We start from the raw sequence: 57,671 nt of genomic DNA, 5'->3' as shown, positions 1-57,671 counted from the left end.
AGGTTTAGCATGCTGGTGAAGCATCTTTGGTTTGTAGCTATTTTAGGGATCACACTGCTCTTCTTTTTGTATAAAGGCATTTCTTATGCTGTGATTGGAAGCTATGTTCCAGTCGTTTTTATTATGACAATCGTGGCACTATTCCTCACTGGGTTTTACAGATCGGAGAAAGCATTTATGCGTGTGCTAAGTTTATGGGCTGTATTAGTCGTTTTGTGGTCTTTTGTAAGGTTGTTACTGAGCATCGTGAATCAATTTGTAAAGCCCATACCTGAGGGGCATGTTCACGATCAGCTTGGAATAGCTGGCTCGCTGCTCAGTTTGGCCTTCCTGTTTGCAGGAGTTTATTTATTGAGGAACAGGAATAAAGTATTTGGCTAACCAATTGAGCTTGCCTGCTTCTGGTTTAATTGGTCACTGCAATTTTCCGTCTGCCAGATATATCAGATTTGTGTAGCTATGCAGGGTTATAAGGGCTATATTGCAGATGCCGTCCCGAATTATTTTCATTCTTACCAGCAATTTTCCTTTTATCTAGTCTCACATCGCTGCTCTTCATTGGATCACTCATTCTAGCGAAGGTCACTAAAACACCAATAAAAGCTACATGAGCCAATCCATTAAATTTGTGTCGAAGGAGTACGACTTTTTCACTACTCTGAATCACCGAGTCAACCAGTACTTCAAAACAAAAAACATTAGCCGCAATGCCAACTCTGCCATGGTCTTCAAGACTATTGCCATGTTTACGCTGTATTTCGGCCCCTACGCAGTCATTGTAGCAGGCTCTTTTTCAAGCCTCTACGTGTTTTATGCCTTGAGTGCCGTTATGGGGTTTGGCCTTGCGGGCATTGGCATGTCGGTGATGCACGACGCCAACCATAGTGCGTATTCAAAAAAGAAATGGGTAAATACACTGCTCGGCTATTCCCTGAACATGGTGGGAGGCAACGCATTCAACTGGAAGGTGCAACACAATGTGCTCCACCACACGTTCACTAACGTTGACGGAACCGATGAAGACATTGAGCCACGTGGAGTGCTTCGTTTTTGTCCCCACACCGACTGGAAGCCCTTCCACAAGTTCCAGTTTATCTATGCGTGGTTTTTCTACGGCCTTCTGTCATTTATCTGGATTGTGTTCAAAGACTTTGAGCGGTTGACCAGGTACAAAAGGGCCGGCCAGATAAAAAAGCAAAAGACGACTGAGCTGAAGGAATGGTCGGTATTGATACTCACCAAAGTCGTATACTATTCCTATATCATAGTGATACCAATTTTGGTGCTGCCGTTTGCCTGGTGGCACGTGTTGATAGGCTTCTTTGTGATGCACTACATAGCTGGCTTTATTCTGGCAGTAGTTTTCCAGCTGGCGCATGTGGTGGAGGGCACCGAATATCCTGTGCCTGACGAAACCGGCAATATCTACAATACCTGGGCAGTGCATCAGCTACACACCACGGCCAATTTTGCTCAGCACAACAAGTTGCTCTCCTGGTATGTAGGGGGGTTGAACTACCAGGTGGAGCATCATCTTTTTTCCAATATCTGCCACGTACACTATGACAAGCTATCCGAGATTGTCAAAGAAACGTCGGAGGAATTCGGGCATCCATATAAGTCAAAGCGAAGGCTTCGGGACGCAGTGGCGAGCCATTTCAAAGTGCTGAAAGCGCTTGGCAAAAAGGATGCATCGCCAGTGCTTGAGGCTGTATTTGTGCCGTAAAACCTTTTTAAATTCAGCTATAAAAAATAAAGAGGCAGTTGATCCAGTCAACTGCCCCAATTGCTTTATGAGTAAAGCTTTTCGTAGTACTCGTCGGCCATTCTGTGGCTGCTGAAATACGGCACCACATCCCTCATACTGCTTTTCATCACGTCCAGCCACTTGTCTGGCTTGTCGTAGTAAGTAGGAAGAATCTCCTTTTCAAGGATTTTGTACATCCCCTCAAAGTCCTCCTGGTCAAGCTTCGGGTGGTCGTTGAAGTCAGTGCCATCAGGAATCAGGTAGCTGTTTACGCCATGCTTGCCGAACTCCGGAATCCAGCCATCCTGAATCGATAAATTCACGCTGCCATTCATGCTGGCTGTCATGCCGCTGGTGCCCGAAGCTTCTCTGGGCTTTCTGGGCGTGTTCAGCCAAATGTCGCTGCCGTTTTTCAATGAGCGGCTCAGTGCCAATTCATACCCTGTCAGCACCGTGCAGTTGGCAAACTCTTTCGACACCCTCACGAGGTGGTTAAAGATGTCGATGGCACCGTAGTCTTTGGGGTAGGGCTTGCCAGCCCAAATTATCTGAACAGGCCTTTTTGTATTAGTTACCAGCTTGCGGAACCTGTCGAAGTCTTTGAGCAGCAGATCCGGCCTTTTGTAGGCGGCAAATCTTCTGGCCCACACGATGGTGAGTACGTCGGGGTCAAACAGCTTGCCCGATTGGTCGGCCACGATTTTGAAAAGCTCGCTTTTCATCTCCTTCTTTCTGGCTATCAAAGCCTTGTCATTATTTTTCTCCAGGGCGGCGTTCAGCTCTTTATCGGCCCAGTAGCTCACATTTTGAGAATTGGTGATCGGAATAATCTCGCAGGTATCTTTAAAAGGGCCCCACATTTCCTTCGACACCCCGGCGTGGATTTTAGATACCGCATTGGCTTTTTTGGCCAGGCGCAATGCCGCCACGGTGTAGCTCACTTTTCCTGATTTGTCCGTGATCCAATCTACTTCTTCCTGCTTCCAGCCAGTAGGGAAAAAGCCAATTTTGTTCAACAGCTCCAGGGAATGCTCTTCATTACCGGCTTTTTCCGGTGTGTGCGTGGTGAATACGCATTGGGTCTTCAGCTTCTTTTTATCGGCTGCCTGCGCATACATGTGAGTAAAGGCCGGCAATCCATGGCCTTCGTTAAGGTGGTAAATGTCGGCGCCGCCCAGGGCTTCAATCACCTTGTAGCCACCCACGCCCAGCACCATGCTTTGGGCTACTCTTGTAAGCTCATTGTCCTCATACAGCCTGTGGGTAATCGTGCGTGACAGGTAGTCATTCTCAGGGATATCCGTGCTTAGCAGATAGATAGGCGCACTGCCAAAGGTGTCGGCCTTGAGGGCATACGCCTTGGCCTTTACACTGCCATTGTCGAAAATGGGAACATCGACAATGATACCCGTATCTTCTAGAAAGCTGTAGTTTTTCTCTGTCCAAACAGCGCCGAGCGACTGATCCATGTTGCGGGTTTGGTCGTAGTAGCCGTACTGCCACAGTATGCCAACGCCGACCAGATTCTGCTTAAGCTCATAAGCACTTCGCATGTGCGAGCCCGCCAGAAACCCAAGACCTCCCGAATAGATTTTCAGCGCCTGGTCAATGGCAAATTCCATGCTAAAGTAGGCTACCTTCTTCTTGTACTTAGCATCGTATTTATAGGGGTGAAACCATTTACTGTATTGACTCATAGTTGATTGTGCTTGTTTTGATGAGCGAAAATAGGCAAAACAAATTTAGGACAGCAAGAATGAAACAGCCGATTTCCCTGAACAGGTTTGCGGTAAGCATAAAGAAGCAATTGAGGGCTGTTTGCTCCTGACTTAGTGGTGTTTCATGCTCATGTTGAGCATGCAGCCAATCGGCTCCGTTTTGTTTGGGTTGATGGCTTTGCCGGCAAGAGCGGCGGCAATGGCATCGTCGAGGTAGTGCTCGGTGACGACGTTTCGGTACTTGCCCAGCTCATAAAACCAATTGTCTATTTTGCCCCTGTAGAGCAGGTCGCCCGTTTGATTAAAAAGAAAAACTTCAGGAGTTACTTTGGCTTTCAGAATGTGGGTGACCACCTGGTGGCTGTCGAGCAGAATAGGGAAGTCGAATTTGTATTTGGCAGCAAAGGCACCGGCGGTTTCTTTGGTTTCTCCTTCGCTGGGAGCAATGCCCACCACGCTGAGCCCATCTACTTGCGCCAGCTCCCTGAACTTGCCTGTGTACTGCTGGCAGATGGGGCAATCGTGCGCCATAAGGATCAAAAGTGTGAGCTTCTGGTGCTCAAATGATGAAAGAGAATAGGGCTGGCCGTCGTAGTTTTCTAACTCAATTTTCCTAAGCGACTCACTGAAATTACCAAGGTCGGTGGGAATAGTTTGCGCCAGCACACCAATGCTCAGTAGCTGACTAGTAATCAGGCCAATGAGGGTTAAGAAGCTTACGTGCCACCGACTGTTCATACCTTAAAGTTAGGGCTTAATACCCTTGATAGAAAAAATATGACAAAGCTTTCCATTATCTTTCCAAATCATCGGCAATCCTTCTACTTTGGATTCCGTTTAGAGATTAACAAAAAGAAGAAGACAGTCATTTCATGAATTTTCTATTTCCTCAATTCCTTTGGGCTCTTCTTGCACTTTCTATTCCGATCCTCATCCACCTGTTTAATTTTCGCAGGGCGAAAAAAATATATTTCTCCAATGTGAACATGCTCAGGCATGTGAAGCAGACGAGCAGCTCCAAACTGAAATTGAAGCATTGGCTGGTGTTGTTTTCGAGACTTGCGACCGTCTTTTTTCTGGTCATGGCTTTTGCCCAGCCTTTCATGCCTTCCAACGACGGCAAGCAGCTGAGTGGCGACGTGGTGCTGTACCTCGACAACTCGCAGAGCATGAGCAACCTGACGGGCACGGAAGCCCCCGGGTTAGATGTAAGCATTGGGATGATCAGCGAAGTGCTCAAAGCATACCCAAGAGAAACACGCTTCCAGCTTATTACCAACGATTTTGCGCCGTTTTCTAATCATGCCAAAAGCAAGGTGGATGTCGAAGAATTGCTTACCGAGCTGAGCTACTCATCCATCGTAAGATCGCCCGATGAGATCGTTGGCCGGATGGAGCTGGGCGCCACGGAAAAAGACATTTACTGGATCAGCGACTTTGCCTACAGCCCTGAGCAGCCGGTATCGGATGGGGACTCCGTCAATAATTTTAAGTTGGTGGCCATTGCCTTTCCTGTTTCCGCCAATATTTTTATTGACACGGTATACCTTGAAAGCCCTTTCCTGATCGAGGGTCAAACCAATACCCTTTTTGTTTCGCTACGCAATACGGGCGAAGAAATAAAAACTGATATGCCGGTGAAGTTTTTTGTCAACGACATTCAAGCGGGGGCACTCACCACCGACCTGGTACCCAATGGGCAGACCACCCTTTCATTTGAGCTCAATATGGCACTCGAAGAGTTCAATCGGTGCCATCTCAGTATCGACGATTTCCCTATTCTTTTCGACAATGAGTTTTACCTGACGCTGAATCAGTCGCCCAGGGTGCGCATCATGGAGATTCGGGGCAGGACAGCCTCTTCTGCCATTGGCCGGGTGTTTGCCAACGAGCTTTTGTTCGATTTGCAGTCCTTCAACGCTGGCAATATTGACTACGGAAGCTTTGAAGATGCTGAGCTGCTGGTAATCAATGAGGTTGATCAATTGAATAGCGGGCTGGAAGCTTTTATCAAGAGCTCTCTCGACAACGGACGGACGGTTTTGATTATTCCATCATCCCAAAGTTTTGATGGCGGGTGGACAAATATTTACAGTGCCCTCAGGCAAAGTGTGCAGACCAATCTGCAGGAAATTGCTCAACCCGACCTCAATAACCCATTCTTTAAGAATATTTTTGAGGCCTCTGCCGACAAAATGGAAATGCCGGCGGCTGCCATGCAAATGAGTTGGGGCAACAATGGCGATCATTTGCTGAAATACAGGTCAGGTGCCCCCTATTTGACGAGAACGAATGCCTCTTCGGGGGTTTTGTACCTGCTGGCTGCTTCTCTAGCGCCCACCAGTAGCACGTTTTCCAACAACGCCCTATTTGTTCCAATCATGTATAAAATGGCTATCGGTGCCCGAAGCACAAAGGGCCGCCTTTACTATACACTTGATGAAATACTGCTCACCGTCAATGGGTCGGAAGTAACAGATACCGATCTGTACAAGCTAAGCGGTAATGGACAGGAGATTGTCCCCGGCCAGCAGTCGGTTGGGGCAAATGTAAGGCTGGAACTGCCCAGGTTTATGATGCAGGCAGGCTACTACGATGTGAAGTTCAGGGACGAGCTGGTAGATGCGCTGGCGTTCAATCTGGAGAAAGGCGAATCGCAACTCAAACCTTTGCCGGAGGAGTCGGTGCTGGAGTTGTTTAACACGGTGGAGAAAAAAGAGATTATCAATGTGCTATCTCCTGAAGATCTCGAAAAGAATTTGAACGAACGCTTCAATGGAAAGGAATTGTGGAAATATGCCTTAATTTTGGCGTTAGCATTTTTACTTATTGAGGTCTTATTACTTCGTTTCCTATGAGTAGCCTATACCTGAAAGGTGTAAAACTGATCAACCCCTCCTCGGAATTCCATCTGAAAAAAGTCCACCTTTCCGTGAAAAATGGAAAAATTGACTACCTGGGTTTGAAGGAGACTACCAATAGCACAAAAGCAATTGAAGGCAAAGACCTGATAGTAACGCCAGGCTGGTTCGACCTGCGAGCCAATTTTTGCGACCCGGGTATGGAGCACAAAGAGGATCTGACATCAGGGTTGAAAGCTGCTGCGGCCGGAGGCTTTACAGACGTGTGCCTGCTGCCAGATACCCACCCCACCATACAAACGAAGAACGATATCGAATACCTGAAGTCGAAAGGGCGGGGCAAAGTAACAACGGTGCATCCAATGGCAGCGGTTACGCTTGGGCGCAAAGGGGAGGAGCTGAGTGAAATGATAGACCTGCACCATGCAGGTGCCGCAGCTTTTACCGATGGACATGACCCAATCTGGAACACGGATATTCTGCTGAAAACACTGCAATATCTTCAGCCACTTCATGGTGTGTTGATGAACAGGGCAGAAGATAAGTGGCTGGCAAAATTTGGTGTGATGCATGAAGGTGTGCAAAGCACAAGACTGGGCATGAGAGGAGTGCCTGTAGCTGGTGAAACCATCATGGTGGAGCGTGACTTGAGAATATTGGAATACGCCGGCGGGAAGATCCATTTTTCACTGGTGTCTTCGGCTGAGGCTGTCGATATGATCAAAAAAGCCAAAAAGCATGGACTCTCAGTTACGTGCGATGTGTCGGCGCACCATCTTTGTTTCAACGACACCTACCTGAGCACCTTCGATACCAACTATAAAGTATCACCTCCCTTCCGCACCGAAAAGGACAGGAAGGCACTGATCGCCGGAGTGAAGGACGGCACCATCGACGCTATTGTGTCGGCGCATGAGCCGCAGGATGAAGAAAGCAAAAAGCTGGAATTTGACCTGGCAGAATTTGGCATCACCGGGCTTCAAACCCTCTGGCCAGTGCTCAACCAACTGGACATTAAAGGCGAGCTGTCGCTGGAGCAGTCGCTGCTCGCTGTCTTCGCCGGGCCACGAAAGGTGCTTGGTCTGGAACCGGTTGCATTGGAGGTTGGCGCTGATGCCTGCCTGACAGTCGTCGATACATCCGCCAAATGGACGTTCGATAAGAAAACCAACCTCAGCAAATCGATCAACAATCCCTTTTTTGGCAAAGAGCTGACCGGTATGGTGGCAGCAGTTTCTAATAATGGTCTTGTTCAAACCACCAACTAAGAAGGCATGAAGAATCCTTTGATCAAAGTGCCCCTTAAGTATGGGACAATCGGCGCTTTTGTCATGATTGTTCTTTTCATGGTGATCTACCTGTTGGGCGATAATCCTTTGTTTGCCGAGAATGTGATTGACAAAGTGTTGCTGGCGTTGTTTTTATTTTCGGCCATTAGGGAGTTTCGTGATGTTCACAATGGAAAAATCATGTTTTTCTGGGAAGGGATGACCGTCGGATTCTTTTGCTATATTGTGATTGCAAGTATCGTGGGGCTTTTTACCTGGATGTTTTTGGAGTACTACGATTGTAATCTTTTAGCAGACTTTGTCACTAATGCTTTAAAGAGTGCTGATAGTGAAAAGGCTGAGACTATTAAAGATGTTGGGCAGGAAAGCTATGATGAAATGATTCGGAGTATAAGTGCTACCAGCACTATCAAAATCTCCTTCGAAGCTTTTCTGCAAAAAACGGTCTTTGGTCTGCTTTTTACCATTATCCTCTCTATGATTCTCAGAACAAAACCTAAAAACTAAAAACCATGGAACAACAAGTAACAACCAGAGGTGTCGGCATGCAGTACGGTGTCATCGTTGGCATTATCATGATCATTTACGGCACTCTTTTGCAGGTGAGCGGCTTAGCACTTGAATACCAAAGCCTTTCTTATATTAACTACATTTTTCTAGCTGTCGTTATTTACCTGGCACACAAGAAATTCAAGGAGGACGGCGACGGCTTTATGTCGTACGGTCAGGGGCTAGGAATCGGCTTTTGGATATCGTTGATTGGAGGTGTGATATCTATGGTGTTCAGCTATATATACATGTCCTTCATCGACTCCACCATCATGGAGCAAGCAATGGACAAAGCCAGGTACGATATGGAGGAGAAAGGAATGTCCGATGCGCAAATTGACCAGGCAATGTCAATCACTGAAAAATTTATGACGCCTGAGATGATATTTGTAATGGGCATTATTGGCACTCTGATTTTCGGCTTTATATTGAGCCTGATTGTGTCTGCCATAACAAAGAAGACCGATCCGCAACTTGAAGTTTAATGACAGAAGATAAGCCTGATATTTCTGTAGTGATTCCTCTTAAAAACGAAGAGGAATCGCTGCAGGAATTGTGTGAATGGATACAAAAGGTGATGAAGGAAAACCAGTTTACCTACGAGGTGATACTGGTGGATGACGGGAGCACTGACGCCAGCTGGGTAACTATCCAGGAGCTTGGCATGGGCAATAGTTGTGTCAAAGGCTTACGGTTCAATAGAAATTACGGGAAGTCCGCTGCTTTGCACGAAGGCTTTGCGGTAGCAGAGGGCAAGGTGGTTATCACCATGGACGCCGATCTTCAGGACAGCCCAGATGAAATTCCTGAGCTTTATCGCATGATCACGGAAGATGGCTACGACCTGGTGTCGGGGTGGAAAAAGAAGCGGCACGACCCGATTGGCAAGACCATCCCATCCAAATTTTTTAATGGAGTTACCCGCATCATGTCGGGCATTCCGCTGCACGACTTCAACTGCGGGCTGAAGGCCTATCGGTCTGTGGTGATAAAAAACATTAGGGTGTATGGCGAAATGCATCGGTACATTCCGCTCATTGCCAAATGGAACGGGTTTTCTCGCATTGGCGAAAAAGAGGTGCTGCATCACGCCAGAAAATACGGTAGCACAAAGTTTGGACTGGAACGCTTCATTTTCGGTTTTCTTGATCTGCTCTCTATCTCCTTTGTTACCAGATTCAAGCGCCGTCCGATGCATTTTTTCGGCACGCTGGGCACACTCACTTTTGTGTTTGGAGCCGGCGTTACCGGTTTTATGGCGCTTGAAAAATGGAACAACCTCAGGCTCAAACTTCCGGTCAGGGAAATTGTCGATCAGCCATTGTTTTACATCGCTCTGCTGGCTGTAGTTGTAGGCGTTCAGCTGTTCCTGGCTGGCTTCCTGGCTGAAATGATGACAATCACGAGCAATAAGAGTGAAGATTATCTGGTCATTGAAAGGTCAGGTTTATAGCTTTGGCCTATGGCTAAGCCCAAATACTCATTCATAGTACCGGTTTATAATCGGCCGGAAGAACTCAGGGAACTTCTTGACAGCCTTTGTGACCAGAACGCCGAAAACTTTGAGGTGATTGTGGTGGAGGATGGATCGGAGAAGAGGGCCGACAAAGTAGTGGAAACCTTTGCTGGCAGACTCGACCTCACTTATCTTTTCCAACCCAACGCCGGCCCGGGAGCTGCCCGAAACAATGGGGCTTTGCAGGCAAAGGGCGAGTGGTTGGTCTTCCTGGATTCTGACGTAATTGTACCCCAGGGCTATTTAGCTTCCCTTGAGGCACTGCCAAAGCTGCCTCTGTTGTTTGGTGGGCCCGACAACGCTGCCCCCGACTTTTCCGCTACTCAAAAGGCCATCAACTATTCCATGACGTCTTTTCTTACCACCGGGGGCATTCGTGGGAGAAAGAAATCGATGGAAGCCTACAAGCCCAGAAGCTTTAATATGGGCATTGAATCAACGCTTTTTAGAAAAATTGAAGGCTTCAGAGGCATGCGATTTGGCGAGGACATTGACCTGAGCCTGAGGGCAGAAAAGGCAGGGGTGAGAGGCGTTTTGATTGAAGAGGCCTGGGTGTATCACAAACGCAGAAGCAACTTCAGGCAGTTTTATAAGCAGGTGTTCAACTCCGGCGTGGCAAGAATCCACCTGCAGTTGTTGCATCCCGGCTCTACAAAGGCCGTACACACATTTCCGGCTTTGTTTGCTGTTGCGGTGCTCTTTCTGGTCGTTTGGGCCTTGCTGTTCAATGCCAACAGGCTCTTTCCGCTTTTGATCTATGCGGCCATTATCCTGGTTGATTCAACAACTAAGAATGGTCTGCCAGCCGGGATCTTGTCAGTACCGGCCGCATTCGTGCAGCTGGTCGGCTATGGACTGGGTTTCTTAAAAGCGGGATTTGAGGTGTATGTACTCAGAAGAAAGCCTAAGTTTGGATACGCCAATACCTTTTATAAATAGCTTAACGTGAGTTCGATATAAGAAAGTAACAAAACATCACCGAGGGCGTCATTGCGGAAATTTTCTTCAGATATTTTTCTCATCTGAAGAAAATTATCCGTTCCACGTCGGCGCAATCTCCGCCTCAAGACATATGAGATTCCGGGCTGCCCGCCTGGGATAAATATTGGCCCATTTTGATTTTAGGCCAATATTTTCCGGAGTGACGACATTCTTATATCGAACTCACGTTAGCTTATGCCTTTTTGCAAAAGAAAATTGTCTCGTCTTTTGGTAGCGCATACCTGGTAACTACTTCGTCCGGTAATTCCTTCACATAGTCATTGGCATCAACTGTAAACCCGGCGCTAGCCAGCCTTTCAGCATAGTCCTTGCCATACTTTCGAACGTGGTCGTCCTGCCCAAACCTGCGGTAGCGCTCCTTTGGGTCGGTGATGGTGATGTCTTCAACCGTTTTCTCTTCCAGCGGATAAAAGAACGGCACCTGGATAATTGCCCACCCACCAGGCTTCAGCACTCTGTGCAACTCGCTCATTGCTTTCAGGTCGCTGTCTACATGTTCCATCACGTGATTGCAAAAGGCCACATCGAAGGTGTTGTTGTCAAACGGCACCTGATGGATATCCATCTTCACTTTCGCCAAAGGCGATTCTATGTCGGCCGTGATGTAGTCGTCTTTATGAAGTTTTTCAAATGCTTCTATAAAGCAGATTTCCGGGGCCACGTGAAGCACTTTCAACTTATCGGTGAAAAAGTTAGTCTTGTTCTTGAGAAACAGGTACATCAGCCTGTGCCGCTCCAGGGCCAGGCAGTTGGGGCAGAGTGCATTTTCACGGGACTGCCTGCCGTAGGGCAAGAACTTTCGGAAGTGGGCGTTACATACCGGGCATTCCACTTTGTTGCCAATGTAGAAGATGGAGACCACCTTGAGCACCCAATGGCTGAAAAGCTGTAGGTATTTTCTGGGTACTGTCCGTAGCAAAAAACTAATGATGTGCTTCAAAACTATAGCGATCTGGTTCCGAAATGCCTGCAAATATAGTAGATTCGAAGCCCAAACCAGCTTGGAATCGAAATAAGGAAATATTGATTGAGGAGAATTACCAGTATATTCGAAACCATGCGTCTTAGGCTCCCTATTCTTTTAATAATACTGACTACAGCTTTCTTTCTGGGAAGCTTACGCATGGCAACTGCGCAGTCGAAAGAAAAGCCTATAGACAAGGATTCCCCTTCATGGGTGCTGAAGCAAAAAAAGAAAAACGACGCAAAAAAGGATTTCCCAAAACAAGAATACCCTCGCTATATTATCATAACAGAGACAAAAGGAGTGCTGTATGGGAACCCCTGCGCCCTGCAGGAAACGCACAAGATGGGCTTTGAGTATGTACTGCTAAAGGAAGGCCAGCCAGGCTACGAAACTATGTGGAAGAAGATGACCAACAACTTCTTTGTGAAAACGGGACTGGTATTTCGACGGTCACCCTTTTGGAAACTCATACTAAAGAACAGGATCGAAGACTGCCGTGTTAATACCGGCGACTTTATTGGAGATAGTTCAGCTCCGGAGGCACTTAATATCGAAGCAGTCTCACTTTGATCTGGTTCGCTTCACAGCCAAAATTGACCATGTGCCATTCATTCGGTACATTTAGGTATATTCACTAGGTAAAAAAATAAAATCATTTCTACTTAGGGTTTTGAAGTTGAACAACGCCTTTTGGGCACAAAACACATCAATATGAATAAAGTAATGAAAAGCTTAAGCGTCGTGGCTATGGTGATGCTTTCTTTTTCCTTTGCTGCCAATGCGCAAAAAGGAAAGTGGGTTTCTTTGTTTGATGGAAAAACCATCGATCAGTGGCACATTTACAATAAATCAGGAGTTGATCCGAAATGGCAGGTGGAAGATGGTGCCATTGTGCTGACTGCCGGTGGCGCTGGCGACCTGGTTACTAACAAGGACTACGGCGATTTTGAATTAGAGCTTGAGTGGAAAATTTCTGAAGGAGGAAACAGCGGTATCATGTTCCACTGCATAGAAGACGCCAAGTACAACGCTCCTTACTACACAGGCCCTGAAATGCAGGTGCTTGACAACGAGCGCCACCCGGACGCCAAACAGGGTAAAAATGGTAACCGCCTTGCGACGTCTCTGTACGACATGATCCCCCCCAGCGACCCCTCAGCTTACAAGCCAGCGATGGAATGGAACAAAGTAAAACTGGTGATCAAAGACGGAAAAGCCACTCACTACATGAATGGAAAGAAAGTGGTTGAATACCCTACCAGCGGCCCCGTTTGGGATAAAATGGTCAGCGAAAGCAAGTTCGCCAAGTGGGAAGCTTTCGGAAAATCATCAACGGGCAAAATTGCCTTGCAGGATCACGGCAACAAAGTGTGGTTCCGTAACATCAGAATCAAGGAATTGTAGAAAGCTTTTGCTTATTGGCCGTTAGCTTTTAGCCAACAGCTTCTTAGATTCCTGTAAAACTGAAAGGGCTGATCAATCTCAGCTCTTTTTTTATGTCTTCGCTTACCTCAAGCTCATCGATAAAAGTACTGATGCTCTCCTTCGTTATCTTGGCGTTGGTGCGGGTGAGTGCTTTTAGCGTTTCGTATGGATTGGCAAAGCCTTCTCTTCGAAGTACCGTTTGAATAGCCTCGGCTACCACCGCCCAGTTGTCCTCCAGATCGGCATCAATAGCCGCCTGATTGAGCTCCAGCTTGCCAATGCCCTTTGCCAGCGAAAGCAGGGAGATATAGCTGTGGGCAATGGGCACGCCAATATTTCTTAGCACCGTTGAGTCAGTCAGATCTCTTTGCAGCCTTGAAATGGGCAGCTTGGCAGACAAGTGCTCGTAAATGGCATTTGCTATACCAAGATTCCCCTCCGCATTTTCAAAATCGATTGGATTTACCTTGTGTGGCATGGCCGATGAACCAATCTCACCGGCTTTGATTCGCTGTTTAAAGTAGTTCATGGAAATGTACTGCCACACGTCTCTTGAAAAGTCGATCAGGATGGTGTTGATGCGCTTGAGCCCGTCAAAAAGAGCCGCCATGTGGTCGTAGTGCTCAATTTGGGTAGTGGGAGAGCTCCTTTTCAATCCCAGGCTATTGCCTACAAAACCGTTGGCAAACTCAGCCCAGTCGTAGGTGGGAAAGGCCACGTGGTGGGCATTGAGATTGCCGGTAGCACCGCCAAATTTGGCCGCAAACGGTATGTTTTTCAATCCGTTTATCTGCTCCTCCAATCGTACCTGAAACACCCTGATTTCTTTGCCAAGACGAGTAGGAGAGGCGGGCTGCCCGTGTGTCTTAGCCAGCATCGGTATTTTCTCCCAGTCGGCGGCCATAGCTGCCAGCGAGGCAATTATTTCATTCAATTTGGGCAGGTAAACCTCCTGCAAAGCCTCCTTCAGGCTTAGAGGAATGGCGGTATTGTTAATATCCTGCGAGGTGAGACCAAAATGGATGTATTCTTTATAGGCAGACAGGCCGGCAGCATCCATCTTCTGTTTGATAAAATATTCCACCGCCTTCACGTCATGGTTGGTCGTTTTCTCTATTTCCTTGATGGCCAGCGCATCCTTCTCCGAAAAGTCTTTATAAATGGCTCTCAACTCGGAGTACTTGGCTTTTGGGAAAGAGCCAAGGGCAGGCAGTGGTATATCACAAAGCGCTATGAAATATTCGACTTCTACCTGAAGTCTGTAGCGAATAAGCCCCCATTCTGAGAAGTAGGGAGCCAGCAAAGCCGTTTGTTTTCTATAGCGGCCGTCGACAGGCGAAATGGCTGTTAAATGTGTTAAATCCATGCTTAAAAAGAGAAGGGGCAAAAGTACGGAATTATGGCTAGAATAGTGTTCTTGATTGAAACAAAGTAGGCAGGGGGCAGCCTCGACGAATTTCAAACTCCTGCTGGGGCCAGCTTAAAGCATGGTGGCTGTTTCCAAATCAATAAATATTTGTGGATTTACCGCCTTCAGTTCCGCCAGAAATTCTCCTTCCCGCCCTGGGGTAATCAAAGCGTGCCCACCCTTGAACCTTACCTTCAATTTTTTCAGCGAGGGGCCGGAGGACGAACTCTGCAATTCATAGCTTCTATGGATAGTTAAAATCTCGCCGATGGGAATTGTTCGTTCAATGAGGGGGCCGATCTTAACCATCAAGTTCCCTTCTTCAATGATATAGCGGATGCCAAACCATGTGATTCCGAATACTCCCAGAATGAGCAGCCCAATGGAAAGTAAGATAAGATTCCCACTTCTTATCGCCGGAAGGCCCATCAGGAAAAACAGCAAACAGATCAATCCCAGGTATATTAAACCCACAATAGGCCCTTTTCTCGATGGAAAGCTTGTCCTCATCAACGATACTAGTCCTCAAAATACGCCTTCAGTGGCTCCCAGTAGTAGTCGATCCATCCCTGGTCAATGCTGTCTGCCACTTCTTCGGGCACACCAAGCTGTTTGAAAGTAAGAAGCGTGCCGCCGGGAACTGCCGTAAACTCGTAGATGACCCTGGAGAAGTGATCTTCCGGCCAGCCATCCTCGTCGGCTTGCCAGGTTTGCACAATGCGCTTTCCATAAGAGAGCTCCACGTTTTCACCAAAACAGTAGCCGTCGAAAGCGCTGTGTTCTCCGCCTACTTTTCCGTCGTTTTCTGCGGGACTATCAGTAAAGTCACTATGTTTTTTGGGGTCAAGAATGGCTTCATAAGCCTGATTGGGTCCTGTTTTCAGGATCACCTTGTGGTGTAAGTCACGAGTTTCCATTTTTCATTCCAGACGGGCTGGAGTGTTTTGTGTTGGTTTGGTATAACTTTAATTTTTCAGGTGGGAAAATTAGAAAAGCTTTCAAAATATCTTCTCAACCCTGTTGTTTTTTTTCACTAGTAAAATACGAAAATATCAAGAAAAAACCATGGAAACAGGTCTTTTAGATGAGCCAAAAAGAGCACTGTGAAGATCGAAATATTTTAGCGGCAACCGTAAATAAGTCAGGATTGCTTTTCTATTGACCTAAGCAGTTTCACAACATTTCCTGTTAGTTCCGATGAAAGCCGCACATCCACCAGCACCTTCTGCAGATGCTCAATAAAAATATCTCTTTCTTCCTGAGACCTGTGAAGTGGTATTTTTTCGATCAGCTCAATGAGTGAGTCGAGTCTTTCATTGGCCAGTCGGCTGTCGAGAAGAATTTCCCTCACCTGAATAAGCAGTTTGTACTCAGGGAGCACAGGCATTTTGGCGAGCTTTTGCTTGAGCTCAAATTCCGTCCAGGGCCTGGTGAGTATTTTGTCCGACATCATAAATCATTAAAGGATTAATCTAATCTATTTTTGCCAGAAAATCGAAAATATGTTTAAAGTACTGTTAGACAATGACATACGATTAAATATCATTTGTTAACCAAAAAATTTAACCAATTGGTTAAACCTTTCGGTTAAGACTTCGTATATTTGCATCATGACGAAGGATGTAAGTACAGAAAGAAAGATACTGGAAGCCGCCAGGGAGGTATTCATTCAACAGGGAATGGCGGGAGCGAGAATGCAGGAAATTGCTGACAAGGCCGACATCAACAAAGCATTGCTGCACTACTATTTCAGGTCCAAAGACTTGCTTTTCGAAAGGGTTTTCATGGAGACACTCCAGTCAAATGGCCCGGCCCTGTTTGGTATTCTTGGGAAGGAAATGCCCCTAAAAGAAAAGTTGATGCAGTTTGTGGAGCACTATGTGGAACTGATGAAGAACAATCCCTTCATGCCTCTTTTTGTCATCAACGAAATTTCAAGAAACCCCGAAAAGCTGTTTGGTAAAATTGGTTCGCAAGTTTCGCAGGTGGCGTTGGGGCTGGGTTTGCAATTGAAGGCTGAAGCGGCTAAAGGTACCATAAGACCTATAGAACCAGTGGATCTCATCAGCTCTATCATGGGGCTGTGCGTTTTTCCTGTCATTGCAAAGCCTATTCTCAGGCCGGTCTTCGGACTTAGTGAAGAAGACTATAACAAATTTCTTGAGAGAAGAAAAAAGGAAGTTCCGGTGATCATTTGGAACTATTTAACTGACAAATCAACAAACGAATAATATGAAGAGGTTTGTATTAACAATGAGTGCAATGGCGATGGTGGCCGGGGTTTACGCCCAGGAAACTATCAGCCTGCAGGGCTGCTACGAGCTGGCACTTCAGCATACACCGCTTTCGGGGCAGGCAGCTCTTTATGGAGAGTTGGCTGCTTCCAAAGAGGAACGGCTGGGACTGGCGTATCGTCCGCAAGTGAGTCTGAATGGGCAGTGGAGCTATCAGAGCGACGTGTTTTCATTGCCATTCAGTATTCCAGGCGCTGAAACGCCGGAAATTCCAAAAAGCCAGTACCAGGCTACGGTGGGCATCGAACAGAGTATTTACGACGGCGGCATGGTCAGGCAGTCGAGAGAAGCTTCCAAAAGAGAACTGGCGGCCAATCAGCAGAAAGTGGAGGTCGATCTGTACAAGGTAAAGGAGTCTGTGAACAGCTTGTATTTTGGTATCCTCAGGATTCAGGAAGCTGAAAAAAACCTTGAAGCTGCAAGGAACACTTTGCTGGAGCGAAAGAAGGTGATTGATGCCGGGTTTTCTACCGGAGTGCTTTTGCAGAGCGACAAGTCCGCCTTCGAAAAGGAAATACTCTCCATCGAACAACAGCTTGTAGCTGCGGAGGCAGAAAAAGAAGGGCTTGTAGCCATGCTGGGCGACAAACTTGGGCAGCCTCTCTCGGTAGATGCAGTATTGACCCTTCCCGGCGGCACCATTCCACTGGAGGATGAAGCAACGATCAACCGACCGGAGCTCAGCTATTTGAGTGAGCAGAAAACTGTGCTTTCTCAGGCGGGGGAGCTCATTGCTGCGAGAACTAAGCCGAAGGTAAGTGCTTTTGCCAGAGGTGGCTTTGGTAGTCCCAATCCTTACAATTTCTTTAAAACCGACCTTAGCGGGTTCTATATGGCGGGAGTAAGGCTTTACTGGCCACTTTTCGACTGGGGAGCCAGCAAGCAGGAGCGGCAAGAGCTGCAAATTCAGGAGCAGCTGCTCGAAAACAGCCGCAGCGATGCGATGAGCCAATTCGAAAATGGCACCCTCCAATGGAGAAAGAAATGGTTGGCCTCTGACGAGGTGATGAAAAGGGACGCTGAGATCGTCAGGTTGCAGGAGTCAATTGTCAGGGAATATGCTGCCAGGCTCGAAGGCGGAACTGTCACCTCTTCCGACTACATCACTGCGCTGGATCAGCTTACAAGGGCAAAAATTACGGCCCGCATGCACGAGATCGACAAGGCATGGTATCAGGTACAATACTTTACACTTACAGGAAATCTTTAAGGAACTATAGCAATGAAAATTTTCACATACACAGCAAGTGCATTACTGCTGATCGGGTTGGCAGGATGCAACAAAAATGAAGAGAGGTCGGATGCTTATGGCAATTTTGAAGCGACCGAAGTGCTGGTTTCTTCGGAAGCCACAGGCAAGCTCCTGCAGCTAAAGGTGGAGGAGGGCAGCCAGGTGAAGGCGGGTGCTGCCATTGGACTGGTGGATACCCTTGGCCTCCATTTGAAGAAAAAGCAACTCATAGCCTCTAAGCAAGCGATCAGAAGTAAGCTTCAAAACGAAAAAGTACAGATCGACGTGCTGCTTGAGCAGAAGGAGAACCTCGAAAGGGAGATCAAACGGGTGGACAAGCTGTTCGCCGAAGGGGCAGCGACTGCAAAGCAGCGTGACGACCTGCACGGGGAGTTGAAGGTGCTGAACAATAGAATTGACGCCACCAAAAGCCAGCTAAGCACAGCCAACAGAGGCTTGTTGTCTGAGTTGGCTCCTCTGGAGGTGCAGATAGAGCAAATAGAAGATCAAATTCAGCGCAGTGTGCTGGCAAGCCCGCTGGGAGGAACGGTGCTGTCAAAATATGCTGAAGCAGGTGAGATTGTAACTTTTGGCAAGCCGCTTTTTAAGGTAGCCGACCTGAAGGAATTGACACTGAGGGCCTACGTAGATGCACCGCAGTTGGCCTCCATCAAAATTGGCCAAAAGGTGAGGGTGCTGACCGACGGCAGCGACGGCAATTTGAAAGAGAATGAAGGAACGGTGTCATGGATCTCGTCATCAGCCGAGTTCACGCCGAAAATCATCCAAACAAGGGAAGAAAGGGTCAATTTGGTGTATGCGATCAAAGTGATGGTGCCCAACGATGGGGCATTGAAAATAGGAATGCCGGGTGAGGTTAAATTCTAAGGTCATGGAAAATCAAAACGCAGTTATTGTAAAGAACCTGGTGAAAACCTATGCCCATGTGGAGGCATTAAAGGAAATTTCTCTGAATGTTAAAAAAGGAGAGCTGTTCGGGGTAATTGGCCCCGATGGTGCTGGCAAAACTTCACTTTTCAGGATTATGTCTTCGCTGTTGCTGCCCGATAGTGGCGAAGTAAATGTTTTGGGCATTGATGTCACCAGAGACTATGCTTCAATTCGCAAAAAAATGGGCTATATGCCTGGTCGGTTTTCTCTTTATCAGGACCTGAGTATTGAAGAAAACATCAATCTGTTTGCTTCCATTTATGACACCACGCTGGAAGAGAATTATGAGAATATCAGGTATATCTATTCTCAAATTGAGCCTTTTAGAAAACGCAGAGCCGGAGCGCTATCAGGTGGAATGAAACAGAAGCTCGCCCTGTGCTGTGCACTTGTGCATAGCCCCGAAATTCTTTTCCTCGATGAGCCTACAACTGGTGTAGACGCCGTTTCGAGAAGCGAGTTTTGGGAGATTCTTCAGATGCTGAAAAAACGAGGAATGACCATTTTGGTATCCACTCCCTACATGGACGAGGCCAGCCTTTGTGACCGGGTGGCCCTCATGCAAGACGGCCGCATTCTTTCTGTCGATACACCGGCAAAAATTACTACTGCCTATGCGTACTCTCTTGTGGCCATCAAAACAAACGAAAAGTACAACATGCTTTCGTCGCTTCGAATGCTGGAGCAGGCCACACTGGTGTATCCATTTGGCGAAAACATCCACGTGGTGTCCGACAAAGGCAAGCTGACGAGTGAAGAGCTAACCAAATACCTCAGCGCTCAGGGGATGGAGAACTGGGAGATAGTGGAGGTAGCACCGGATATAGAGGACTGCTTTATTGCGTTGATGAATCAACATGTAGCGGCATGAGTAGTTCTATCATAGAAGTAGAAAATCTCACCAAGAGGTTCGGCACCTTCAAGGCCGTCGACTCCATTTCGCTCGAAGTGAAGCAGGGAGAAATCTTCGGGTTTCTGGGAGCCAATGGTGCCGGTAAAACCACCGCCATGAAGATGCTTTCAGGCTTGCTCAGCCCCACTTCCGGCAAGGCAATGGTAGCTGGTTTCGACGTGTTTAAGCAACAAAACCAGATCAAAAAATCCATAGGATACATGAGCCAGCGGTTTTCGCTTTACGACGACCTGACCATCAAAGAGAATATCCGGTTTTATGGCGGCATTTATGGTTTGAAGAGAAAGCAGTGGAAGGAAAAAGGAGAAAGGCTTATAAAAAGACTAGGACTCGACGAAGTGGAGGGTAAGCTTCTGAAAGACCTGCCATTGGGCTGGAAACAAAAACTGGCTTTTTCTATCGCCATTCTTCACGACCCCAAGATCGTTTTTCTCGATGAGCCTACAGGGGGAGTAGACCCCATCACCAGGCGACAGTTTTGGGAAATGATTTACGAAGCAGCCCACGACGGCATCACCGTGTTTGTAACCACACACTACATGGACGAAGCAGAATACTGCGACAGGATTTCGATGATGGTGGATGGCAGGGTGGAGGCCTACGATACACCAGAAGGTTTGAAAAAGAAATATGGTGTGAAAACCATGAACGAAGTATTTATCAAGGTGGCCCGGCCTTAGGGCGGCCAAAGAAGATAGCATTTCACTATGAAAAGACTGACTTCACTTATACGAAAGGAGTTTTACCACATCTTCAGAGACAAGCGAACGCTGCTGATACTCTTCGGAATGCCTGTGGTGCAAATTCTGCTTTTTGGTTATGCCATCACCAATGAGATCAAAGATGCTCACATTGCCATCCTCGATCAGTCGCACGACGAGGTGTCACGCAGGTTAGCTGATAAGCTGGTTGCCTCCGGATACTTTCTCCCTGACGGACAGGCTGAAAGTATTGACGACGTTGAACAGCTATTCAGGGAGGGCAGGATAAAGATGGCTGTGGTAGTCGAGCCTGATTTTGCAGACAAGCTCCAGCATGAAGGAAAAGCATCGGTGCAACTGCTGGCAGATGCCACCGACCCGAACATGGCCAATACGTTGGTTAATTACGCCACTGCCATCATCCAGAATTTTCAACTGGAACTGAACCAACCCGGGCAGCCCCCCATTCTTGTGGGGGCTGAGGTGAGGCTGCAATACAACCCCAGCCTGAAAGGCGTGTTTCTTTTTGTTCCGGGCCTTATTACCATCTTGCTCATGCTGGTATCGGCCATGATGACATCCATTTCGATAGCCAGAGAAAAGGAAACTGGCACAATGGAGGTATTGCTTGCCTCGCCTATGAACCCCGGTCAGGTGATTATAGCTAAGGTGGTGCCTTACTTCAGTCTGGCATTTCTTGATGCCGTAGTGGTGCTGCTGCTCGGCAGGTATGTCTTTGGTGTGCCTATAATGGGAAGCGTACCACTATTGCTGGCAGAGATCATGCTTTTCATCATTATGGCGCTGTCGCTGGGCATTCTAATTTCCACCGTAGCTCAAACTCAGCAAACTGCACTGTTGCTTTCGCTGATGGGACTGATGCTGCCGACGATCCTGCTTTCAGGCTTCATTTTTCCTATTGAGAATATGCCCTTACCACTGCAAATCATCTCGCACATTATCCCGGCCAGGTGGTTCATTGTGATCGAAAAGGCCATCATGCTCAAGGGGGTCGGCATCGCCTATTTCTGGAAGGAAACCCTTATTTTGATTGGATTTACCGTGTTTTTTATTGGGATGAGTATCAAGAAGTTCAATGTCAGACTTGGTTAAACTGAAAACACCATGAGAATTATTCTTTACCTCATACAGAAAGAGTTTTTGCAGATTTTCCGCAACAAGACCAACCTGCCCATTTTGTTTGTGATGCCGGTGCTGCAGCTGATTGTGTTGAGCTACGCTGCCGACTTCGAAATCAAAAACCTGAAGGTATACTGGATGGACAATGACCAGAGCAGCGCAAGCCGACAACTCTACCGTGATTTGACTGCCTCGGGCTACTTTACCATAGCAGGAACTGGTTTCGACCATGCGGAAGCCGCAGCGGCTCTTGACAAAAACGAGGCTGATCTGGTAGTGGAAATACCGGCGGGCATGGAAAAGAAGCTGGTTCGGAAAGAACCACAGCAATTGCAGGTGATAGTGAATGCTATTGACGGCACGAAAGCTGGTCTGGCCAACTATTACTTTGGCAGAATCCTTGGCGACTATAATCAGCGGGAGGTGGCAGCGCTGCAAATGAGGGTGGTGGCGAGCGGTCAGCCCATTGCCCGGCAAGTGATTAATGTCGAGTCGTCTTTCTGGTTCAATCCAGAGCTCAATTACAAGACCTTTATGGTGCCCGGCATTTTGGTGCTTTTGGTCACGATGATTGGTGCATTTTTGAGCTCAATGAATATTGTAAGAGAAAAAGAGATCGGCACAATCGAGCAGATCAATGTAACGCCCATTCAGAAATACCAGTTTGTGATTGGCAAGCTTTTGCCTTTCTGGCTGCTTGGCCTCATGGTGTTATCAATAGGGCTTATGGTTGCGAAGGTGGTGTTTAATATCCCGTTTGTAGGTAGCGTAGGGCTTATCTATGCATTTTCCGCCGTCTACCTGCTTTTGATTCTTGGCTTTGGCCTGTTGATTTCTACGCTTACCGACACGCAGCAGCAGGCCATGTTCCTTGCCTGGTTTTTTCTGGTTGTTTTTATTCTGATGGGTGGACTCTTCACCGCCATTGAAAATATGCCTGGCTGGGCCCAAACCATCACTTTGTTCAACCCGATCCGGTACTTTATAGAGTTTGTGCGACTTGTGATGCTTAAAGGTGCTGGCTGGCAGGAGACCAGGTTCTTTTTCGCAGTGATTTTCGGTTACGCTGTGTTGTTGAACGGACTGGCGATTTTGAACTATAAAAAGACGGCCTAGGTAAGGAACAGGATGAGGCTTTTGCTGAGTCAAAGCCCAATAGCCTTCAGATCCTCCAAAGTGTCAAGGTCAACGCTCGCTTCAGGCAGTGGGTAGCTGAGGACTTCGGCGTCAGATAAATTCTTTATAATTTTTCTGGCGCCCTGGTCTCCTTTCAGTAGCAATAGTTGTTCGAAATAGCTGCGGGGGAAAATGGCCGGAACACCAATGATTCCGGAATAGGCCGCACCTAAGACTTTACTTTGGTCGTTGAGCCATTTACCGACCATTTCTGAGAGGTGTTTTTCCGAGACAAACGGCTGATCCACCAGCAGAAACATGACGGCTTCAGCATCTGGCGGAAGGAAGCTCAGTCCTGCTTTTATCGAGGTGCTCATACCTTCGGAAAACTGGTCGTTGTATACTTCGGTGTACGAAAGACCAGTCAGTTCTTTGCAAACTTCTTCCCGTTTGGCACCAGTTACAACAAAAACATTGTATTCGTTTGCAAGCGCTTGCGTAATTGTTGTGACACGATGGCGTACCAGGGTTGAGTTTTTGAACGGTAGCAGCTGCTTGGCCTGCCCTAGCCGGGAAGACGAGCCTGCCGCCAGCAGAACGATGCTAAGCTTTGCCTTTTTTGGAGCTTGAGGCATTGAGCTGCTCATAAATATTGTTTAACAGTCGGTCGTCGTAGGCGCTGCGGTCGTGTATGGGGCCGTCAAGGTGTTTCAGGTAGCCACCTTTGGAATTGTTGAAAAATGCCTGAATCTCGGCAATGACCGACAATGCAATTTCATCGGGTGTTTCTGCACCCAGGTCAAGACCTATGGGTGAGTGAACGGTAGCTGCCCAGGCATCTCCCGGGTAAATACCCTCTTCCTTCAACTGGTCAACCATTTTATCGAAACGCTTCTTAGGGCCCATAATGCCCAGGTACGCCGGTGGGTTTTTGATCAGCTCTTTGAGTACGGCGTAATCGTACTTGTAATTGTGCGACATAAGAATGGCAGCGCTGAATCTTTTGAATATGATATCAGTAGACACGTGGTCTCGTTGGCAGAGGGTCACATTCTCAGCATCGGGAAAACGCTTAGCACCGAGGTGAGCGATACAGTCGTCGGTCACTGTCACTGCCCAGCCCAGGTTTTTCGCCATCGACGTTACTGGCGCCGCATCGAAACCACCACCAAAGACCACCAACTGAATGCCAGGGTGCAGCGTTTCTACCAGCACTTCCACCATAGCCTCATCGACCGTGTATTGGCAGATGGCAGGCCGGTTTGCCACAAAGGCTTTTTGAGCATCGGCAGCTATGAGCGCTTCTAAATTTGCATGGCCGATAGTACTGTATTTTTCACCCAATCCATTGAGTAAAAACCTCTGGCCCTGATATGGATTTTCAGCGATAGAAGAGTCGAACACCGTGGCCAGCACAGCCAGCTCACCTCTCTCCACGAACTTTTCAAGCAGGTGAATAGAGTTGAAAACATCCAGCTCATTGATGGGCTCAATCAGCACGTCGATGATGCCATTGCAGCCGAGGCCGACGCCCAGGCTGGTGGCGCTATTGTCGTCCATGGTGTCGTATGTAACAAGCGAAGGACGATTGTTGAGAATTGCCTGACGGGCCTTGCGGAGTGCGTCACCTTCCAGGCAGCCACCGCTGATGGCACCTGTCCAGCGTCCGTCGTCCGTCATCAGCATTCTCGCACCCGGCCTTCTGTACGACGAACCATGCACCCGCATAACAGTGGCCAACGCAGCTTTTTGAGTTGAAAAATTAACTTTTCTGTAAGCCTCAATGATGCTTTTTGCCTCTTTCATAATATCAACTCAATTTACAACTCTTCATCAATTCTATCCACCCATTCAAAAAATAAACCCCATGAAGGGGTTAGTTAATACATATTTAAGACCAATCAAGTTTCACCAGGTGGTGCCTTTTAAATCTCTTGCTGCTTTCATGATGTCCCGTCTGCTGATCTGGCCTTTCAGCACACCTTTGCTGTCAATCACAGGAAACCTGCGAAAATGAGTAGTGAGAAACTCATTGGCCACATCAAAAATGTCTTTATCAACATCCATGGTTTTCACTTTTCTCGACATGTAATTTTTTACTTTCCCCTCGTGATTTGGGTGATTATGGTAAGCAGAATCAATAATAATTCTCAGGCAGTCTTTTTCCGAAAGCATTCCTACCAACTCGCCGACGTCATTCAACACAGGGCCGCCAGATATCCGCTTGTCCAACATAAGGTCGATGGCTTCCTGAATATTTTGATCTGGATGAAAAGTGAAGACATCCTTGACCATGTAGTCGGTAACGGGGGCGTATTTAATGGGTTCGACAGTCCTGGTAGTACCAGTATCTTTTGGGGGAGTAAAATTCATTGTCAGTTGTTTAAGTGATATGATAGGTTATATAATGAGCCTGGATAAATCAGGAAGTATAAGTTACGGAACTATCAGGAGGATTCAAACTAGACTGACTATGTTTTCTGTAAAATCAGTACATAGTTTTGAGATTTCAGAATTTGCAGAATAATATTTTTACGAAACAAAATCTTCGATATAAGATTTTATTTGAGGGATCAGGAGCACATCAGCCCTGCTCAATTCCAAAGCCTCCATGTTGTTGAAATCTACCCAGTCAAAAGCCAGGTGTTCGGTAAGGTGCACGTCTCCGCTTATCCACCGGCAATTCCAAGCTGTCAGGTCGATGCGGGGCACCTCTATGGATACGGTGCCAATTTTCTCAGTGGGACTCACCTCAATGGACAACTCTTCCCTGATTTCCCGGGTGAGCGCTTCTTGCTCCGTTTCTCCCGGTTCAACTTTGCCTCCGGGGAATTCCCATTTGAGGCCCTCTTTTTTGTGAGCAGGACGTTTCGTTACCAAAATTTTTGACCCACTTATAATAATCGCACAAACAACTGAAAGCATGGGCTAGAAAATCTCTACTCTGCTGAGTAGCATGTCCGATTTGAAAGTGTTATTTTGAAATGACAAGGTGAGGTCTTTCTTGTCGAGCGAAATCTTGCCGCCCAGCATATCGATAGCTGAGTACTCTATTTCCTGCTTGGTTAAAATGTCAAGATAGTACTCCTCGTTGGCACGTCTTATCTCGAAGCTAAACTTTTGAACCAGGCGGTCTTCACGAAAAACCTCGGCGTTTTTACCAGAGATAAGCACCTTATATAGAATACCTGTTTTTAGCGTGCTGACGGTGATAGCACCAAAAGGTGTAGGGTACTTTGTATTTACCCAAACCCAGACGCCACTGACCTCAACATTCTTTCTATTGATGGCTTCCTCCATCGGATCAACTTTGGAGCATCCGTCCAAAAGCACCAAAACTGTCAGGAAAAATAGCGCTTTTGTCATAGGATAAGCTTGGAGTAAATGCAGGCCGACGGAACGCCGGATACCCTCGCCCCATCAATTTAAGGAATAAACAGTTATAGTCCTCTGCATCCCTACTGGGCAAAACAAAAAAAAAGCGAGCCCTGCCCGCTTTTTACGTTGATTTCGGTCTGATTATTTTACGTTGAACGAAACGTCCAGGTCGCCCCATAGCAGGCTCACTTTGCCCGACTTGTCTATCGTGTAGGTCAACCTTTCGGAGGCAGTTACAGCTTTTTTCGGCTTTACACTTACTTGCAGAGCATCTTCTCCCTTATTTTTTTCGTAGTCAAAAGCGCCCCAGGTGTCCCAGGTTTTGTTGAAGATAAGTGTCCAGTCGTCACCGTTTTTCAATGTAAAAAATGCGTATTTTCCAGCTGGAAGTGCCTTGCCTTCTATTTTTACATCTTTGTCAACTTCGAATACAGTGGCGTTGTTAGCCCCAGCTCTCCATACCTTGCCTTCCATTGGCTCCACGTCTTTCCCCATTGTTCTGCCCTTCAAAGCAGGTGAGCTGTAATTGATTGATACGGTGGCTCCACTCTTTATCTTTTCTGATACTGACGCAGCAGGGCTTGGTTTGTCCTGGGCGAGGAGGTTGCCAAAAGCAATGGTGAAGAGTCCCAAACAAAGCGCAAAAATTTTGTAGCTAGTTTTCATGGTTTGTGATTTAGTTAAAGGATACCACTGTAGACGAACCAGCAACCCAAAATGTTTTGGCTTTGATGTTCGTTTCAATAAATGGTTCCGATCCAGTCAAACATATCCACCTTCACATACTGTGAGTATTTACCTCTGAAGTCTGATATGGCAATTTTCAGATTGTTTCTGCTTACTGAATCTTCGTCCAGATAAAAAACGAAAGCAGACGTGCCAGCTGGAGTGGCGCTTGCCCGCCTGAGGGATACTTTATTTTCTTCATCGATAAGAAAATAAGTGTAGTCGCCTTTCACCAGCGCAGTGTCGGCAAGCCCGTTGTCGCTAAGGAGGTCAAAAAAGTTATCTACAAGAGTGTTCGACTGCTGCGATTCGGAATATTTCTGGATGCTGCCCCAAAGTATGCCTTCGGGCATTCGGTAAACCTGGGGGTTCACAAACGCAAAGTCATCGCTTTCCGTCATGTCCAGCGTATAGCCAGTGTCTGAAATAACAAGAGTGCCTGTAGACGCTGGCTTGTCTTTCACTTTCAGGCTTAAGTTGTACGTTCCATTTACAATTTTTGAAAAAGAATAAACATTGTAGGCTGGGCCGGTTTCGGAGCGGCAAGTACTGTTTTTGTAAATCTCATTGAATACGATATCAAGTTTGTTTTCATCTGCATCTACTGTCATTAAGATATTGTAATTGGAACATTCATACAGATTGGTTGACTCAAATAAGATTTGAAAGAATGGATCTTCTCCACTTACGTCTTCCAGCATTGTTACATTAATTTTGCTTGTGATAGGGCCTTGAAATTCGTCACTATCGAGGCTGCACGAGAACAAAAACCCCAACCCCACCACTGCAATGATTGCAATCTTCTTCATACACTATTTTTTTTGGTATTAAGAGACAAATTTGGTGACAAATGGTTGGAATGTTGCACCTCAAAATCACAATTCACAAAAAAATGGCGGTTTTGCCTGTCAGAAAATTGCAGATCGCTGAAATACAGGCCAGTTGATATTCCACAATCCCAAACTTTGTTTGCACAGGCTCTTCAAATCATAAATTATTACCTAATTTTGCAGACTTTTAAAGGAACGTATGGATCACATCCGCAATTTCTGCATAATAGCACACATAGATCACGGTAAAAGCACCCTTGCTGACAGGCTCCTTGAGGCCACTCACACCATCACTGATCGGGAAAGGCAGAATCAGCTTCTTGACAACATGGACTTGGAGCGGGAGCGAGGCATCACCATTAAGAGCCACGCCATTCAAATGAACTACAAGAGTGGTGGCAAGGATTACGTGCTCAACCTGATTGACACACCAGGCCACGTTGACTTTTCTTACGAGGTATCACGCTCCATTGCCGCCTGCGAAGGGGCACTTTTGATTGTTGATGCATCTCAGGGCATTGAAGCGCAGACCATTTCCAATCTGTACCTGGCTTTAAATCACGACCTCGAGATCATACCGGTGCTCAACAAAATTGACTTGCCCGGCGCTATGGTGGAGGAGGTAAAAGACCAGGTGGTGGAATTGCTCGGTTGTACCCGGGAAGAGATTCTATTGGCCAGCGGAAAAGAAGGTATTGGCATAGACGAGATACTGGAGGCTATCGTTCAGAGGATCAAGCCACCCAAGGGAGATCCTAACGGCCCCTTGCAGGCGATGATATTTGACTCCGTTTTCAACTCTTTCAGAGGCGTTGAGGTTATTTTCAGGGTGTTCAATGGCACCATGAAAAAAGGAGAAAAGGTAAAATTCATGAATATCGGCAGCATTTACGATGTGGACGAAATTGGCGTACTCAAACTCAAACAATCACCAAAAGCAGAAATTAGCGCTGGTAATGTTGGGTACCTGATCTCTGGCATAAAAGTGGCCAAGGAAGTAAAAGTAGGAGACACGATCACCCATGTGGACAGGCCAGCGGCCGTTGCCATCAAGGGTTTTGAAGATGTGAAGCCGATGGTTTTTGCAGGCATTTATCCTGTTGAAACTTCGGAATACGAAGAGCTTAGGGCATCAATGGAAAAGCTACAGCTCAATGATGCCTCCCTCGTTTGGGAACCAGAGACTTCAGCAGCTCTTGGCTTTGGCTTTAGGTGCGGTTTTCTTGGCATGCTTCACATGGAAATTATCCAGGAGCGCCTGGAGCGGGAGTTTGACATGACTGTGATCACCACAGTGCCTTCTGTGCGGTTTCATGCCACGCTCAAGGGCGGGGAAATGCTGAAAGTAAGTGCACCGTCGGAAATGCCTGACCCCATTGCTTTAGATTTCATCGAAGAGCCTTTTATCAGGGCGCAGATAATAAGTAAATCAGAATACATCGGCCCCATCATCTCTCTATGTATCGACAAGCGTGGCGAAATAAAAAACCAGGTATACCTTACCTCCGACAGGGTAGAGCTGACGTTCGAACTGCCGCTGTCAGAAATCGTATTTGACTTCTTCGATAAGCTGAAAACAATTTCCAGGGGCTATGCTTCTCTCGACTATGAGCTGATAGGCTATCGTCAGTCGAACATGGTGAAGCTCGATATCATGCTCAATGGTGAGCGGGTCGATGCCCTTTCGGCCATTGTGCACCGGGACAAGGCTTACGATTGGGGCAAGAAGCTCTGCGAAAAATTGCGTGAGTTGTTGCCACGCCAAATGTTTGAAATAGCGATTCAGGCGGCCATTGGGGCGAAAATCATCTCCAGGGAAACTGTGAAAGCCATGCGTAAAAACGTGTTGGCTAAGTGCTACGGTGGTGATATTAGCCGTAAGCGTAAGCTACTTGAAAAGCAGAAAAAAGGTAAGAAACGGATGCGCCAGGTAGGCAATGTGGAAATTCCACAGGAAGCCTTTATGGCGGTATTGAAAATAGACTAAACCATAAAAGATGCCTCAGATACTTGATGGTAAAAAGGTAGCTGCAGAAATTAAGCAGGAGATTGCAGCCAAAGTAAACGAATTGGTGGCTCAGGGTAAGAGAGCACCTCATTTGGCCATCATTATTGTTGGTGATGACGGGGCAAGCCACACCTACGTGAATGGTAAGATCAAGGCTTGTAAGGAAGTTGGGTTCGACTTCACGCTTATGCACTTTGCCAAGACCATCTCTGAGGAAAAGCTCATCAAGCATATAGAGCAATTTAACGCCGATACAGACATCGATGGTTTTATCGTGCAGTTGCCTTTGCCGGAGCATATTTCAGTAGAAAAAGTGACTGAAAGTATCTCGGCCGAGAAAGATGTTGATGGGTTTACCAACCAGAACTTTGGAAGTATAGGTTCGCAAACCCCTTTGCTAATGCCTGCTACTCCTTTTGGGGTGATGGAGCTGTTGAATCGCTACAAGATTGAAACCAAAGGAAAGTATTGTGTGGTGGTAGGTGCAAGTAGGCTGGTGGGAGCACCGCTGGGCATACTCATGACCCAGCAGGGACAAGCCACAGTAACACTTTGCCACAAATACACCGAAAACATTTCTCAATACACCAAAAATGCCGACATCCTGCTGGTGGCCGTAGGCAAACCACACCTTGTCACTGCCGACATGGTGAAGGATGGTGCGGTGGTGGTAGACGTGGGAACTACGAGAATCGACGACCCTACCAGGAAATCCGGCTTTAGGCTGGTAGGTGATGTGGACTATGACAACGTGGCACCAAAAGCGTCTTATATTACGCCAGTGCCGGGAGGCGTGGGGCCAATGACCATTGCGTCATTGTTGATGAACACGCTTCGTGCCTACGAAATGCTTCTTGAAACAGCCTGATACCATATTGCCTTCAATAAAAACAGCCCTTCCGTTAATGGAAGCTTTCTATACCATACAGGGTGAAGGAGCTTTCCAGGGGCATGCTGCCTATTTCATTCGCCTTGGTGGTTGCGATGTGGGCTGCGTGTGGTGCGATGTAAAGGAGAGCTGGGAAGCGGCGGCTCATCCAGATACAGAAGTTGCCAGGATAGTGAAGGAAGCTTTGCAGTTTCCGGCAAGAGTGGCTGTTGTTACTGGTGGGGAGCCCCTGATGTACAACCTCGAAGAACTGACCAGTCAGCTTAAAGACAAAGGATTCAGAACCCATATCGAAACGTCTGGCGCCTATCCGCTTTCGGGAAGTTGGGACTGGGTGTGCTTTTCCCCGAAAAAATTCAAAGAGCCGCTTCCAGAAGTAGCTTTGGCGGCAGATGAGCTTAAGGTGATCGTCTACAACAAGTCAGACTTTAAATGGGCCGAGAAGTACGAAGCCCTTGTTGGCAAAAATTGCCGACTGTTTCTACAGCCCGAATGGTCACAGCAGGAAAAGGTGACACCTCTGATCATTGACTACATCAAAGCCAACCCGCAGTGGCAGGTTTCACTTCAGGTGCACAAATACCTGAATATTCCTTAATTCAGGAATGCTCTATATCTGTATAAAAATCCGCCAGTGCCCTTCCCGGTAAATTTCGAAGTTTAGCTCGCAGTCGAGCTGGTAGGAGTTGAAAGCGCTGGGCGCATAGAAATTAATAGTGGCATTGGTCAGCGGATACACCACCTTGGTAAAAGCCACGATAGTTTGGCTACTTTCAAACATAGGCGACTTGTCGGCCGAAGCTTGCAGCTGACTAACCCCAATCGGTAGCCCGTTTCGCTGAATTAGTATTTCGACCTGGTTGGGGGTGTCGGCCATATGCACAAACCTTGTTCTGAGAATATTCCGCTTTTGTCCCACAGTGTAAGAAGAAACGTACTCACCAACGTACTTGTCTTTGTCCCAGTAGCCGGTTACGATGCTATCTGGCACGCCAAGTTTTCTGATATAGAGCTCACCCTTACCATCTTTGAGACCATTTTTGAATTCACCCTTATAAAGGTTTCCATTCGACCAGGTGTAAGTGCCTACGCCGTCCGGGTAGCCTTTCTTGAAGCTCCCCTCATAGGTGTGAGAACCGAGTGCCTTACCAATACCATGAGCAAGCCCTTTTTTGCATTCACCATCGTACTCAAGGGCGAGCGTTTCCATCAGTACCTCGCAGTCTTTCTGAATGGTTGGGTCCGGCCCTAAAAAAAGAAACAACCCGGCAAAAAGTAGTGTAAAAAATGTGTTCATATTGAGTTTAGGTTTTAGGCTACAACAGGTTGCTTTTCAAAAGCACTTACTGGAAGATACAATATAACCCAAACAGGGGGAGTAAATCTATATGAAAAGTCAATCTGGAGGCAAAGAATTCAGTTTTTTTGGACAAACGCTTGTTGAAAGAGCTTGGAGAAGCTCAGTATAGTCTCAATAAACCTCGATTGTGATCAGCCACCTCGCTTTTTTGAATATGTCGAATTCAACATGGTATTCTAAAATGGCAGAACCAACCGGTGCCTGGCTGCGGAAGTCTAGTTTTGCACCAGTAAATGGAAAGTCCAGCTTGCGCAGCACGGTGTATTCAAATTCCGACAACGGCTTAACCTCCTGATCACTCACCAACCTCAGCCCGTCTGCCACTACCGATTGCTTGTTCCTGGCATAAACAATCATTATTTCCGACCCGTTCTCAGTTATTTCTTCAATCATTACACTTTTGATATTGCTGGAGTGCGATTCTCTGTAGGGCAAATTTGAAGCTCCTACGAAAATATCTTTGATCCAGTATCCTGCAAGAAGGCTGTCCTTTTGACCTTCCCTTTTCATCTTCATTTCTCCATAGCCTTCTTTCACACCTTTTACAAAGTCTCCCGAGAAATAGTCACCATTCTTCCAAATGTATCGCCCCTGTCCTTCGGGCAGCCCTTTTTTGAACTCACCGATATAGGTGTCAATGCCTTTAGCAGTACCCGTTCCCTCAGCCAGCCCTTTTTTACAGTCACCATCGTAAGTGCCCGAAATAGTTTCCAGAAGTACTTCGCAGTCTTTTACAGGTGAAATGGCCTGATCACCAAGAAACACAATTAGGAGAATGATAAAGCTTTTGATCATGATACTTTAAATAGATGTTGAAGACAAATCTATGGCTTCTGCCGTTATGTATTCAATTTTTTATAATAGGATAATAGCTAATTTAGTGTGATGATACGATTTGCTTCTCTTTTGGTGGTGATATTATTCTTCGGCATAGCTGACCTGGCCGCCCAGTCCACTTACACCACCGAAGATAAAAAGGCGATAAAATATTACGAACAATCGGCCCTGCAGATCAGAGGCCGTGACTTCAACGGCGGTATTGAATCACTGCAAAGTGCCTTGTTGCGTGATCCCTCATTTATAGAGGCTCACCTGCGACTTGCTTCAGCCTATAAGGTGCTGCTGAGATACGATCTTGCCGAGACACAGTACCGGGAAGCGCTGGCGGTGGACTCACTTAATAAACTAAATTTTGACACCTACTTTGCCCTTGGCCTGATGATTTACGACAATGGCGAATATAAGGAGGCTAGGAAATACCTATCAAGGTATATTCAAACCAACCCAAACAATGCAGGGAGAGAGGGCTTGGCGATGGATCTTATCAAGAATATTGATTTTGCGCTCGACCTGATGAGCAACCCCTTGCCGTTCAATCCGGAGCCCCTGCCTGCTCCGCTCAACAAGTATGTGATGCAGTACTTTCCGGCCGTTACAGCTGATGGGAAGCAGCTTTTCTTCACTGTTCGGAAAGGTAACACTGCCAACGACGATGAGGATATTTATGTAACGGAGCAAAATGATGAAGGCGTTTGGTCGGAACCAGAGCCCATTTCCGATCTGATTAACTCACACAGGAACGAAGGCACTAGTTCGGTTTCTGCTGATGGTCGTATGCTGATTTTCACCTCCTGCCAGGCACCTGGAGGGTTTGGGAGCTGCGATCTTTATTTTGTTCAAAAGGAAGGAGATACATGGGGCAAGCCTCAGAATATTGGCCAGCCAATCAATTCTTCCGGCTGGGAGTCGCAACCATCGCTATCGGCTGACGGTCGCACACTCTATTTTGTGAGCGACCGAAGGGGAGGGCAGGGGAAAAGAGATATTTGGGTCAGCACCCTGTCGGCTCGTGACAACTGGATGGAGCCGGTGAACCTCGGCCCCGTTATCAACACGGAAGGCGACGACCTGTCGCCTTTTATTCACGTCAACGGCCAGTCTTTGTACTTCTCCTCGTCAGGGCATAAGGGGCTTGGTAAGTATGACTTGTTTCTGAGTGAAAAAAATGGGCTTGAGTGGTCCCAGCCGAAGAACCTTGGCTACCCCATCAATACAAAAGACGATCAGGTATCGCTGGTTATCACCTCTGACGGCACCAAAGCCTATTACTCTCATGAGGTGATAGAGAATAACCGGGATTTTCAAAGCTCATTGTACACATTTGACGTGCCTGAGGAAATTCGGGTGCAAAACAAAAGTAATTTCCTCACAGGCAGGGTAATGGATATAGAGACCAAAAAGCCACTGGGAGCGTCCATTGAGATGTTCGACATCAACGATGCGTCGCTTAACTACAAAGTGACCTCCGACAAGGTGGATGGAAAGTACTTTGTAGTGCTTACCGAGGGCAAGGAGTATTCTATTTACGTTACCCGCAAAGGCTATCTGTTTGAAAACCTTACATTTAACTATCTGGAGAAAAAGTCAAGGGAGCCTGAAGTCCTTGATATCTATTTGACGCCTATTAAAGCAGGAGCTACGTCGGTACTTAAGAATATATTTTTCGATGTTGACCAGTATGTGCTGAAAGAGAAGTCTAAAACAGAATTGGACGAAGTGATAAAGTTTTTGAAAGACAACGAGCAGATAAGGATGGAAATAGAAGGGCACACTGACAATACGGGCAGTACTTCTCACAACTTGGAACTGTCGACAAATAGGGCAAAATCGGTTTATGATTTTTTAGTCAAGGCGGGAATCCCAAAGGAAAGGCTTCAATACAAAGGGTACGGATCAACCAAACCCAAAGTTGACAATAGTACGGAAGAAGGAAAGCAGCTTAACAGAAGAATTGAGTTCAGAATACTTTAGCACATTAACCAGCACATGGGGATCCAAATGAAGAGAGTTTTAACCGCAGGCCTTTGCCTTGTCGCTACGGTGGCCGTCTTTTTAAAACAGCAGGCGCCAGTTTTAAACAAAATTCAGCCCAAACTTAGTATCAAGCACCAAAGATTGTTGGAGAAAATCAGCGAGGAAGGGGAGGGTGAAGAAAAACAGGATGGCTATTCCAGATTTGCTGAATTCCACCGACTGTTGCGAACACCTGACGGCAAGCCTGGCCCCGAATATGATTTTAATTATAAGCTAAAGGAGCTGGAAAGGTCGACGGCAAGAATGGCCAATTTCAGAACTTTGGGGACAGTGCTGGACTGGAAGTCCAGGGGGCCTGGAAACATACCCGGCAGAACAAGGGCACTTGTTGTCATGCCAAACGATGCCACGGGCAACACCTGGCTGGCTGGGTCTGCCGGTGGGGGTGTCTGGAAAACTACAGACAGTGGCGCCAGCTGGACAAATATGACGCCAGACTTGCCCAACCTGGCTGCGGCTACGCTGGCGGTTTGCGCCACCAGTCCGGCAATTATTTATGCCGGTACGGGCGAAGGCTTTGGGAACCTCGATGGCATCGGCGGCGCCGGCATTTTTAAGTCGACCGACGGTGGATCCAGCTGGGTGCAGTTAACTTCAACAGTTGCTGACAATTCGTTCCGGGTGGTCAACAGGATCATTGTTGATCCAAACAACCCCAACCTGGTAATAGCCTGTGCTAATACATCAACCAACACATTCAATACAGCCACTTCCGGTATCTTCAGAAGCACTGACGGCGGAACTACATGGACGAAGGTGTACACCTCCGATGAGCCCGTTCAGCAGGTAATAGCGGCACCTGGCGATTTTTCGGTGCAGTATGCGGCCGTGCGGGCGGTAGATGTTTTAAAATCTACGGATGCAGGTGCTACCTGGTCAGCCACATCATCCAACCTTAAGTCCTCGGGAAGAATTGAATTGGCTGTGTCAGCAAAAAGTCCGCTAAAAGTAGCAGCCTCAGCCGAAGGAAGCCTGAGCGGAGAGGCAGGTGCCGATCTTTTCATCAGCGAAGATGGTGGAACTAGCTGGGCTTATGTTTCCGAGAAGGACGAAAACAACTTTGACTTTCTTGAGCAGGGCGACTACGACAACGCCATCATGTTCCATCCCTTTCTCGACAATGTCGTTTACGTGGCAGGTGTCAACATCTTCAAATTCACTATCGACTCTTCCGCTCCTTCCCTCATCAAGTCTGTTGAGACGTTCGAAAAAACTGGTGCCTCATCGTTTATCGATTTCACGCCGTTCAACGGCAACAACTTACCCGGGCTGGAAATCGGGGACGTTGCCGCTGAGGAACTGGTGGATGTGGAAATAAGATTCGGGCCAGGCATCAACCAGCTTGCAGCCAGATTCACTGTGAACAAGCAGGGTGCAGGAGTGCCAGCAGCCCAGTACCTGTACAAAGACTATGTGGAAGTCCCTTTTCAGGTTTGGGACGTTACCAATAACAGGCAGCTGATGGCTTCATTTCGGGACCAGCAGGAAGATGGGGAATTCACACTGATTGGAGCCAACACCGAAGGAGACGGTAGCACGCACAGCAGGGAGTACCTCTTTGTTCATCTTGTCGATTATTCGACGACAGTAGATGCTGAGATTGCAAAAAATGGTGGTCATGAGTACCAGATGGAACTCAACCTTTGGCCGGTGCTGGCTAGCGGAGGCGCCTGGAGTCCCAAGAGCCTTCCGGACTCAAAGTTGAATATCACATTTTCAAGCATAAGCAAGCTCAAAAAGCAGGTAACTATTGTGGCCGATGGTTATGGAGAACATACCGAATTTTCAGGGGGGAGTGTCATTAACCCTACTTCCTCCATCCATGTCGACCACCATTCATTGACAGCAGGCACAATTTCCACCTCGGACTCTACATTCAGAATAATTTCGAGTAACGATGGTGGCGTTTATCATTCGACCGTAAGCAAAGACCCGGGTACCGCCAATGGAGATTGGACATTTTCGGGAACGGGCATGGTTACAGGGCAATTTTACGGAGTGGATAAACGACCAGGCGTAGACCAATATATTGGAGGCCTTCAGGATAACTCGACCAACATCTCTCAGGAGGGTACCTCACCTGGCGGCAATGCGAGCTACACACGGGTGATTGGTGGCGACGGCTTCGATGCAGTCTGGAACTACGGAAATGCTGCGCAGGTAATAGGGTCTGCTCAGTTCAATACTTTTTTTAAGTCTTCCAACTTTGGCGCCCCTGGCAGCTGGATCCCTGCCGTCTCCGGTTTGCCTCAGGACGACACAGAGACTGACTTCCCCTTTTTCTCAAGGCTGGGAAACTCCAAATCTGTGCCTGAAGTACTTTTCTGTGTTGGCACAAACGGAGTTTACAGGTCAACCGACTTTGGCGATAAGTGGGTGTCGGGCCAAATGGACACAGATTGGTCATACAGAGGTTCGTTCACCAACGTTGAAGTCTCTCAGGCCAACTCAATGATCGTTTGGGCAGGAGGCGCTATGTCTTCCAATCAAACCTTGCAAGTATCCACAGACAGAGGAAAAACTTTCAAAAAAGTAAACAACTACACAGGCAATGCGCAGCTCAAAGGCGTGATCACGGGGATTGCTACTCACCCAGCGGACGACAGCACAGCTTATGTGCTTTTTTCATATGCTGGTTTGCCTAAAGTAGTAAGAACAACAGACTTGGGGCAAACATGGCAGGATCAATCAGGCTTCGAAAGTAGCGCCAATGGAGTTGCGGGCTTTCCGGACGTAGCGGTGTATTCCCTTTTGGTGCTGCCAAATGACCCATCGGTAATCTGGGCAGGGACAGAAATAGGCATTTTCGAAAGTGCTGACGCTGGCCAATCATGGACACGTCTGGCTGGTTTACCAGCTGTTTCAGTTTGGGAAATGAAGGTGGTGGATGATCAGGTGGTGATAGCCACTCACGGAAGAGGTATTTATACAGCACAGCTTTCCAATGTTCCACAGGTTACGATGGCTCCCTTTATCCAATCGCTTGGTGTGAAGCCGTCGGGCCTTGTTAATCTGGAGGCTCAGCTACGGTCGACTTACGACAGCACTCAGGTGCTCGTAAATAATCAGGCAATCAAAACGCTTGGCCCCAATACTGCCGGAGACACAAGTATTGATTTTTTCATTGATGGAGAAAGTGAGATAGAGGTGGTTCTTCGCTCATTTAAATCAGGCAAAGAATTTGTGTCCATTTCGAAGTCTGCGGTGTCGGATCTCAGGGCTCCCTCATTGAGCTATTCCAGCACCTTTGATGACCCTCTGGCGGCAAACGACTTTACAGGCAATGGCTTTTCAGTGGCAACGCCGGTTGGTTTTTTGTCGTCGGCTATTCACTCCAGGCATTCTTATGATGAAGACACTACATACGTCTACAAACTGCTAACTCCTATCGTAATAAGTGCCGAAAACCCAACCTTCAAGTACCGTGACATAGCCATTATTGAAACCGGCGAAACAGGAACTGTGTTCGGAGACGATGAATTCTACGATTTTGTTGTAGTGGAGGGCTCTACAGACGGAGCAAACTGGACGCCCATTGAGGATGGGTATGACGCAAGTTATAACGCAGCCTGGCTGAGCACTTACGATAACGAAGGCAAGGGTAATGAAGGGCTGTACGTGCAGCATTCTGTTAATTTGCTCGACACGTTTAACCAAGGTGACACTGTAATCTTCCGATTCAGACTCTTCTCCGATCAGCTTAGCAATGGCTGGGGCTGGTCCATCGACGACCTCAAGATTCAGACAGAAAGCGACAACACCCTGACTGCCACAGGAAATAGCCTTGACACATGGAGCTTATACCCCAATCCTGCTGGTAATTTCGTCACTCTGGGGCATCCTGACAGATACAGGGGACTACTTGGTGTAACTATCCTTAACATGGGCGGACAAAAAATGCTTCAAAAGGAAATGAATGTTATTTCAAAGAGTACAGAAGTTAACCTTACCACTTTAGAACCGGGCATTTACATCTTAATTGCCCATTTTACCGACGGCGAAAAAAAATTCCGATTACTGAAAGAATAAAAATTGATTATTCCAAGTTTACTTTTCTTAACATTCTCAAAATATTGTTCGGCGACCTCCCCCAATTTGCGTGATCTCGAAAAATTAAATTAAGCAAAACAGCATTTTATGTGGGTTTTGAAAATTTCACAACGCTTGATTTGATATAATGTGACGCCACGAAAGAATCTTAGATTTTTTTGAGATTTCAGTGAAAAACTTTAAGTTTGAGTTTACTTACAATCGAAAACTATTACCTATTTCCAACTTTAAACAAAACAGTATGAAGAGGATTCTACTACTATGTTTCATGCTGGTTTCAGTCTTCGTATCCGAAGTCTGGGCCCAAGACAGGGTGGTGTCAGGAACAATCACATCTACAGATGATGGTTCTTCTCTACCCGGTGTGAACGTTGTACTTAAAGGTACAACCGTAGGTACCATCACTGACATTGATGGTAACTACAAAATTAGTGTTCCCGCAGCAGGCGGAACGCTCGTATTTTCTTTTATTGGTCTCACCACTCAGGAATCTGAAATTGGTGCAAGATCAGTTATTGATGTTGCAATGGCATCTGACGTTAAGCAATTGACTGAAGTAGTTGTAACAGCTGTGGGTATTGAGAGAGAGAAGAAGGCACTCGGTTATTCCGTAGCCAACCTTTCATCTGATCAGGTATCTCAGCGTGCTGAGCCAGATCCTCTGCGTGCTATGCAGGGAAAAATGCCAGGTGTTAACATCACAGGTGGTAACGGTGCTCCCGGTTCATCCACTAAGATCAACATTCGTGGTATTTCTTCAATGACTGGTAACTCCCAGCCACTTTTCATTGTTGACGGTATTCCATTCGACAACAGTGTGAACGGTAATGATGATCCAGGATCAAACACAGTTACTTCTAACCGTGCATTTGATATTGATCCAAACAACATCGAAAGTATTTCTATCCTTAAGGGTGCTGCGGCGTCGGCGCTTTATGGTTCCAGAGCGACAAACGGTGTTGTGGTAATCACAACCAAAGCAAGCAAGAAAAATACTAAGAAGGGAATGGAGATCAGCTATAATGGCTCTGTCAACTGGCAGGAGATTTCCGGTATTCCTGACTATCAGGATGTGTATACTCAGGGTTCTAACCAGGTATACAACGGTGGTTTCATCGGTAACTGGGGTGCTCCTATGCCTGACTACGTTGATCAGATCAACCAGCAGTATGGCACTAACTACACCAAGACTTACTCTTTGTACCCTGATGGTGCTCCTTATCCTGACGGCACAGCTAGTAACCCGATAAGCAACAGATACCCAGGCTTGTTCCCTGATTTGATGCAGGATTACACAATGCCTGATGGCTCTGTAAGAAGCGTATCCGCACCTTACAAAATAGAGCCACATGATATCATCGGTGAATTTTTCCAAACAGGCCGTGTAGTCGAGAATGGAGTAACACTTTCATCTGGTTCGGAAAAAGCTAGTATCAATACTGGCTTCTCAAGAATGAATCAGGAAGGTATCGTTCCTAACCAAACTATCGACAGAACTACTCTTTTCTTTGGTGGTAATGGTCAGCTTGATAACGGACTATTCGTTTCAGGTACAGTAAACTATGTAAATACAAATCAGGTTTCTCCACAGTCAGGTGCCAGTGCATTCTCTGACTACTATGGTGGACAAGCGACAAACTCAATTTTTGCTCGTTTGTTTTACCTTCCAAGAAACTTCGACTTGAATGGTCTGCCATTTGAACACCCTGTTGATGGTTCTAACATATTTTATAGAGCACTTGATAATCCACGTTGGATTGCCAAAAACAACCTCTATGAAAGTAATGTAAACCGTGTGTATGGTAACATTACCGCCGGCTACGATGTCACTGAGTGGTTCAACGTAACTTTAAAAGGTGGTGTTAATACTTACCATGATTTCAGAAGAGATTTGATAAGACCAGGTGGAATTGCCGTTCCTAACGGTGGTGTTACTACAGACGATATCTCCAACACTGAGCAGGATTATAACCTGATCATGACGTTCAGCAAGGACATCAACGAAGACCTTAGCTTCCGTGCTTTGGTAGGTATGAATGCCAACGAAAGAAAGTATTCAAGAAGAACGATTGGTGGTGCTAACGTAATCACAGCTAGCCTGTTGAAGACAAATGCAACTTCTACTCAGATTGTACTTAGAGACTTTGACAGATTGAGAAGACTTATCGGTGTTTATTCTGATCTTTCTCTTTCTTACAAGGATTTTCTTTTCCTTAACGTAGTAGGCCGTAATGACTGGTCGTCTACACTTCCTCAGGGAGCGAACAACTATTTCTATCCAGGCGCAAGCCTTTCGTTTGTGTTGAGCGATGCGGTGACTATGCCGTCATTCATCAACTTTGCAAAGTTGCGTGTAGCACAAACTAAAGTGGGTAGAGATGCTGACCCTTATCAGGTTAGAACTGTCTACGCATTGGGTCTGCCGATTGCTTCTCCCAGGTATTCAGGTGTTTTCAATACAGCAACTTTGGGTAACACCCTCGGAAACGCAACTCTTAAGCCAGAGTTTACAGACGAGTTTGAGGTAGGTGCCGAAGCCAGAGTTTTGAATAACATCATTGGTTTGGATGTGACATACTTCTCCAGAAGTTCTACTGACCAGATAGCCAGTGCTGCCGTTTCACGCTCAACTGGTTTTACTCAGGAGATTGTAAACATCGGAGAGTTGACTAACAAAGGTTGGGAAATCGGCCTTGACGTGACTCCTGTTAAGCTGTCCAATAGCTTTACCTGGAATTCTTACTTCGCATTCACGAAAATCAAATCTGAAATTGTTGATGCAGGCCCAAGTGGTGAAATCTTCATCGGTGGAGCAGGTTCAACTTTTGGAACGATCCATAGAAATGGTGCTCCTTACGGACAGATCTTTGGAACGAGCAATGCAAGAGACGATGAAGGCAATATTTTGATTGACAAAAACACAGGTCTTCCTTTCCCAACTCAGACTTCAGGAATCATTGGTGATCCTAACCCTGATTTCACACTTGGTTGGACAAACACATTCTCATTCAAAGGCGTTACTTTGAAGGCGTTGATCGACTGGAAACAAGGAGGAGACTTCTATTCCTTTACTGCAGCTTCTTTGATGCTTCGTGGTCAGCTAGCTAACTCTGTTGATCGTGAAGGTCTGAGAGTGGTACCAGGTGTTTATGGAAGCAACCAAACTTATGCTGCTACTCTTGATGAGAACGGTAACAAAATTCGCAATACTACACCAATTACTGCTTTTGACTCCCACTTCTCTAACGGATGGGGTGCTTACGGACAGGATGAGGTAAACGTATATGATGGAACGGTTATTCGTTTGCGTGAGTTGAGCCTTGGCTATTCACTTCCAAAATCAATTCTCGATGGTACACCTTTTGGAAGAGCTTCCATTTCGTTGACTGGTCGTAACCTTTGGTTCCGTGCGCCTAACGTATTAGAAGGCTTGAATCTGGATCCTGAACAATTGACAGCGACGGCAGACTCTAATCAGCAAGGATTCGAGTACGGAGCGACACCTACTACTCGTCGTTATGGCTTCAATGTTTCACTTAGCTTCTAATTGAGGCTTAATAAAATGAATGAACATATGAAAAAATTACATAGAAAAGCTTTAGCTGCATTTATGTCGCTAATACTTTTGTTCTCTGTTTCTTCGTGCGACATCTTCGATTTGGATGTCAACACAGATCCTAACAACCCATCAGAGGCAGCGGTTGATCTTCTGCTGGCCAATGTGTTGTCGAACATGTCTTCCTCGTTGGCAGGTGGGTTCAACGGTTCTTCTACAGGGTTCATGGCACAGACTGATAATAGTGATAATTTTAATTTCAGCAATGCGTCATGGAATGGTACTTGGAATTTTCTCTACAGCGGCCCTCTTAAGGACCTAAACGAGTTGGTTGCGGCTGCAGAAGCACAGGGAAATAACCCCCGTTATCTTGGCATTGGCCAGGTGCTGAAGGCATACTACTTCAGCACTATGGTAGATTTCTTTGGAGACGTGCCTTACACGGAAGCGTTTCAGGGTGATGCTGATAGTCCAATCAAAGAGCCAGCTTATGATGACGATGCTGCCATCTATGCCGACTGTTTGAGTCTGTTGGATCAGGCCATTGCTAACTTTGCCATCACAAGCACGGTGGCGGTAAGAGGTGACCTTATCTACAACGGTAACATGACTCGTTGGAGAAAACTAGCCAAAACTATGAAGTTGAGGCTGTTGCTTCAAACAAGGAACGTTAGCGATGTAGCTGGCCAAATTCAGGCGCTCGTTACGGAAAACGATTTGATCACCAGTGCGGCTGATGATTTTCAATACGAATTTCCAACTGCAGTCACTCCTGATTTTAGACACCCATGGTACCAGGCTGCATATGCTGGTGGAGAAGCTGGGTTTAACTACTTTGGACACCAGTTTATGTACGAGATGTTGTTGAATGGTGACCCAAGATTCCCGTTCTACTTTCACCGCCAGACTACAACTGTGCTAAATCCTGACGATCCGACGGACAAGCAAACGATCCCTTGCTCTCAGAGAACAGATTGTACTTACGGATACTTTGTGTTGAATCCTAATATTACAAACGCCCTGTTCGGCTCAGACCCAGATGGACTTTCTTCATCTGAAGAGGCTTATCTGGCGGGTATATTCGGGAGGGACAGAGCTGATCCATCAGGTATTCCTAACGACAACCCTATCAGGACTATCCCTGGTTCTTATCCAGCCGGTGGTGTGTTTGATGCTACTGCTGGTTCGGGCGGAGGCAATAGAGGGTCAAGTGTAGGTTACTTTCCTATGCTGACAAGCTGGATGACTAAGTTCTATCTTTTGGAAGCTTCCATCACTTTGGGAACTGACATATCAAAAGTGGCAGCAAGCGAGTCTGCTCTGCTTAACTCTGCATTGACTGATCAAATGAACAAAGTTTGGGATTTTGGTTCTCGTGGTCAAACAGTAGCGGCTGATGAGTCTACCTGGGGCACTGCCTATAGCTGGCCTGTTACTTTCAAGACCCGAGCTGCTCTTAGGGCTGAAGTTTTAGCTGCCTACCCTACAGGTGGTAGCCAGACCGCCAGGCTTGGTTATGTGCTGAAGCAAGCATGGTTTGCTAACTTCGGGAATGGCATTGAGCAGTATAATGCCTTCCGCAGAACAGGGCTTCCTGCTGATATTCAGACGCCGCTTCAGTTGCCTCGTCAGTTTGCGCTACGTTTCCCGTATGCGCAGGATGAACTTAACCTGAATAGCAAGACTCCGGTTATCATTTATGACAATCCTTCTGCTGCAGTGTTCTGGGATACACTTAAGTTTCAGTTTTAATTAGTTAATTAGACAATTATGAAAAAACTAAATAAATATATCCTGGTGCTGCTGGCAATGGTGGTTGTTATCCCTGCCTGTAAGGACGAGGATTTGGTAATACTACCCGATTGGGAATCAGGTGTCAATGCATATACAGTGGTAGCTGAAGGCTCCAAAGGTGACTTTCTAAGCGGTAACGCTGCACAGGACATTACCTTTGATATGCTGTGGAACTCTATTGACGGTGACAATACAGTGACGAAAATAGAGATTTTCGCATATTTCAGCGAAGCTTACACTGACCCTGACGGTAACCCTGCTGTAGCCAACTATGGTGGTGCAGATGGTGTGTCGTTCCTAACAATAGAAGGCGCCGCAGTGCCTGCTAACAAGGTGACAACATCATTCACTATTTCTCAGGATGATATGTATGAGATGTTTAAGGACTCTTCCTTTGATTACGATAAGGACGGCACGGCTACTCCCGTTTGGAGTAACCCTGACAAGCCTAATAGAAATGCCAGCAGCACAAACTTTAAGTTTGTACCGGGTGACTCTTTCTCCATTCGTTGGGAGTTGACCACCGCTGATGGTAGGTTGTTTGATTCATGGTCTCCTTCAGTTTGTACTGAATTTCCTGGATCCAACTGCTCATATGCCTGGGCGATCGTTTGTGCAGCGGAAATTTCCAAGCCAGTAGGTGACTGGTCATTCCAGTTGACTGATACGTACGGAGATGGTTGGCAGGGAGGCTATATCAGCGTTCTTGTTGATGGTGCTGAAGCTGCGCAAGTGAAAATACCTGACGGCGGTGGTTCGTCGGGAAGTGCAACTGTAAGTGTTCCTGCAGGAACCACATCACTTTCCTTTGAGTGGAGCGACGACACCTATAACAGCGAGTGTGTGTTCAAAATTATTTCGCCAAGCGGAAATGTCGTTGCCGATATTTCGAATCCGTCTGCTGGTAAAATTAAATTGGATCTTTGTAGTGAATAATTGAATTTTAAATAAATATCTAAAAGCCACCCAAGTTTTTGGGTGGCTTTTTTTATGCACCTCCGGTGGTTGTTTTTGACAGTTTGTTAACTGAATGTGGCGACGTTAGATTTCATCCCGTAATGAGTGAAGATGATGTTCGGAAGGCCGAAGGGCATCTATACAATTGGGATGGAATTGGATCGAAATCTTGCTGGCGCTCCTACTTTTCGATGTAATATAGAACAAGGTTCATCATTTCGCTGGTTGTATTCCAGCCGTATTGTACATCCTGGGGCGGAAATGTTGGGTTTGCTGGGTTTCCAGCAGTATTGTCGTAGGAAGCTTCCACTTTGATAATGGAACCTTTTGGTATTTGCACCAATTCTTTGAATTGATAGCTGGTCTGCCAGTTAAAATCCCACTTGTTTATTCGTATTAAAGGTATTTCTGTTTTTTCTGGAGTAATTGCATAAGCCTTAAAAGAACTGCCCAGATAATGCATGTGGGGCATCACAGCAATCACTTCAATTGTGGTGTCTAGCAGATAGACGGCCTCGAAATACGGCTTGGTATTTTTAGGAATTAGAAATCGGTTATTCAGGATGTATTCTTCCGTAATAGTAATGGTTTTAACCTCCTTTTCTATTTTTCCTTGGGCCAGGTATAAATTGATAACAGAAAGATCCTCTTCTTTTACAGAGGAAGGTGCGTAATGTATGTTGAGGATCAGGTCAACATCCTTATTGATCTTCTTACCGGTTCCTTTGGGAAAGAAGATGGGGAAGTTGCCAGGTACCCAACCGTAAAGAAACCTGTCAAGAGGAGGATATTTGTTGAATTGCCAGATGGCTGAATCGTTGGCCGAGAGGCCTTCAATATGCCGAACCATATGGCTGGTGTCCGTCATAATGCGGCTATGGTGGACCAGCCTTTTGTTGCCAGGAACAAACTCAATTGCTTCAAGGTAGGTGTCCTCGGCAAGGTGGGTGGGGATATTGAAAAACCTATAGTCGTCTTTTCCGGCATCACTAATCGTAAAGGGACTGCGCATGGCAAAGCTTAGGTCAGGTTTGCGTTCTGGATATGGACCCGTAGGCACATCAATTGATTGCGCATCCTTTTTGTCTCCTTCTTTTTTTCCTTGCGTTACCCAGGCTTGTATGGAGGCTATTTCTTCGTTGGTAAGCAAACGTTCGTTTAGGTAAGTTTGGTAGGAAGGATCGGCTTGCCAGGGCGGCATATATCGTGTTTTGGTAACATACACGATAAAGTCTGCCTTGTTTGATACATCCTGGTAAGTGATAAGATTAAATGGCCCGGCTTTTTCCGGCTGATGGCATGGAGTGCAATTTTCATGAATGATCGGAGCTATGTCTTTGTGGAAAGTCAGCACCTCACTCTTCTGTGCAGATAAAGTATTGCATTGGAAGGCAATAATGAGCATTGCTTGAAGGAGCTTAATCAAAAGTACTTCTTTCCTCATGAATAGGGAGCTCGGATGATAATATGCCTGTGCACTAAAATTACCATAATTTTTTTATCACCACATGGTAAAAGCCGACGTTTAGTAGTATTTCTCTTCGGATAGATAGCCTTTTACATAATCCGCAACCCCACTTTCCAACTCTGTAAAAGGCTGATCATATCCGACAGACCTTAGCTTAGCCATATTGGCCTCGGTAAAGTACTGATACTTGTCCCTGATGTCCTCAGGCGTGGGTATGAACTCAATGTCAGGCGTTTTTCCCAATGCGTTGAACACTGCCAGCACCAGATCTTTAAATGTTCTCGCACGGCCAGATCCAAGGTTGTAAATGCCGCTGTCCTTCCTGTGGTGCATCAGAAACTGGCAAATGCTGCACACATCCATCACATACACAAAGTCACGCATTTGTTCACCGTCTTTGTAGGCTGGATTGTGCGACTGGAAAAGCTTCATTTTGCCTGTTTTCTTTATTTGATGGTAGGCATGAAGAATCACAGAGGCCATTCTTCCCTTGTGATATTCATTGGGGCCGTATACGTTGAAGAACTTCAGGCCAGCCCAAAAGAACGGTTTCTTCTCCTGTTGCAATACCCAGATATCAAATTCATTCTTCGATTCACCATAAGGGTTCAACGGCTTGAGCTCGGAGAGCCTTGATTCATCGTCGTCGTAGCCAATTTCCCCCAGGCCATAAGTAGCGGCCGACGACGCATACACCAGCGGAATTTGATAGAGCGTACACAACTCAAAAACCTTTTTCGAATAGTTGGTATTCAGCTTCCAAAGAAGCTCTCGATCAAACTCGGTAGTGTCTGTGCGTGCTCCCAGATGAAAGATGAATTCTATCTGCTTTTGATTATTCTCGATCCAGCCGAAGAAGTCATCCCTGTCCACACGTTCTATGAGTTGCTTCTCTTCGAGGTTTTTGTTCTTCTCTTCGTTGGAGAAATCATCAACAGCCACAATGGCCCGGAAGCCCTTCTTGTTCAGGCTTGAAATAAGGCAGCTTCCAATAAAGCCAGCAGCACCAGTTACTACGATCATTCAGAGTTATTTTGCCCAAATATAGGGCTAAATAGCAGCCCAATAAAGCCTAAAGGCTGAAAGCCTGCGCAACACGCACACATTCTTCTTATATTTGCGAAAATTTGTTGGGGAATGATTTACGTAAGCAGGAAGGAACATTTTAACGCAGCTCATAAGCTATACAATCCGGCGTGGTCAAAGGAGAAAAACGAGGCGGTTTTTGGCCCTTGTGCCAACGAAAACTGGCATGGGCATAATTTTGACTTGATCATAACAGTCAAAGGAATGCCCGATCCGGAAACAGGCTTTGTCATTGACCTTAAGAAGTTAAGTACGCTCATTCGCACAAGGGTTATCGACAAAGTAGACCACAAAAACCTTAACCTGGATGTCGATTTTCTCGAAGGGAAAATGGCGAGCTGCGAGAACATAGTATTTGAATTCTGGAAGATACTCTTTCCAGGAGTCAAAGAAATTGCACCAAACGCAACTTTACATGCCATCAAGCTTTACGAGACGCCCCGCAATTACGTAGAGTATTTTGGAGAATAGCATCCTTTGCCTGCCATACCCTCACTAACCACCCAAACCCGGACCGAATGAAGTATTTTTTGATTGCAGGAGAGAGGTCTGGAGACTTGCATGGGTCTTTTCTAATCAATTACTTAAAGAAAGCCGACCCGGAAGCGGAAATAGTGGGGTGGGGTGGCGACTACATGGAAAAGGCTGGAGGCATTGTTCTCAAGCACTATCGGGAGCTGGCGATCATGGGTTTTTGGGAGGTGATCAAAAACCTGAGAACCTTGGCGAGGCTTCAAAAGGAGTGCAAAAACAGCATTTTGGAGTTCAACCCGGATGCGGTGGTTTTTATCGATTACCCGGGGTTCAACCTGAGGATTGCTGCCTTCACCAGGGCAAAGGGTTTTACCAATTTCTACTACATTTCTCCTAAAGTATGGGCGTGGAACCAAAAGCGGGCGTATAAGCTGAAGCGGCTGATCGATAGGCTTTTTTGTATTCTTCCATTTGAAGTGGAGTTTTTTAAAAGGTATGAGTTTGACGTCTCCTATGTGGGAAATCCTCTGAAGGAGGCTATTAGGTCATATGATTTCGACGAGCAGTTTTTAGGTGCCTGGGCGGGGAAAAAAGTGATCGCCGTGCTGCCGGGAAGTCGGGCGCAGGAGGTAGCCAATGTGGTGGAAATGCTCAAGCAGACAGTCCCGGCAAAGCCAGAGTTTCATTTTCTGGTGGCAGCAGTTGACAACCTTCCTGATAGTGCCTACGAAGCACTAAAGCATAGCGGCGGAAACGTAGAGCTGGTTTACAACAAGACTTATGAAATCCTCAAACTGGCTGAGGCCGCTATAGTAACTTCTGGCACTGCCACCCTCGAAGCAGCCTTGTTAAAAGCACCGCAAGTTGTTATTTATCGAACCAGTGGCATTTCCTACGCCCTGGCCAAAAGGCTTATCAAGGTGCCTTTCATTTCTTTGGTCAACCTGATAGCAAACAAGGAGGTGGTAAGGGAGCTGATTCAGGACGAAATGTCACCCGATAATGTGCTAAAAGAGCTCAACTCTATCGTCTCCGATAGCAGCGGATGTAGAAAGGCCATGTTGCAAGGCTACGATTTAGTAGACTCGATTATTGGAGATCAGAACGCTCCGGAGCAGGCCGCCCGGGAAATGGTATCTTTCTTGAAAAAAAAGGCCTAAGCGGCCTTTAGTCTTTTGAACTTCGATTTGTTCATTTTCTCTTCAGCGTAATCCTTGCTGATGACCAGCTTGTCGATATCCTTCGATGAGGGAATTTCAAACATCGCATCGTTAACGATTACCTCGCAGATAGATCTTAGCCCCCTGGCGCCAAGCTTAAACGCTACGGCTTTGTCGACGATAAAGTTCAATACTTCGTCGTCAAACTCCAGCTCCACGCCTTCCATCGCAAACAGTTTCTTGTATTGTTTGGTCAGTGCGTTCTTAGGAGAGGTAAGTATTTTTTTAAGTGTCTCCTTATTTAAAGGATCCAGGTAGGTGAGTACCGGCATACGACCGATAAGCTCCGGAATCAAACCGTAAGACTTCAAATCCTGCGCCGTGATGTATTGCAGAAGGTTATCCTTGTCAATAAACACGTCGTCTTCCTTGTCAGCGCCAGCAGCAAAACCGACAGGCCTGGTTGTCATTCTCGACGAAATCATCCTGTGAATACCATCAAAAGCACCTCCACAGATAAACAGTATGTTTTCTGTGTTCACTGTGATCATTTTTTGGTCGGGATGCTTCCTGCCGCCCTGAGGCGGCACATTCACCTGAGTACCTTCAAGCAACTTTAGAAGTGCTTGCTGAACACCCTCTCCGCTCACGTCACGGGTAATAGATGGGTTGTCCGATTTTCTCGCAATCTTGTCAATCTCGTCTATGTAAACGATCCCTCTTTCGGCCGCTTCCACGTCGTAGTTGGCAGCTTGCAGCAACCTCGTCAGGATACTTTCAACGTCTTCTCCCACATAACCGGCCTCGGTCAATACCGTAGCATCAGCTATGCAAAAGGGCACCTGCAGAATTTTGGCCAGAGAACGGGCCAGATAGGTTTTACCTGTCCCTGTTTCTCCCACCATTATGATATTGGACTTTTCTATGACGATATCATCATCCGTTTTTTCCTGCGTCAACCGTTTGTAATGATTGTACACAGCCACGGAAATAACCTTTTTGGCTTCATCCTGGCCCACAACAAACTCATCAAGGTGATTTTTTATCTCAATAGGCTTGATGAGGTTGAACTTCGGCTTCGCAGTGCTCGTCCTTGTTTTTGTTTCTTCTTGCAAAATTTGCTGAGCCTGCGAAATACATTTATCGCAGATATGAGCATGTATACCTGAGATCATCAGGTCGACATCCTTTTTGTTTCTCCCACAAAATGAGCAAGTTACTTGGGCCATCTTATCTTCCAAAAGTACTTTATTTAGATGATTTTCTCTGTAAAACTTCGTCAATTAAACCATACTCCTTCGCTTCGGTTGGTCTCATCCAGTTATCCCTGTCAGAATCCTTCTCCACTTGTTCGTAAGGTTTGCCAGTATGGTTCGAAAGAATGGTGTACAAATCCTTCCGCAACTCCTGCATTTGTCTCAGGGTAATCTCCATGTCCCTGGCCTGCCCTTGCATGCCGCCGCTCGGCTGGTGTATCATGATCCTTGCATGAGGCAATGCAGAACGCTTGTTTTTGGCGCCACCTGCCAACAACACCGCACCCATTGAAGCAGCCATGCCTGTGCAAATAGTTGCTACATCAGGGGTCACATATTGCATAGTGTCATATATCCCCAGGCCCGCATAAACCGAACCACCAGGGCTGTTCACATATAGCAGAATATCTTTCTTTGCATCTACAGACTCCAGAAACAACAACTGGGCTGTGATAATATTACCTATATTTTCTTCTACCTGCATGCCGAGGAAAATGATCCTGTCCATGATCAGGCGGGAAAAAACATCTATTTCCGCAAATCTTGTTGGTCTTTCTTCGATAACCGACCGGGTCATATTCTCCACTCTGCTTGCATATTGATCGAAAACAGAGCCCGAAATCCCCTGGCCTTTCACTGCGTATTTCCTAAACTCTTCTTTTGAAAGCTCTTGATACATTTGACGTATTGTTAATGGGTTGACACAAAAATAAAAAAAAAGCCCTTCTGTGAAAGGACTTCAATTTAACCCAAAAAGTTGGTTCTTAGTTCATAGGCAGGTCACGGAAATCATCAAGACTAACTTCCTTCGACTTAATGGTCACCTGTGACTTGATGTACTCCATTACTTTCAGCGTTTGAACCTGATTGTGAACTTTCATGTAATTGTCACCATTCTCCCCCTGAAGGTAGTTGTTAACAAACATATCGATGCTCGATTCAAACTGAGATCCCATGCCACTGCCAGCCAGCTGCCTTCTGATCAACTTTCTGGCCTCTTCCATCACATCCTCGTGCTCTATTTTCAAATCCTGATCCTTGCTGATTTTGTTTCTGATAAGAGACCACTTCAATTCTTTGGTGTAAGCATCAAACTCTTTCTCGATATCTTCCGGGGTCAATTGCCCTTCATTCGTTCTCAGCAACCAGCTTTTCAAAAAGCTGTCAGGAAGCTCAAGTTTAGTGTTTTTGATCAGCTCATTTCTGATTGACCTGTCAAGGAACATGTCCGTTTCTTGTTGGTAGTTTTCAGAAATGGTTTCTTTTATTTTTTGTTCAAACTCTTCGTTTGACTTAACGGCGTCTTTGCCAAACGTCTTGTCGAACAATTCCTGATTGACCTCGGCTTTAGCCACCCGGCTAATATTTTTTACTTCAAAAGTATATTTGCCCTTCAGTTTCTTGGCCTCATCTTTGGTAATGCCCAGAGCGATGGCCAAATCTGATTCTTCTTTGAAGAGCTTTTTGATATCCACCTCAACAATAGCTCCTTTAGCTAAGCCAACTAGTTTTTTTGCCTCTTTTGGCGAAAGTTTGTCGGCATAAAGCACAATGCTTTCCTCTTTAGCGTCATCTTCTGCTTTCAGAACGCCGAAAAGGTTGTCTCCCTCGCCTGCAGTTTCCTGATCAGTGGTTTCGCCGAACTGACTTTTCAGGTTTTCAACTGTTTCCGCAATTAGCTTCTTATCGACTTTTATCGAGTATGCCGTCACGCTGACCTTTTTCGAAAGGTCAATTGAGAATTCATCAACCAGACCAACGTTGTATTCAAATTCAAAATCCTTCTGCACATCCCAATCAATGTCCTGCGCTTTTTCAACATTGGGAAGAGGCTCGCCAATGATCTCCAGTTTGTTGTCCTTGATGTAATCCGACACTTTGTGAGAAAGCATATGGTTCACTTCATCCACAAGGATCGACTTGCCATACATTTTGCGAATCATGCCCTGAGGCACCTTCCCTGGGCGGAAGCCTTTAATGGAAGCTTTACGACTATACTCCCTTATTTTTTCTTCAACTTTGGGTTGATAATCAGTTTCTGAAACCTTAATTTTAATAAGGGCTTCTGTCTTAGTAATCTTGTCGAGTTGAATATCCAATGTTGTAGAATTTTGTTGAGTCAATCCAATATAAAAAAACCCTCTCAGCAATTGCGTAGGAGGGTTTGTTTTTTAGTGCGGGTGGAGGGACTCGAACCCCCATGCCTTGCGGCGCTAGATCCTAAGTCTAGTGCGTCTACCAATTTCGCCACACCCGCTTTTGAAAACGGAATGCAAATGTAGAGAAATATTTTGTTTTGTCAACGTGTAGTAACAAAAATTTGTTTAAATAGGTATTCGTTAATAAAGTAACATGCAGGCGGTAGACATTGAGGAAGAGAAGCGGGAAATAATTCAGAGGTATAGGCGCTTGCTGCGACTGGCAAAGCCACTTCTGAAAGATGGAGATGCCAAGCTAATCAAGAAGGCATTTAATACGTCTATGGAAGCCCATAGGGAAATGAGGCGGAAGAGCGGTGAGCCGTATATTTTTCATCCACTGTCGGTGGCGCAAATTTGCGTGGAAGAAATTGGTTTGGGTACCACGTCTATTGTGGCAGCCTTGCTGCATGACGTGGTGGAGGACACTGACACTAGTATTGCTGATATTGAGCGGGAATTTGGGCCGAAGATCGCCAAGATCATTGATGGCCTCACTAAAATATCCGGTGTTTTCGAGTACGGTAGCTCCCAGCAGGCCGAAAACTTCCGAAAAATGCTACTCACCCTTTCCGAAGACGTGAGAGTAATTCTCGTGAAGCTGGCCGACAGGCTGCACAACATGCGAACGCTTGGCAGCATGCCTCGCAATAAGCAACTGAAGATTGCTTCTGAGACAATTTATCTCTATGCCCCGCTGGCTCACCGACTGGGACTGTACACAATCAAATCTGAACTCGAAGACTTAAACCTCAAATTTACCGAGCCCGATACCTATAAGTCTATTGCTAATAGTATCAGCCAAACCAGGGCTTCCAGAAACAAGTACATCAGATCTTTTGTGAGGCCAATACAGTCGGCCATAGAAAAATCTGGTTTGACGGTTGAAATCAAAGGCCGCCCCAAATCGATATACTCTATATATAATAAAATGCGCAAACAGAACATTCCTTTCGAGGAAGTGTACGACCTGTTTGCCATCCGAATAATTATCGACACTGAATACGAAAACGAAAAGGCGGCCTGCTGGCAGGTGTATTCCATTGTTACCGACTACTATCAGCCCAACCCCGACAGGCTTCGTGATTGGATTTCCACATCGAAAGCAAATGGTTATGAGTCTTTGCATACTACGGTAATGTCACACCACGGCAACTGGGTGGAGGTGCAAATCAGGTCTCGCAGGATGGACGACATTGCGGAAAAAGGATATGCAGCCCATTGGAAGTACAAAGAGAATAAATCAAATCCACAAGAATCCGGGCTGGAGCAGTGGATCACCCGGGTGAGGGATATGCTGGAGCAAAATGATTCCTCAGCGATTGAATTCGTAGACGATTTCAGATCCAACCTCTTTCAGGAGGAAGTTTTCGCCTTCACGCCGAAGGGTGATTTGAGGACCTTGCCACATGGTGCCACGGCACTTGACTTTGCCTTTGACATACACACCCAAATTGGGGCACGTTGCATCGGGGCAAAGGTGAATCAAAAGCTGGTTCCGCTCAATCATGTATTGAAGAATGGAGACCAGGTTGAGATTCTCACCTCCAGCAAGCAAAAGCCCAACGAAGGATGGCTTCGGCTTGTTGTAAGCTCAAAGGCGAAATCAAAGATCAAGGATCTTCTGAAAGAAGAAAGGAAAGCAGCAGCAGCAGAAGGCAAGGAAATAGTACTTCGAAAGCTGAAGCAAATGAAGTTGACGCTTTCCAGTGAAATCTTGGATCAGTTGGTGGCATATTTTGGTACTAAAACACCACTTGAGTTTTTCTTTGAAGTAGGTAAAGGCAAGATCGACTCAAAGGACATAAAGAAATTCAAGGACTTCAAGGAAGGGAATATTCAAAGGAATGGCCATAAAATTCAGGATGCCCGTGCTTTTGAAAAGCAGATCACTGAAGTAAAGGGCAAAGATCATGACCTGCTGCTGATCGGTGAGGACATGGATGTGATTGACTACAAATTCTCCAAATGCTGCAATCCAATTCCTGGTGATGAGGTTTTTGGCTTCGTAACAGTCAATGAAGGCATCAAAATCCACCGTACCTCATGCCCAAATGCGCCCGAGCTTTTGTCCAACCATGGTTACCGGGTGGTGAAGGCAAAATGGGCGTCTCAGCAGGCAATAGCTTTCCTTACAGGGCTGAAAATTACCGGCACCGACAGAATGGGAATGATCAACGACATCACTAAAGTGATATCGGATGAACTCAAAGTGAACATGCGGTCGATAACTATCGACACCGACAATGGGATTTTTCAGGGTGGAATTAAGTTATATATTCAGGACACGAAACATCTTGACACCCTGATTCGGAAACTCGAGGAAATTAGTGATGTTTACAGCGTCTCCAGATACGATGACTTAGAGCAGCTTGACTAAGCCAGCTTTTACTATATTTGTGACTTTGAAAGTATGGTACTCAACGAAAAAATATTCTCGGAGGTAAAAAAGATATTTACAGCTTACCTCGAAAAAAAGGAGCTGAGGAAGACTCCCGAACGTTTTGCTATCCTGGAAGAGATCTACTCCAGGGGTGGCCACTTTGATGTTGAATCTTTATACATAAGTATGAAGAACAAAAACTACAGAGTGAGCAGAGCCACGGTATACAATTCGCTTGACTTACTTGTTGAATGCGACTTGGTCTCAAAACATCAGTTTGGGCAAAACATGGCCCAATACGAAAAATCATATGGTTACAAGCAACACGATCATTTGATTTGTACCGAATGCCATAAGGTAATGGAGTTTTGTGACCCACGAATCCAGAATATTCAGAATACCGTCGGCGATTTATTGCACTTCGATGTCATGCATCATTCTCTTATCCTCTATGGCAACTGTACGAATGCCTCTTGTGGCAACAGAGAAGAGCTGGCCAAAACAGAAAAAGCATAAAATTTACTTTCTAATTTTTAAACTGAGCTTTCTCCTTATATAATTGCGCCTGAATGAAATACACACATAACATAAGCGACAAAATACTTCATCTTCATTTTGAAGGCGACTTAATCGGCGAAAACAACGGAGCCGAGTTGGTAGAGATAGTCAAAGATGCTATCGATAAACAGGTCAGCCTTTGTGCGCTTTACATAGAAGATGTCAGGTATATCAACAGTAGCGGCATAGGCGTTTTGATAACAATACTTACAAAATTCAGAAACAAGGGTGGAGAAGTAGTGCTCGTTAATCCTTCTGATCATGTCAAAAAGCTGCTGGTGATCACAAAGCTCAATGCTATCTTCTCTATAGTAGACAGCAAAGGGGAGGCAGTGGAAAAACTTAAAAAATCTTAAACAAATGGCGGTAGATGTACTTTTGGGCCTTCAGTGGGGAGACGAAGGTAAGGGAAAGATTGTGGACGTTTTGGCGCCCAAATACGATGTAATCGCCAGGTTTCAGGGCGGACCAAACGCAGGCCATACTTTGGAATTCGACGGTATAAAGCACGTACTTCATCAAATTCCATCTGGAATCTTCCATAGCTCTATAATCAATATCATAGGCAATGGCGTGGTGCTTGATCCGATAATATTCAAGAAAGAAGTAGAGGCTTTGTCGAAATATAATGTCGACATCAATGGACGGCTCTTTATTTCAAAAAAGGCTTCTCTTATTCTCCCAAGCCACAGCCAGCTTGATGCTGCCTACGAAAGTTCAAAAGGAGAGAAGAAAATTGGCTCTACGCTAAAGGGGATTGGCCCAACCTATCAGGATAAAGTGGCAAGGCTCGGACTCAGGGTGGGCGATATCCTGTCACCCGATTTTAAAGCAAAGTATAATGCACTTAAAGAGCAGCATCTCAAGATACTCGACTTTTATAACTACGTCCACGATTTCTCCGAAAAGGAGGAAGCTTTCTTCAAAGCGGTTGACTTTCTAAAGGACTGCCAGCTTATCGATAGTGAGTATGTGATTAATAAGCATATTAATTCCGGAGCTAAAATACTGGCTGAAGGCGCTCAGGGTTCATTGCTCGACATAGACTTTGGAAGCTACCCCTTTGTCACCAGCTCAAATACGACGGCTGCCGGGGCCTGCACCGGTCTCGGAATAGCACCTGGCAACATTGGTGAGGTCTACGGCATCTTTAAAGCCTACTGCACAAGAGTGGGAAGCGGGCCGTTCCCAACTGAGCTCCTTGAGGAAACTGGCGAAAGGCTTAGGCAAGTTGGTCATGAGTTTGGCGCTACCACAGGCCGGCCCAGGCGTTGTGGCTGGCTCGATCTGCCAGCACTGAAGTATGCTATCATGATCAATAAAGTCACATCCCTTTTCATGATGAAGGGAGACGTGCTTACGGATTTTAATCCGCTCAAGATATGTACTAGCTATTCAGTTGATGGCAAACCGACGGACGAATTGCCTCACGACCTGATAAATGGCAACTATAGCCCTGTCTTTTCTGACTTCTCCGGGTGGAATGTCCCTATCAACAAAATAAAAACTTACGACGCTTTTCCTAAGGAAGTACATCAGTATATCTCCTTTATTGAAAAAGAAGTCAATGTTCCAATTAATCTAATCTCCACAGGACCAGATAGAAGTGAAACAGTCCTGAAAGATTTTAAGTAATTTTTTAGAATAGGGTTGCAAAGTATAACAGAAGAGTAGTACCTTTGCATCCCTTCTAAACGAAGAAGGAATTCCAACTGACCTACTGTTCTATTCCTTCAAAAAATATTTATAAAATAATTTTTGGATTTAGGGAAAAGAAGTGATTACCTTTGCATCCGCTTTCAGAGGCACGGCCAAAGAAAGAGGTGGCAACGAGGCGG

The 57,671-nt window shown here is 46.2% G+C and carries 52 protein-coding genes and 1 tRNA gene (1 of these 53 running past the window's edge); 31 read left to right on the top strand and 22 right to left on the bottom strand.

Features of this window, described 5'->3' with window-relative positions; translation table 11 throughout:
• Nucleotides 1-381, top strand: the 3' portion of a protein-coding gene (locus tag GC130_RS22835) for a hypothetical protein (protein WP_152000680.1). 21 nt of this gene lie to the left of the window's left edge; 381 of the gene's 402 nt are visible here — the last part of the coding sequence; its start codon lies off the left edge, out of view; its stop codon occupies nucleotides 379-381.
• Nucleotides 382-607: 226 nt separating this feature from the next.
• Nucleotides 608-1,726: an acyl-CoA desaturase gene (locus tag GC130_RS22830; RefSeq protein ID WP_152000679.1), complete on the top strand. Its 1,119-nt coding sequence runs from the start codon at nucleotides 608-610 to the stop codon at nucleotides 1,724-1,726.
• A gap of 65 nt (nucleotides 1,727-1,791) precedes the next feature.
• Here the strand turns inward: GC130_RS22830 and glgP are convergent, their stop codons facing one another.
• Both glgP and GC130_RS22820 read right to left on the bottom strand, forming a co-directional pair.
• Nucleotides 1,792-3,444: an alpha-glucan family phosphorylase gene (glgP, locus tag GC130_RS22825; RefSeq protein WP_152000678.1), complete on the bottom strand. Its 1,653-nt coding sequence runs from the start codon at nucleotides 3,442-3,444 to the stop codon at nucleotides 1,792-1,794.
• Between the two features lie 132 nt (nucleotides 3,445-3,576).
• Nucleotides 3,577-4,203 (bottom strand): redoxin domain-containing protein, encoded by a 627-nt coding sequence (locus GC130_RS22820; protein ID WP_152000677.1) that lies wholly within the window; start codon nucleotides 4,201-4,203, stop codon nucleotides 3,577-3,579.
• A gap of 134 nt (nucleotides 4,204-4,337) precedes the next feature.
• Between GC130_RS22820 and GC130_RS22815 the strand changes: the two genes are divergently transcribed.
• Genes GC130_RS22815 through GC130_RS22790 form a run of 6 tightly spaced genes read left to right on the top strand, consistent with a single transcriptional unit; the run spans nucleotide 4,338 to nucleotide 10,619 of the window.
• Nucleotides 4,338-6,323, top strand: a complete 1,986-nt coding sequence (locus GC130_RS22815; protein ID WP_152000676.1) for a VWA domain-containing protein — start codon at nucleotides 4,338-4,340, stop codon at nucleotides 6,321-6,323.
• Nucleotides 6,320-7,594: a dihydroorotase family protein gene (locus tag GC130_RS22810; protein ID WP_152000675.1), complete on the top strand. Its 1,275-nt coding sequence runs from the start codon at nucleotides 6,320-6,322 to the stop codon at nucleotides 7,592-7,594. The genes GC130_RS22815 and GC130_RS22810 overlap by 4 nt, the downstream gene beginning before the upstream one ends.
• 6 nt (nucleotides 7,595-7,600) lie before the next feature.
• Nucleotides 7,601-8,122: a DUF4199 domain-containing protein gene (locus GC130_RS22805; protein ID WP_152000674.1), complete on the top strand. Its 522-nt coding sequence runs from the start codon at nucleotides 7,601-7,603 to the stop codon at nucleotides 8,120-8,122.
• A gap of 5 nt (nucleotides 8,123-8,127) precedes the next feature.
• Entirely contained in the window at nucleotides 8,128-8,649 is a 522-nt protein-coding gene (locus GC130_RS22800) for a DUF4199 domain-containing protein (RefSeq protein WP_226940590.1), read from the top strand.
• Nucleotides 8,649-9,617 (top strand): glycosyltransferase family 2 protein, encoded by a 969-nt coding sequence (locus GC130_RS22795; RefSeq protein WP_152000673.1) that lies wholly within the window; start codon nucleotides 8,649-8,651, stop codon nucleotides 9,615-9,617. The genes GC130_RS22800 and GC130_RS22795 overlap by 1 nt, the downstream gene beginning before the upstream one ends.
• A 9-nt stretch (nucleotides 9,618-9,626) precedes the next feature.
• Nucleotides 9,627-10,619, top strand: a complete 993-nt coding sequence (locus GC130_RS22790) for a glycosyltransferase family 2 protein (RefSeq protein WP_152000672.1) — start codon at nucleotides 9,627-9,629, stop codon at nucleotides 10,617-10,619.
• Nucleotides 10,620-10,854: 235 nt separating this feature from the next.
• Here GC130_RS22790 and GC130_RS22785 read toward each other — a convergent pair whose 3' ends face one another.
• On the bottom strand, nucleotides 10,855-11,622 hold the full coding sequence (locus GC130_RS22785) for a class I SAM-dependent methyltransferase (RefSeq protein ID WP_152000671.1): 768 nt from the start codon (nucleotides 11,620-11,622) through the stop codon (nucleotides 10,855-10,857).
• 117 nt (nucleotides 11,623-11,739) lie between these two features.
• Here GC130_RS22785 and GC130_RS22780 point away from each other — a divergent pair, with 117 nt between their 5' ends.
• Nucleotides 11,740-12,219 (top strand): hypothetical protein, encoded by a 480-nt coding sequence (locus tag GC130_RS22780; protein WP_152000670.1) that lies wholly within the window; start codon nucleotides 11,740-11,742, stop codon nucleotides 12,217-12,219.
• A 153-nt stretch (nucleotides 12,220-12,372) separates the two neighbouring features.
• Nucleotides 12,373-13,053 carry a DUF1080 domain-containing protein gene (locus GC130_RS22775; protein ID WP_152000688.1) on the top strand — a complete coding sequence of 227 codons (681 nt, stop codon included), beginning with the start codon at nucleotides 12,373-12,375 and terminating at the stop codon, nucleotides 13,051-13,053.
• 43 nt (nucleotides 13,054-13,096) lie between these two features.
• Here GC130_RS22775 and purB read toward each other — a convergent pair whose 3' ends face one another.
• From purB to GC130_RS22755, 4 genes are all read right to left on the bottom strand, one after another.
• Nucleotides 13,097-14,440, bottom strand: coding sequence for an adenylosuccinate lyase (gene purB, locus GC130_RS22770; protein ID WP_152000669.1), 1,344 nt, complete (start codon nucleotides 14,438-14,440; stop codon nucleotides 13,097-13,099).
• A gap of 114 nt (nucleotides 14,441-14,554) precedes the next feature.
• Nucleotides 14,555-14,956 (bottom strand): PH domain-containing protein, encoded by a 402-nt coding sequence (locus GC130_RS22765; protein WP_193217957.1) that lies wholly within the window; start codon nucleotides 14,954-14,956, stop codon nucleotides 14,555-14,557.
• A gap of 44 nt (nucleotides 14,957-15,000) precedes the next feature.
• Nucleotides 15,001-15,399 carry an SRPBCC domain-containing protein gene (locus GC130_RS22760; protein WP_152000667.1) on the bottom strand — a complete coding sequence of 133 codons (399 nt, stop codon included), beginning with the start codon at nucleotides 15,397-15,399 and terminating at the stop codon, nucleotides 15,001-15,003.
• 224 nt (nucleotides 15,400-15,623) lie between these two features.
• Nucleotides 15,624-15,935 (bottom strand): hypothetical protein, encoded by a 312-nt coding sequence (locus tag GC130_RS22755; protein ID WP_152000666.1) that lies wholly within the window; start codon nucleotides 15,933-15,935, stop codon nucleotides 15,624-15,626.
• A gap of 157 nt (nucleotides 15,936-16,092) precedes the next feature.
• Here GC130_RS22755 and GC130_RS22750 point away from each other — a divergent pair, with 157 nt between their 5' ends.
• The 7 genes from GC130_RS22750 to GC130_RS22720 are packed head-to-tail and all read left to right on the top strand — an operon-like array spanning nucleotide 16,093 to nucleotide 22,828.
• Entirely contained in the window at nucleotides 16,093-16,713 is a 621-nt protein-coding gene (locus tag GC130_RS22750; RefSeq protein ID WP_152000665.1) for a TetR/AcrR family transcriptional regulator, read from the top strand.
• A 1-nt stretch (nucleotide 16,714) separates the two neighbouring features.
• Entirely contained in the window at nucleotides 16,715-17,986 is a 1,272-nt protein-coding gene (locus GC130_RS22745) for a TolC family protein (protein ID WP_152000664.1), read from the top strand.
• Between the two features lie 12 nt (nucleotides 17,987-17,998).
• Nucleotides 17,999-18,895, top strand: a complete 897-nt coding sequence (locus GC130_RS22740; RefSeq protein ID WP_152000663.1) for an HlyD family secretion protein — start codon at nucleotides 17,999-18,001, stop codon at nucleotides 18,893-18,895.
• Nucleotides 18,896-18,899: 4 nt separating this feature from the next.
• On the top strand, nucleotides 18,900-19,829 hold the full coding sequence (locus GC130_RS22735) for an ABC transporter ATP-binding protein (RefSeq protein ID WP_152000662.1): 930 nt from the start codon (nucleotides 18,900-18,902) through the stop codon (nucleotides 19,827-19,829).
• Nucleotides 19,826-20,551, top strand: a complete 726-nt coding sequence (locus GC130_RS22730) for an ABC transporter ATP-binding protein (RefSeq protein WP_152000661.1) — start codon at nucleotides 19,826-19,828, stop codon at nucleotides 20,549-20,551. The genes GC130_RS22735 and GC130_RS22730 overlap by 4 nt, the downstream gene beginning before the upstream one ends.
• A 27-nt stretch (nucleotides 20,552-20,578) precedes the next feature.
• Nucleotides 20,579-21,685: an ABC transporter permease gene (locus GC130_RS22725; RefSeq protein ID WP_152000660.1), complete on the top strand. Its 1,107-nt coding sequence runs from the start codon at nucleotides 20,579-20,581 to the stop codon at nucleotides 21,683-21,685.
• A 12-nt stretch (nucleotides 21,686-21,697) separates the two neighbouring features.
• Nucleotides 21,698-22,828 carry an ABC transporter permease gene (locus GC130_RS22720; RefSeq protein ID WP_152000659.1) on the top strand — a complete coding sequence of 377 codons (1,131 nt, stop codon included), beginning with the start codon at nucleotides 21,698-21,700 and terminating at the stop codon, nucleotides 22,826-22,828.
• 29 nt (nucleotides 22,829-22,857) lie between these two features.
• Here the strand turns inward: GC130_RS22720 and GC130_RS22715 are convergent, their stop codons facing one another.
• The 7 genes from GC130_RS22715 to GC130_RS22685 all read right to left on the bottom strand — a co-directional run bounded on the left by GC130_RS22715 (nucleotide 22,858) and on the right by GC130_RS22685 (nucleotide 27,741).
• Entirely contained in the window at nucleotides 22,858-23,475 is a 618-nt protein-coding gene (locus tag GC130_RS22715) for a nucleotidyltransferase family protein (protein WP_152000658.1), read from the bottom strand.
• Nucleotides 23,432-24,634: an XdhC family protein gene (locus GC130_RS22710; protein ID WP_152000657.1), complete on the bottom strand. Its 1,203-nt coding sequence runs from the start codon at nucleotides 24,632-24,634 to the stop codon at nucleotides 23,432-23,434. Before GC130_RS22710 ends, GC130_RS22715 begins: the two co-directional genes overlap by 44 nt.
• 102 nt (nucleotides 24,635-24,736) lie before the next feature.
• The gene (locus GC130_RS22705) at nucleotides 24,737-25,201 is read right to left on the bottom strand and encodes a CBS domain-containing protein (protein ID WP_152000656.1); all 465 of its coding nucleotides are present in this window, start codon (nucleotides 25,199-25,201) and stop codon (nucleotides 24,737-24,739) included.
• 159 nt (nucleotides 25,202-25,360) lie between these two features.
• The gene (locus tag GC130_RS29130) at nucleotides 25,361-25,753 is read right to left on the bottom strand and encodes a (deoxy)nucleoside triphosphate pyrophosphohydrolase (RefSeq protein WP_152000655.1); all 393 of its coding nucleotides are present in this window, start codon (nucleotides 25,751-25,753) and stop codon (nucleotides 25,361-25,363) included.
• 3 nt (nucleotides 25,754-25,756) lie between these two features.
• Nucleotides 25,757-26,194, bottom strand: a complete 438-nt coding sequence (locus GC130_RS22695) for a hypothetical protein (RefSeq protein WP_152000654.1) — start codon at nucleotides 26,192-26,194, stop codon at nucleotides 25,757-25,759.
• Between the two features lie 153 nt (nucleotides 26,195-26,347).
• Entirely contained in the window at nucleotides 26,348-26,872 is a 525-nt protein-coding gene (locus GC130_RS22690; RefSeq protein WP_152000653.1) for a DUF2911 domain-containing protein, read from the bottom strand.
• 74 nt (nucleotides 26,873-26,946) lie between these two features.
• Nucleotides 26,947-27,741, bottom strand: a complete 795-nt coding sequence (locus GC130_RS22685; RefSeq protein WP_152000652.1) for a hypothetical protein — start codon at nucleotides 27,739-27,741, stop codon at nucleotides 26,947-26,949.
• Nucleotides 27,742-27,961: 220 nt separating this feature from the next.
• Here GC130_RS22685 and lepA point away from each other — a divergent pair, with 220 nt between their 5' ends.
• Genes lepA through GC130_RS22670 form a run of 3 tightly spaced genes read left to right on the top strand, consistent with a single transcriptional unit; the run spans nucleotide 27,962 to nucleotide 31,257 of the window.
• The gene (gene lepA, locus GC130_RS22680) at nucleotides 27,962-29,749 is read left to right on the top strand and encodes a translation elongation factor 4 (protein ID WP_152000651.1); all 1,788 of its coding nucleotides are present in this window, start codon (nucleotides 27,962-27,964) and stop codon (nucleotides 29,747-29,749) included.
• Nucleotides 29,750-29,759: 10 nt separating this feature from the next.
• Nucleotides 29,760-30,638 carry a bifunctional 5,10-methylenetetrahydrofolate dehydrogenase/5,10-methenyltetrahydrofolate cyclohydrolase gene (locus tag GC130_RS22675; RefSeq protein ID WP_152000650.1) on the top strand — a complete coding sequence of 293 codons (879 nt, stop codon included), beginning with the start codon at nucleotides 29,760-29,762 and terminating at the stop codon, nucleotides 30,636-30,638.
• A gap of 37 nt (nucleotides 30,639-30,675) precedes the next feature.
• Complete coding sequence (locus GC130_RS22670) at nucleotides 30,676-31,257, top strand: 7-carboxy-7-deazaguanine synthase QueE (RefSeq protein WP_152000649.1); 582 nt, start codon at nucleotides 30,676-30,678, stop codon at nucleotides 31,255-31,257.
• 12 nt (nucleotides 31,258-31,269) lie between these two features.
• On the opposite strand, the gene GC130_RS22665 is transcribed toward GC130_RS22670, so the two are convergent.
• Together GC130_RS22665 and GC130_RS22660 are read right to left on the bottom strand one after the other, a co-directional pair.
• A complete protein-coding gene (locus GC130_RS22665; RefSeq protein WP_152000648.1) occupies nucleotides 31,270-31,956 on the bottom strand; it encodes a hypothetical protein in 687 nt (228 codons plus the stop codon).
• Between the two features lie 174 nt (nucleotides 31,957-32,130).
• The gene (locus tag GC130_RS22660; RefSeq protein ID WP_152000647.1) at nucleotides 32,131-32,814 is read right to left on the bottom strand and encodes a hypothetical protein; all 684 of its coding nucleotides are present in this window, start codon (nucleotides 32,812-32,814) and stop codon (nucleotides 32,131-32,133) included.
• Between the two features lie 90 nt (nucleotides 32,815-32,904).
• On the opposite strand from GC130_RS22660, the gene GC130_RS22655 reads away from it, so the two are divergent.
• The 5 genes from GC130_RS22655 to GC130_RS22635 all read left to right on the top strand — a co-directional run bounded on the left by GC130_RS22655 (nucleotide 32,905) and on the right by GC130_RS22635 (nucleotide 45,229).
• Nucleotides 32,905-34,830, top strand: coding sequence for an OmpA family protein (locus GC130_RS22655; protein ID WP_152000646.1), 1,926 nt, complete (start codon nucleotides 32,905-32,907; stop codon nucleotides 34,828-34,830).
• Nucleotides 34,831-34,857: 27 nt separating this feature from the next.
• Nucleotides 34,858-38,922 carry a T9SS type A sorting domain-containing protein gene (locus GC130_RS22650; protein WP_193217956.1) on the top strand — a complete coding sequence of 1,355 codons (4,065 nt, stop codon included), beginning with the start codon at nucleotides 34,858-34,860 and terminating at the stop codon, nucleotides 38,920-38,922.
• Nucleotides 38,923-39,184: 262 nt separating this feature from the next.
• Nucleotides 39,185-42,490, top strand: coding sequence for a SusC/RagA family TonB-linked outer membrane protein (locus tag GC130_RS22645; RefSeq protein WP_152000644.1), 3,306 nt, complete (start codon nucleotides 39,185-39,187; stop codon nucleotides 42,488-42,490).
• A gap of 27 nt (nucleotides 42,491-42,517) precedes the next feature.
• Nucleotides 42,518-44,251 (top strand): SusD/RagB family nutrient-binding outer membrane lipoprotein, encoded by a 1,734-nt coding sequence (locus GC130_RS22640; RefSeq protein WP_193217955.1) that lies wholly within the window; start codon nucleotides 42,518-42,520, stop codon nucleotides 44,249-44,251.
• 18 nt (nucleotides 44,252-44,269) lie between these two features.
• Nucleotides 44,270-45,229, top strand: a complete 960-nt coding sequence (locus tag GC130_RS22635; protein WP_152000642.1) for a hypothetical protein — start codon at nucleotides 44,270-44,272, stop codon at nucleotides 45,227-45,229.
• A gap of 202 nt (nucleotides 45,230-45,431) precedes the next feature.
• Here the strand turns inward: GC130_RS22635 and GC130_RS22630 are convergent, their stop codons facing one another.
• Nucleotides 45,432-46,694, bottom strand: coding sequence for a hypothetical protein (locus GC130_RS22630; protein WP_226940589.1), 1,263 nt, complete (start codon nucleotides 46,692-46,694; stop codon nucleotides 45,432-45,434).
• Between the two features lie 81 nt (nucleotides 46,695-46,775).
• Nucleotides 46,776-47,741, bottom strand: a complete 966-nt coding sequence (gene rfaD, locus GC130_RS22625; RefSeq protein WP_152000641.1) for an ADP-glyceromanno-heptose 6-epimerase — start codon at nucleotides 47,739-47,741, stop codon at nucleotides 46,776-46,778.
• A 114-nt stretch (nucleotides 47,742-47,855) separates the two neighbouring features.
• Between rfaD and GC130_RS22620 the strand changes: the two genes are divergently transcribed.
• Both GC130_RS22620 and lpxB read left to right on the top strand, forming a co-directional pair.
• Nucleotides 47,856-48,275 (top strand): 6-carboxytetrahydropterin synthase, encoded by a 420-nt coding sequence (locus GC130_RS22620; RefSeq protein WP_152000640.1) that lies wholly within the window; start codon nucleotides 47,856-47,858, stop codon nucleotides 48,273-48,275.
• A gap of 47 nt (nucleotides 48,276-48,322) precedes the next feature.
• A complete protein-coding gene (gene lpxB, locus GC130_RS22615; protein ID WP_152000639.1) occupies nucleotides 48,323-49,438 on the top strand; it encodes a lipid-A-disaccharide synthase in 1,116 nt (371 codons plus the stop codon).
• On the opposite strand, the gene clpX is transcribed toward lpxB, so the two are convergent.
• From clpX to GC130_RS22595, 4 genes are all read right to left on the bottom strand, one after another.
• Entirely contained in the window at nucleotides 49,435-50,667 is a 1,233-nt protein-coding gene (clpX, locus tag GC130_RS22610) for an ATP-dependent Clp protease ATP-binding subunit ClpX (RefSeq protein WP_152000686.1), read from the bottom strand. The two genes, lpxB and clpX, sit on opposite strands and share 4 nt — an antisense overlap.
• 19 nt (nucleotides 50,668-50,686) lie before the next feature.
• Nucleotides 50,687-51,373, bottom strand: a complete 687-nt coding sequence (locus GC130_RS22605) for a ClpP family protease (protein WP_152000638.1) — start codon at nucleotides 51,371-51,373, stop codon at nucleotides 50,687-50,689.
• A gap of 85 nt (nucleotides 51,374-51,458) precedes the next feature.
• Nucleotides 51,459-52,793, bottom strand: a complete 1,335-nt coding sequence (gene tig, locus GC130_RS22600; RefSeq protein ID WP_152000637.1) for a trigger factor — start codon at nucleotides 52,791-52,793, stop codon at nucleotides 51,459-51,461.
• Between the two features lie 76 nt (nucleotides 52,794-52,869).
• Nucleotides 52,870-52,951: transfer RNA gene (locus GC130_RS22595), tRNA-Leu, on the bottom strand.
• A 95-nt stretch (nucleotides 52,952-53,046) separates the two neighbouring features.
• Between GC130_RS22595 and GC130_RS22590 the strand changes: the two genes are divergently transcribed.
• The 4 genes from GC130_RS22590 to GC130_RS22575 are packed head-to-tail and all read left to right on the top strand — an operon-like array spanning nucleotide 53,047 to nucleotide 57,468.
• Nucleotides 53,047-55,272, top strand: coding sequence for a bifunctional (p)ppGpp synthetase/guanosine-3',5'-bis(diphosphate) 3'-pyrophosphohydrolase (locus GC130_RS22590; RefSeq protein WP_152000636.1), 2,226 nt, complete (start codon nucleotides 53,047-53,049; stop codon nucleotides 55,270-55,272).
• Between the two features lie 33 nt (nucleotides 55,273-55,305).
• Nucleotides 55,306-55,791, top strand: coding sequence for a Fur family transcriptional regulator (locus tag GC130_RS22585; protein WP_152000635.1), 486 nt, complete (start codon nucleotides 55,306-55,308; stop codon nucleotides 55,789-55,791).
• Between the two features lie 53 nt (nucleotides 55,792-55,844).
• Nucleotides 55,845-56,189 carry an STAS domain-containing protein gene (locus tag GC130_RS22580; RefSeq protein ID WP_152000634.1) on the top strand — a complete coding sequence of 115 codons (345 nt, stop codon included), beginning with the start codon at nucleotides 55,845-55,847 and terminating at the stop codon, nucleotides 56,187-56,189.
• Nucleotides 56,190-56,193: 4 nt separating this feature from the next.
• Nucleotides 56,194-57,468: an adenylosuccinate synthase gene (locus tag GC130_RS22575; RefSeq protein ID WP_152000633.1), complete on the top strand. Its 1,275-nt coding sequence runs from the start codon at nucleotides 56,194-56,196 to the stop codon at nucleotides 57,466-57,468.
• Nucleotides 57,469-57,671 lie beyond the last annotated feature (203 nt).

It is taken from the genome of Imperialibacter sp. EC-SDR9 (assembly GCF_902498805.1).
In the GTDB taxonomy this organism is placed as follows: Bacteria; Bacteroidota; Bacteroidia; order Cytophagales; family Cyclobacteriaceae; genus Imperialibacter.
Note: the sequence above shows the minus strand (reverse complement) of the source record. Positions and strands in the feature narration are given on the sequence as shown.

Bases quoted from the DNA above. Each gene is read 5' to 3' on its own strand.
- GC130_RS22605 (WP_152000638.1), bottom strand. From the start codon at position 51,373: ATGTATCAAGAGCTTTCAAAAGAAGAGTTTAGGAAATACGCAGTGAAA.
- GC130_RS22805 (WP_152000674.1), top strand. From the start codon at position 7,601: ATGAAGAATCCTTTGATCAAAGTGCCCCTTAAGTATGGGACAATCGGC.
- GC130_RS29130 (WP_152000655.1), bottom strand. From the start codon at position 25,753: ATGCTTTCAGTTGTTTGTGCGATTATTATAAGTGGGTCAAAAATTTTG.
- GC130_RS22640 (WP_193217955.1), top strand. From the start codon at position 42,518: ATGAAAAAATTACATAGAAAAGCTTTAGCTGCATTTATGTCGCTAATA.
- GC130_RS22740 (WP_152000663.1), top strand. From the start codon at position 17,999: ATGAAAATTTTCACATACACAGCAAGTGCATTACTGCTGATCGGGTTG.
- GC130_RS22735 (WP_152000662.1), top strand. From the start codon at position 18,900: ATGGAAAATCAAAACGCAGTTATTGTAAAGAACCTGGTGAAAACCTAT.
- rfaD (WP_152000641.1), bottom strand. From the start codon at position 47,741: ATGATCGTAGTAACTGGTGCTGCTGGCTTTATTGGAAGCTGCCTTATT.
- GC130_RS22645 (WP_152000644.1), top strand. From the start codon at position 39,185: ATGAAGAGGATTCTACTACTATGTTTCATGCTGGTTTCAGTCTTCGTA.
- GC130_RS22780 (WP_152000670.1), top strand. From the start codon at position 11,740: ATGCGTCTTAGGCTCCCTATTCTTTTAATAATACTGACTACAGCTTTC.
- GC130_RS22790 (WP_152000672.1), top strand. From the start codon at position 9,627: ATGGCTAAGCCCAAATACTCATTCATAGTACCGGTTTATAATCGGCCG.
- GC130_RS22730 (WP_152000661.1), top strand. From the start codon at position 19,826: ATGAGTAGTTCTATCATAGAAGTAGAAAATCTCACCAAGAGGTTCGGC.
- lpxB (WP_152000639.1), top strand. From the start codon at position 48,323: ATGAAGTATTTTTTGATTGCAGGAGAGAGGTCTGGAGACTTGCATGGG.
- GC130_RS22745 (WP_152000664.1), top strand. From the start codon at position 16,715: ATGAAGAGGTTTGTATTAACAATGAGTGCAATGGCGATGGTGGCCGGG.
- GC130_RS22725 (WP_152000660.1), top strand. From the start codon at position 20,579: ATGAAAAGACTGACTTCACTTATACGAAAGGAGTTTTACCACATCTTC.
- GC130_RS22760 (WP_152000667.1), bottom strand. From the start codon at position 15,399: ATGGAAACTCGTGACTTACACCACAAGGTGATCCTGAAAACAGGACCC.
- GC130_RS22660 (WP_152000647.1), bottom strand. From the start codon at position 32,814: ATGATCAAAAGCTTTATCATTCTCCTAATTGTGTTTCTTGGTGATCAG.
- GC130_RS22690 (WP_152000653.1), bottom strand. From the start codon at position 26,872: ATGAAAACTAGCTACAAAATTTTTGCGCTTTGTTTGGGACTCTTCACC.
- GC130_RS22635 (WP_152000642.1), top strand. From the start codon at position 44,270: ATGAAAAAACTAAATAAATATATCCTGGTGCTGCTGGCAATGGTGGTT.
- GC130_RS22575 (WP_152000633.1), top strand. From the start codon at position 56,194: ATGGCGGTAGATGTACTTTTGGGCCTTCAGTGGGGAGACGAAGGTAAG.
- clpX (WP_152000686.1), bottom strand. From the start codon at position 50,667: ATGGCCCAAGTAACTTGCTCATTTTGTGGGAGAAACAAAAAGGATGTC.
- GC130_RS22650 (WP_193217956.1), top strand. From the start codon at position 34,858: ATGAAGAGAGTTTTAACCGCAGGCCTTTGCCTTGTCGCTACGGTGGCC.
- GC130_RS22710 (WP_152000657.1), bottom strand. From the start codon at position 24,634: ATGAAAGAGGCAAAAAGCATCATTGAGGCTTACAGAAAAGTTAATTTT.
- GC130_RS22620 (WP_152000640.1), top strand. From the start codon at position 47,856: ATGATTTACGTAAGCAGGAAGGAACATTTTAACGCAGCTCATAAGCTA.
- GC130_RS22715 (WP_152000658.1), bottom strand. From the start codon at position 23,475: ATGAGCAGCTCAATGCCTCAAGCTCCAAAAAAGGCAAAGCTTAGCATC.
- GC130_RS22665 (WP_152000648.1), bottom strand. From the start codon at position 31,956: ATGAACACATTTTTTACACTACTTTTTGCCGGGTTGTTTCTTTTTTTA.
- glgP (WP_152000678.1), bottom strand. From the start codon at position 3,444: ATGAGTCAATACAGTAAATGGTTTCACCCCTATAAATACGATGCTAAG.
- GC130_RS22720 (WP_152000659.1), top strand. From the start codon at position 21,698: ATGAGAATTATTCTTTACCTCATACAGAAAGAGTTTTTGCAGATTTTC.
- GC130_RS22655 (WP_152000646.1), top strand. From the start codon at position 32,905: ATGATACGATTTGCTTCTCTTTTGGTGGTGATATTATTCTTCGGCATA.
- GC130_RS22590 (WP_152000636.1), top strand. From the start codon at position 53,047: ATGCAGGCGGTAGACATTGAGGAAGAGAAGCGGGAAATAATTCAGAGG.
- GC130_RS22755 (WP_152000666.1), bottom strand. From the start codon at position 15,935: ATGATGTCGGACAAAATACTCACCAGGCCCTGGACGGAATTTGAGCTC.
- GC130_RS22705 (WP_152000656.1), bottom strand. From the start codon at position 25,201: ATGAATTTTACTCCCCCAAAAGATACTGGTACTACCAGGACTGTCGAA.
- lepA (WP_152000651.1), top strand. From the start codon at position 27,962: ATGGATCACATCCGCAATTTCTGCATAATAGCACACATAGATCACGGT.
- GC130_RS22830 (WP_152000679.1), top strand. From the start codon at position 608: ATGAGCCAATCCATTAAATTTGTGTCGAAGGAGTACGACTTTTTCACT.
- GC130_RS22580 (WP_152000634.1), top strand. From the start codon at position 55,845: ATGAAATACACACATAACATAAGCGACAAAATACTTCATCTTCATTTT.
- GC130_RS22675 (WP_152000650.1), top strand. From the start codon at position 29,760: ATGCCTCAGATACTTGATGGTAAAAAGGTAGCTGCAGAAATTAAGCAG.
- GC130_RS22670 (WP_152000649.1), top strand. From the start codon at position 30,676: ATGGAAGCTTTCTATACCATACAGGGTGAAGGAGCTTTCCAGGGGCAT.
- GC130_RS22685 (WP_152000652.1), bottom strand. From the start codon at position 27,741: ATGAAGAAGATTGCAATCATTGCAGTGGTGGGGTTGGGGTTTTTGTTC.
- GC130_RS22810 (WP_152000675.1), top strand. From the start codon at position 6,320: ATGAGTAGCCTATACCTGAAAGGTGTAAAACTGATCAACCCCTCCTCG.
- GC130_RS22800 (WP_226940590.1), top strand. From the start codon at position 8,128: ATGGAACAACAAGTAACAACCAGAGGTGTCGGCATGCAGTACGGTGTC.
- GC130_RS22815 (WP_152000676.1), top strand. From the start codon at position 4,338: ATGAATTTTCTATTTCCTCAATTCCTTTGGGCTCTTCTTGCACTTTCT.
- GC130_RS22585 (WP_152000635.1), top strand. From the start codon at position 55,306: ATGGTACTCAACGAAAAAATATTCTCGGAGGTAAAAAAGATATTTACA.
- GC130_RS22750 (WP_152000665.1), top strand. From the start codon at position 16,093: ATGACGAAGGATGTAAGTACAGAAAGAAAGATACTGGAAGCCGCCAGG.
- GC130_RS22795 (WP_152000673.1), top strand. From the start codon at position 8,649: ATGACAGAAGATAAGCCTGATATTTCTGTAGTGATTCCTCTTAAAAAC.
- GC130_RS22630 (WP_226940589.1), bottom strand. From the start codon at position 46,694: ATGAGGAAAGAAGTACTTTTGATTAAGCTCCTTCAAGCAATGCTCATT.
- GC130_RS22695 (WP_152000654.1), bottom strand. From the start codon at position 26,194: ATGACAAAAGCGCTATTTTTCCTGACAGTTTTGGTGCTTTTGGACGGA.
- purB (WP_152000669.1), bottom strand. From the start codon at position 14,440: ATGGATTTAACACATTTAACAGCCATTTCGCCTGTCGACGGCCGCTAT.
- GC130_RS22820 (WP_152000677.1), bottom strand. From the start codon at position 4,203: ATGAACAGTCGGTGGCACGTAAGCTTCTTAACCCTCATTGGCCTGATT.
- GC130_RS22775 (WP_152000688.1), top strand. From the start codon at position 12,373: ATGAAAAGCTTAAGCGTCGTGGCTATGGTGATGCTTTCTTTTTCCTTT.